Genomic DNA, 57,671 nt, shown 5'->3' with positions numbered 1-57,671 from the left:
GTCCGAGGCGAGATTAAATCGCTCGGTGCTGATGCTCAACTCGAACCCATGTCTGAAGCCGATTATGTGACGGTAGCCGAGCTATTGGCAAAAGCTAGTTTTTCATACAATCCCCAAGATTTCCAACGGGTTGCTTCCGCCAAGCAACTCTATCACTGGAATGAAGAAAGGGAGTAGGGAGTAGGGAGCAGGGGGAAAGGGAGTAGGGAGCAGGGGGGAGACAAGGAAGACAAGGGAGAAAAAACTACCAATTACCCATTACCAATTACCCATTACCAATTACCACCCATCGTTAAATTAGAGTCTTAATCATGAATTTGCCGTCTCAATCGCATCAATCTATCTCTCGCGAAGAATCCTGGGGTTACGATCGCCGCATCCTCAACTACATTCAAAACGCAGCGGCACACGGTCTGTACGAAATTCGCGGTTTGGGCGCAAAACGTCGGTTGCCGCATTTTGACGATCTGGTGTTTCTGGGTGCGTCCATGTCCCGTTATCCGTTGGAAGGCTATCGGGAAAAATGCACTACCAAGACAATTCTCGGCACTCGCTACGCCAAGAAACCGCTCGAATTGGAGATTCCCATCACGATCGCGGGAATGAGTTTTGGCTCGCTATCGGCTAATGTCAAGGAAGCCCTGGGACGTGCGGCAACCGCAGTCGGAACTTCTACCACGACTGGGGATGGTGGCATGACACCGGAGGAACGGCTGTCTTCAAAAACCTTAATTTATCAATGTCTGCCTTCTCGCTACGGCTTCAACCCTGACGACGTGCGCAAAGCAGATGCGATCGAAATTGTTGTGGGTCAGGGAGCAAAACCAGGTGGTGGCGGGATGTTACTCGGACAGAAGATTAATCCCAGAGTTGCCCAAATGCGGACTTTACCAGAGGGAGTCGATCAGCGCTCTGCCTGTCGTCATCCCGATTGGACGGGTCCCGACGATTTAACCATCAAAATTCAGCAATTACGCGAATTGACCGATTGGGAAAAACCGATTTTTGTTAAAGTGGGTGCGTCACGAACTTTTAACGATGTCAAGCTGGCGGTTCATGCCGGAGCGGATGTCGTGGTTGTTGATGGAATGCAAGGGGGGACTGCGGCGACGCAAACCGTGTTTATCGAACACGTTGGCATTCCCACCCTAGCAGCAGTGCGGCAGGCGGTAGATGCCCTGGAAGATATGAATATGAAAGGTGAAGTACAACTGATCGTTTCAGGTGGCATTCGCACGGGAGCCGATGTTGCCAAAGCGATCGCGATGGGTGCAGATGCGGTTTCAATCGGTCAAGCAATTTTAATGGCGTTAGGCTGCAATAGCGAGACTTACGTGCAAAATGAGACGCATCATTCGGCAATCGAAGACTATACGGCGATCGGCACAGCACCAGGTTACTGCCACCACTGCCATACCGGAAAGTGTCCCGTGGGAGTGACAACCCAAGACGAAATTTTGGAGAAACGCTTGGAACCAGAAGTTGGCGCTCGTCGAGTCAAAAACTATCTGCAAACTCTGAATATGGAACTAACCACGATCGCCCGTGCTTGCGGTAAGCAAAACGTGCATCACTTAGAACGGGAGGATCTAGTCGCGTTGACGATCGAAGCTGCTGCTATGGCACGTCTTCCCCTGGCAGGAACAGACTGGATTCCTGGCGTTCAACCTATGTAGTCTCCGGCTTAAAGCCCTTAATGTCCAGCCACGATCGCAGGCATCAACACGGTATCAATAGCGTGGATTGTGCCGTTGTCAGTCACGATATCAGTTTTGAGAATGCTGGCATTATTGACTTTAATTGTACCGTTAGCTGACTCAATTGCTAAAACCGACCCTTCAACTGTCTCTACTTCGTCAATTTGCCCCAAATCATCAGATCTCACGTCGCCAAAAGCAACATGATAAGTCACGATTTTTTTCAGTTTAGGCAGATCTTGCAGCAGCGAATCTAAAGTTCCCTCTGGTAGTTTGGCGAAGGCTTCGTCAGTTGGAGCAAAAATTGTAAAAATGCCGGGACTCCTAAGAGTTTCTCTCAGTTCGAGAGCATCAATAGCTTTTACTAAAGTTTTGAAGTTTCCCGCGTTGGCAGCAGTTTCTAAAAGATCGCTCATGAGGTAATGCAATTTGATTCATGTAGTACAAGATACTTATAAATTGATTGGGTAGCATGTAGCTTCTATCAAGAGAGAGGTTCATAGGAATGAGCTATTTCGTTCGCTCTTTTATGGCACGGAGATGAAGTTATACTGCACGGCTTCTACAAGCTAGAAGGCTATGCTAATGTGAGTTTTGGAGAATGCCGAAACATGTTCTTCATTGCTAAAATTAAATAATTTGTTGGAATAAGAGCATTACTTCAGTCTGCCATACTGTGTTTAGAAAAGTTTGGTTATTTCTGATTCTATTCGTAGTTGGGACGATCGCCTTTACGGGTTGTATGACTGCTAGACAGCTAGAACCTGGAGTTGTCACCATCACTCTTAGCGGTTGGAGTAATCTCAATGAAAAACAACTGCTGCAAAAGGTTTTGAGAGATTTTGAAGCCAAACATCCACGCATCAAGGTGAAATATGATGCGATCGCTGATGAATATATGGATGTGATGAAAACTAGGCTGATTGGCGAAACAGCCGCGGATGTATTCTATTTAGAAGCTTTTGCTGCTCCAGAAATTATGCGTCCGGGGGTATTAGAACCATTAGATGGCTATATTTCTAAAAAGTTCAATTTAGCAGATTTTTATCCTCAATTTCTTCAGGCATTCCAAAAAGAGCAATTAATCTATGGTTTACCTAAAGATTATTCTACTCTTGCCCTATTTTATAATAAAAAAGCTTTTCAATCTGTAGGTTTAACTCAGCCACCTCAAACTTGGGAGCAATTGCGAGAATATGCCAAGAAATTAACAGTGGATCGCGATCGCGATGGGAGAGTCGATCGATATGGTTTTGCTTTAGTTCCAGAACTTGCCCGCCAAGTTTTTATTATCGAAGCCTTTGGAGGAAAGTTGATCGACTCGAGTGGAGAAGTTGCCTTTGCCAATCCAGAGAGTTTAAAAGGTTTACAATTACTAGTAGATTTATATCGCTTAGAGAAATCGGCGGCTCAGCCTTCTGATGTTGGCACGAGTTCATCTGGTGAAATGTTCGGTCAAGAAAGAGTGGCAATGGCGATCGATGGTCCTTGGTTAATTCCCTATTTAAAAGAAACTTTTCCTCAGCTTGAATATGCCACTGCTGAAGTTCCAACTATTAACCAGAAAAAAGGCACAATGGCTTATACAGTTGCCTATGTGATGAATCAAAAATCGAAACATAAAGCAGCAGCCTGGGAATTAATCTCTTACTTAACCGGACAAGAGGGAATGCAAGCCTGGACGAGCCAAGGTTCTGTATTTCCTACCCGTAAATCTGTAACCGATGCCCTACAAGCCGATCGCAATCCTCTTTATTCACCTTTTATTGCTGGAGCTGAATATGCTACTATTTGGCAATTAAATGAAGACTTACCAATTATTCTCAATAATTTTAACAATCAATTTATCAGCGCTATAATCGGTCAGCAAAGTTTAGCGTCGGCAATGAACAAAGCGCAGAAAACTGCCAATAAAGAAATAGCTTTATCAAAGTAAACATAGAAATGAGAGTGATTGGCGATCGCATTTTTAAAAATAAACCTCAGCCGAGAAATACCTCGGTAGGGTATCTTTTCATGGCTCCCACAATTATTATTCTAGGATTATTTATACTTTTACCTATTCTGATTGCTTTAGTTCTGGCTTTTTATAAGATTCAGATTTTAGGAGAATTTACCTACAGATTTCATGGCTTCAAAAACTTTACTCGCCTCATCAATGACGATCGCGTGTGGATTGCCCTCAGAAATACGGTTGAATATGTGGCGATCGTCGTCCCAATTCAAACTATAATTGCTCTCGGCTTGGCTTTAATTCTAAATGCTAACCTCAAAGGTAAAAATTGGTTTAGAGTCATTTTTTTTATGCCGACAGTAACTTCCTCGGCAGTATTAACGATAATATTTTTGTGGATGTATAATTCAAATGGTTTAATAAATAGCGTTCTGGCTTTTTTAGGTTTACCAACTTATAACTGGATTGGCGATCCAAATGTTGCTTTAAAAGCAATTACAATCATGAATATTTGGTCAACAGCACCTTTATTTATGGTGATTTATCTAGCTGCTTTACAAGATATTCCTGAAAGTCTTTACGAAGCAGCAGCAATTGATGGCGCAAGTTGGTGGGATAAATTATTTTATATTACTCTACCAAGTTTAAGATCCGTCACATTTTTTGTTGTTGTGATGGGGATTGTTGGTACATTCCAATTATTCGATCAGTCATATATTTTCTCTCGCGGTACGGGTGGTCCAGATAACTCGACTTTGACAGTCGTGCTGCTCATTTATCAATATGCTTTTAAGAGCTTAGATCTGGGTTACGCCGCAGCAATTGCTTTAATTTTGGCTTTGGCGATCGCCATTACTACACTAATGCAACGTTATTTTTTTTCCGAAAAGGCGAATTAATCCAAACGTTATAATACAAATATTCGCTCGATCGCACCAGACAGCCAAACGCTACATCGCTGTAAGGAGAGAAAGTTATGAAATTAGCAGGATTACTGACAGCAATGCTGGCGATCGCATCGCTGGCGATCGCCCAACCCGCACGTTCGGAGGAAGAACCGATTTTCGATCTTTCCGAAACTCAGTTGCGGTTACAAGGAGAATCGGGGGCTGAGTTAGAAGCAAGGAACGAGCGGCAAAGAGCAGAATTTAATACGGATATTACCAGATCGCTGTACGAAATCGAGCAAACAAAAACTTTTGCCCAACCAATTCAAGCAGAATTTCAAAGGAGAGTTTTCGACCTCGAACATCGTCCTTTTACCCCCGATCCAGCTAGAGATCTACCAAGTAACTTCAGGTTATGAGAGGTCAGCAATTTCGATTTTTGATGCCTAATCTAAGCAACTACACGATCGTCTTTAATGCTTCTTTAACACTAGGATATTGATAGTTGAAACCCAATGCTTGAGTGCGTTTGGGTAAAACCTGCTGCCCTTCTAAAACCACGATCGCCCCTTCTCCTAACAATGCCTCGATCGCAAAGTTGGGGACGGGCAACCAGGAGGGACGCTGCATCACTTCTCCCATTACTTGGGCTAACTCTGACATCCGTACTGGATTTGGTGCTGTTGCATTAAACACTCCTTCCATTTCTGGTTTTGTCAATGCTTCGATAATTAAGTTTACCAAGTCATCGCGATGAATCCATGAAAACCACTGGCGACCGCTACCAATGGGACCACCAGCAAAAAGTTTGAAGGGAGTAATCATTTTGGCGATCGCACCTCCCATTCCCAAGACAATTCCAAAGCGCAAAATTACCAATCGCGTTCCCAATTCCTTCACTTTCTGCGCCTCTGCTTCCCACTCTCGACAGACTTGGGCGAGAAAATCGCTACCAGCAGGACTAGATTCGTCAAATGTCGCAGTTTCACTCGTCCCGTAGTAGCCTATTGCCGAGGTATTGACTAACACGCTGGGTTTGGGATTTGCTTTGCCGATCGCCTCGACAACTTTTTGCGTCCCTAGCTTGCGGCTATTGAGAATTTCTTGTTTGCGTTGGGGTGTCCAGCGTCCTTCACCAATTGGTTCTCCGGTTAAGTTGACTACCCCATCACAACCCGCGATCGCATCTTGCCATGCACCCGATTCTGTCGGCGTATAGGCAATAATTTCTACATTTGAAAAAGCAGATTTAGGAAATACTTTTTCTGCTTTATTGACGTTGCGACTAAAAACGACAACTTGATGACCGTCCGATTTGAGTCGTTCGACCAGACGACTACCAACAAATCCAGTGGCTCCAGTAATTGCTACTTTCATAAATCTAGGGAGTGTGATTACGTTCTTAGTAAGGGCGCATAGCTATGCGCCTTTATTCTATTTATTTGATTCGCTGAAAGCCATACCGTTAGCTTCAGCGTAGCGATTCATAAACCGCATAAATCTCTCCCAGTGGTCTTCTTGCTCGATCGCAAACGTACAATCTAGGCGTTGAAATTCATCTCCATCCATGCCACCAAAAATGAATTTTGTCGAGTCAGGCGTGACTTGAATTTCACCTTCTTCATCGACTAAACGCACGAAGTTATTGAATTTTTTGGTAAAACTATTGAATCTTTCCAAAGATTTGAGTTGCTCAAAGCGCAGTAAAACCGAACGAACTCCCGAACGGCGATCGCGGCGCAAGCTAACGTTACTCAGTTCTTCGGGAATCCCTTCAAAAAAATAAATTGCAGCTACAGAAGTCATTAGACAGTGACCAGTGACCAGTGACCAGTGACCAGAACAATTTGCATTTGGTCAACATATATTAATTATCTATCTAAAGTGAATGCTTGAAACAGGCATTCACTCAAATCTATAATCTTTCAGTGGTATCAATGTACTATGATGGGAGGCGATCGCGTTATGGAAGACATCTGGAAAGGAATTGAAGCTTGGTTAGCAGTCAATGCACCTGAATTATTGGACAGTCTGAAACCTGGTGCGACAGAAGCAGAGATCCAAGAAACAGAAAGTTTTCTAGGTGTGTCTTTACCAGAAGATGTTAAGGCGTTTTATCGCATTCATGATGGACAATGGGCGTGGTATGACAAACCAGAATTAGAGCAAGTTATATCGCTCTATAATCTACACCGATTCTTGCCCTTATCTCGCCTACGGGAAGAATGGAAAATTTGGCTAGATGTGTTTGAAAACTTAGAACCAGAGTATCAATGGGTAACTCTCGACAGTGGTGAGACAATTCCCACTTGGAGCGAGAAATTTATTCCTCTCACCTCTGATGGTTGTGGAGATGCCTATTTTCTGGATTTGAGTGCTGTACTGCTAGGTGGGAATGTCGGTCAAATTATTGAAAATCGTAAATGTAATGGACTTTATCCAGTGGCTTCTAGTTTTCGAGTTTGGTTAGAGATGTTTGTAGCAGATTTAGAAGCCGGACGCTATTGGTATGATGGCGAAATAATGGTCGTAGCTCGATACCCAGATTATCGAGCTACGACCAGCAACTGAAATCAGTATGGAGCGATCGCCTTTTTGCAAACTAATTTGCGAACTAGGTGCTTGGTATGTGTCCTCTTTTGAAAGCTTTTTGGATCAGAATTAAAAGCATTCCAATTCCTGCAAATATCAAAGCCAAAATGTGACTTGAGGGAGAAGCAAAAGCCACCAAAACGAGATCGAACAGTAATGCGATCGCCGGAATTATCAAGGGAACCCGAAACCCACTAGTTTCAGGTTCTCGACGTTTGATCGACAGTAGTGAAAGGTTGACCAGACAAAACATTGCCAGAATCAAGGTGGCAGTGGTTCCTGCTAAAAATTGCAGTGTCCCAGAGAGCGCTAGAAAAATGGCAATGGGTAAAATGACCAACAGCGTTCGATAAGGCGTGGCTCTACGTCGATGTAATTTTCCTAACCAAGCTGGTAGCAATCCTTCACGTGACATCCCAAACAACAGCCGCGATGCCGTGACAAAATTGAGCAGCGCCGTATTGAGTACGGCAAACAGAGCAATGATTGTAAAAATGACCTGGGGAAAATTGGGCTGCGCTCGACGCACGACATCCAGTAGCGGAGCGCTGGAAGCGGCAAGCTCTGAGGGATTGAGTACCTGAATTGCTAGCCAGGAGACAAGTATATAGACGACACCCGCGATCGCCAAAGCAAGTAAGATTGCTCTTGGCACGTTGCGTTCGGGATTTTTGACTTCTTCCGCCACATTGACAATATCCTCAAATCCAATGAAGGCATAGAAAGCCAGTGCTGCTCCCTGAATCACTGCCGTCCAACCGATTGCTGGCGCGTTGGGAACAGCCGCAGGATTAACCGTGCCACCACCGCTCAAAAACAAGGTTGAAACCAAAATGACGATCGCCAGACCCGAAACCTCGACAGACGTGCAAAAAATATTCAGCGCCGAGGATTCCTTCATGCCTCTAAAATTGACATATGCCAGCACAGAAAAAAGCGCTAGGATAATCAGCCAATCTGGAATAGCTGGTGCAAAAGCGTTGAGATAGCCAGCAAACGCTTTCGACAGCGTTGCCATTGAAACCAAGCAGGTACAAAACATTAACCAGCCAACTAAGATTGAGAGCCAGTCAATGCGAAATGCCCTGTGGACAAAACAGGCGACTCCACCACTTTGTGGAAATCGACTGCCCAGTTCGGCGTAACTTAAAGCGGTAAATGCCGCGACAATCATAGCGGTCAAGAACGAAGCCCAAACCAACGTACCGGAAAGTCCGGCAATTTTTCCGACTACTGCATAAATTCCCGCACCCAGAATGTCACCTACTCCATAGACAACCAGAGTTGGCAATCCAAACACTCGCTTGAGCGAATCTGTTTCCACTACATCATTTACTTGCATGTAACTTTTTTATTTCATAATAATTTTCAATTCTGTAGCTTTTGCGATCGCTCGCATATAGAGTTGTCATAATGTTTTACGGTACAACTGAGTGCCTGCTCCATCTGTATCAAGATCTACCACCTGCGCATAAGCCGTAAGTCATAAGTCGTAAGTCGTAACTAAAGCTTTATCTGTAGGAGATCTACTACTGATTGAGTAAGATTGCTGTAGAAGCACGATCGCGAAGGCTAGCCGATCGCTCATACAGATTTCAAGTTTTGCGATCGCTATCAGATTTTTTACCTGCTCGTATTTAATACAATAGATTTATAGACTGAAGTATGTCTCCAATATCCTTCCTAGTATTTGTTTTCCATAATCATTTAAGTGGTAATTATCTCGCATCCAAATGCTATATGGATTACCGTTAGCGTCTGGTGAACCGAGACCAGCAGCGGTAGCCGATCCATAGATAAACTCACTTTGAATTCCTGTCATGTCCAAGTATTCTAGATTATTTGCATAAGCAAACCACAATAAGTTACCGCGATAATCGTTAGGAATTGTCGAATTATTTATCGGATTTTGATCGAGTTCCTTAATACTTGGATTCAGTTGATAGTCAATTGGGTTAGGATAGTTGTTAGGACTCCATGCTTTCGTCAACAACAAGATCTCGGTTTTGTGCTTAGTGACGCGATCGCTAGCTCTCACTTGGTTAACTACGCTTTGGAAATCACTTATGTTATTGCCATTGCTGATTCCTCCAATTATCAGCAGATCTGGCTTATATTTCAGTATGCAGTCCTGCACGCAATTTTTATAGTACTGAACCCCCGTACCACCTATTACAGAGGGGATAATTTCAACTTTACTACCAGGATACTCACGTTCTAAAAAGACATCGATAGGTGCTGTTGCTGTATCATTCTGAATGCTGTCTCCGAGCATAACGATGCGGAGATTCTGCCCATTTCGTAACTTTTGCATCGCGAGCGGAATACGTTGCCATCGGCTGGTTTTGGGAACATAATTCAGTTTGGCAGGAAAGCTATTATAAATTCCGTCAGCCCACTGTGCTACTTCTTGGGAAGTTGTTGACTGTACGGTAATATCATCAATAAAAAGAGGCTGCGAACCGAGCGAGTGAAAATTGATTCTCATTTGAACTGGTAGTAGGCTCCCGTTCGCTCCAACAGTAGTTTTGGTTCGGAAACGAAATTCATTATGCACCCAGTTGTTCGACTGAAAAACACTAGAGAATGTAGCATCTGGTAATTGGTTGCCAGTTTGCTTGTCATAGAACGTCGCCGACCAATATCCATAACCGACACTTCCGGGGTTATTAGTCGTTCCAGGAGCTTTACTGTTGAACGAGAGCCGATACCATTGCAGGGGAGTAGTATTTAGGAGAGGACTCGACCATGCATCATCAAATGTATAGTTTGTAGGACCAGGATGCTGAACTCGAATGGAGCGAGTACCAGATGTACCCCCAATAACCCAACTAGCACGAGAACCACGAGTTATCCAGCCTTCGGAAGTCGGGCTTCGTTCAAAAGTAGAATAGAGAATTATCGCTCCCGCCAATACTTCAATCATTGTTAACAACCTTGTTTTAGAAGATATTTAGTGCTTGAGATGAGGCTGAGCTATTGAAAATAGTAGTCTATAGGTGTGAAACTTTCTAGTTTTTCCTCTTGAGATTATTAGCTCGAATAAATTTAACGCCTGCATTTAGTTAGCGGCGATGACAATGGACGATATTGCTTAAATAGTTGAGACAATTCAAGTCTCGATTGATAGCACATGCAAACATTAAACTTATGCTTTGGACTAACTTTTAGAACAATCAAAATATACTTGACAATATCTAGATATAGGACTCATATTGAATTTTTGAAATCTAGGTAGGATGTGTTAGCATGATGGCGTAACGCACCACTTATTCGTATAGGAGTGCGTTACGCGACGTGTTGACACACCCTACTGTACTTAATTTTTTTCACGAAACAAATAGGACTGCTATATAAGGTAGAAACTTGCATCTAGAACTTATTGTCGATTAATTTAATTCTAATATACAGATTTTGTTAGCGCAATAAATACAATAATAATAAAGCATGATAAATATAAAAAATTGAGGCTAGAGATCGTCAATGAATGATAGTAGCGATCGCAAACAAAAATCAGATTAAAATACAAGCGTTCTCACCATATTTTTATCTCGACAATGAACTTGCTAAGACAAAAATGGGCTATTCAGTAAATGCATATTTTATAAAAAGTAATCTGCCTATTAGTAGAAAAAATTTTACTCAATCTTCATTTTGTATATCGGTATAAACGTAGATCGAGCATATCATCAAGATCTTTACTTTTTAAATCTTTACCATTGGGAAATAACTCTCTTACTGTACTTACTAGTTGGTAGTCTTTAATGAATTCTTTGATAAATCCATGTAACTCCTTTGGAGCCGCTTGGTTAAATACGCCATAGAAATCTGGCGAGCCGTCAAAAGTATCATCAATTGGACGAGCGCCGACTGTACTAATAATCCATTCTGGAGGATTTCTTCTAAGTGAAGCAATGGCTTTTTTAATATCGTTTAAAGTATAAAAATCACTATATGTAGTATCGACTAATGTTGGATTCTTACACTGCAATAAGGTATAAAGAACAGGTGCTGAACCATAGATAAAACAAGATTCACCTGGTTTAATATTTTGACGTAGCATTGAGAAAGCAACAGTTTTATCTTCTGGAACTTGAATAAATTTTGTCATTGGTGAATCTAGAGAATAGCGAACATCTTCATATAAACCCTTGTTACTAAATCTTCCTATTTGAGACACGGTAAATATAATAACTATAATTCCAAGAAATAGTAAGCAAAAGCTTTTTTTCCAGTAAGTAGGAACCTTAGATGACATTAATATAGTTATAATAGTTAGTGGCATCAACATTACAGAGTCTAAATATGCTCTACCAGGCCACGACATCTGCATAGCCCAGGTCGAGCCAAGGGTGAGAGCTATTAATAAGGGAAAAATTGGCTCTGGTACTCCTAAAAGTTTCTGGCTGAACTTAGGAAAAATACAACTTCCTAAAAGAGCGAAGCTAAAGAATGTACTTGGTAAATCGTAGGTAAATAAAAGAGCTGTACTAGCAATTATAGTTGGTAAATTATGGGTATTTATTAAATGTCCTATCAGTGAAATACTAATTCCAATCAGTAATAGTGAAGGAAGTAGCAATATCCCAATTAAGTTTACATTATATTTAGAATTTGCTTTGGTCGGATACTGAATTAATCTAAAGACTATTGCAGATAATAATATAGGAATAACAACAACTTTGACAACTTCTTTAATAGAAGAATCAAATTTAATACCACCTAAGAAAACATCTATTAATGCAGCAAAACCACCAACTCTCTTTTTCTCAGATGCATCTAAAAAAATTTGTTGAAAGGCTGGAAGAAGTGCTTGATTCAGAGCTAAGAATAAAACTAATGATCCTAAACCTAATAGAATACCTGTAATAAAAGGAGTAGTTAGAGTACGTAAATATTTTTTTGGATTCCGTAAGGAATAAATTAAGATAACTCCTAATGTTACTAATATGCAAAGGGTTCCATTGCTCTGACGCGCTGCTATAACGAGAGCAAGAGAGAATCCAGAAATAGCAATATATAGAAATGATAAAGTAGAACTTCCTTTTTCTAGCTTGTTTAATCCAAGAATAATGAAAAGAGCGGAAATCGACAAAAATAAGTATACATAAGAAGTACTCCAATGAACTAGTGAAGAGTTCATCAAGGCAAATCCACTACAAAGAGCTACTGATATAACCTGAGATGAGAATTGACGAAATATGAAATAATAAACTAGCAAATTAGTCGTTTTAACTATAAAAGCGGCGAACAAGCTAGCATAGTAACTTTGACCTAAAATATTTTGGAAGAAAGCGTCAAAGATAATGGGTATAAAACCTACTTGAAATACATAGTCTCTGTAGGGAAAGTCATTATGAAGTAATCTATTGCCAAGATGAAAGTATAAAGCTGAATCTCTCCAATTCATACCATAAAATGACCAAGGAAAAGAAGAAAAAAATGCGACAACTAATAAAATGATGAGAGCAAAACTCTTTTTATGATGCTTAAAACTAAGTAGAGTATTCATTTCATCCTTTGATATTGAATCGAAAATTATTTTTTATTAGAAGTTTTTAGTTTTAACTAACTCGATATTGAATTAGTTTTAAGAAATTTGCAATACAGCATCTGCATTGAGTGCTACTTTTATACTATTATTCACGCTCCTTTCATCTGGATATACGTGTGCCATGCTAGCTATATAAAGATTGGGAATTGGAGTTTTGTAAGCTGGAATCTTGTCAGAAAAATTTTTATCGCAAACCGTAGCAGCTGTTTTTGTGCGAAAGACTTGGATATCTTTAATTCCTTTAGTTTCTAGATCGGGATAAATTGACTGTAGCTGTTTCTTAAAAAGACTAATAATTTCTGGATCGCTTTTAGATAATATTGGTTCCCTCCAAGTAGCATATCTAGATAAATACGTGACGTGTAACCCTTGATATTCCTTTGGAGATAAAAAGTTCGTTTGCTCGATTACGCCTCCAAAATCAAAACCAGGATCTCCGACATTTAACCAATAGATGTTACTTAAAGGTTTTTCTGTAACAACAACGACGCAGACAGCCCCAAAATATTCAATTTTTTCTAGCTGTCTGCGATAGTTAGAAAATTTGCTTGGAATGAGCTTAGCTAAATAAATTGTGGGAATAGTGACTAATATTTTATCAGCTCTAAACTCTCCTTGAGGAGTTTTTACACCTATAACGCGATCGTTCTCGAAGAGTAGCTCTGTGACTAGAGTATTTTTGAAAATAATTACTTTTTTTTCTCTCAGTTTCAACTCAAGCGCATCAACTAATCTTTGTAGACTTCCCTTTAAATATCCTAGTTTTTCTTTTCCTTTGGAGCGAGATTTCAACCTCTGTGTCATCCGTCCAATCATCCAAGCAAGTGGAATCTTAGCGGCGTATTCACCAAATTTAATTTCAAGCATTGGATACCAAATAGTATTAGTTACCCGTCTCCCTGCCCACTTATAAAACCACTCTAAAGCAGAAATATTTTCATATTTTTGCCACTTTCTTTGTTTAGATAGAAATAAACTAGTTAGTCCAAAGCGAATTTTATCTAATAAGCTTAATTTTGGAAATTGTAATAAATCTTTTGTTGTTGTGAAGGGATAAATATTTCCATAACGATACATGCCCATTTTTGTTTCAACAAATCGCACATCTTGAGAAAGATTTAGTTCTTTTAGTAGCCAGTTAATCTCTGCGTCGTGAGTAAAAAAGTGATGATAAAAGCATTCGAGCTTTGTTCCTCCAATGTCAAAAGTTGATAATAGTCCTCCTAGCTTACTAGAAGCCTCTAATAAAGTTACTTTTTCACCACGTTTAGCTGCGATGTAGGCAGATGCTAAGCCAGTTGCACCACCTCCGATAATTAATAGATTCATTGCTTTGTTCAAATCTCTTTTTGTTATTTAGATACAGACTGAATTATTCGGGCTTTGTAATTGCAGTCTAAAAGTTGCTCTGCGTAAAAGCTAGGTTTACTCGATTTCACTTTTCAGCTTTGTTAATGACGTAAAGCCAAAGTAAGGAATGTAGCTCAATCCCCAAATTGTTATAGGTAAATACTGACAGGCATGAATGACTACAATACAGGCTAAAGCTGTTTCTGATGGCACTTGCCAAACATTTAGAGCTAGCGTTCCGAAATATTGAAAAGCTCCTAAATATCCTGGAGCAGTTGGAGCTAGGATGCCTAAGTTGACTAACCCCATCACAAATAAAGGAGCTGTTAGTGGCACTTCGAGTTCAAAAGCTTGAATAGCAATATGGAACACGATTCCCTCCACTAACCAAATAGCAAGGCTCAATCCTAATATAGTTAAAGGAAGGAATGGAGTTCGCCACACTAATGTTAATCCTTTGGCAAACTGCTGGAGAAAATTTTGTAACTTTGTCGAAGGTAAAATATTAGTTTTTGTATCCCATAGAGAACGAGTCAAAGTTAACAGCATGACTATTGTTAACGCTCCTCCAAAGATAGTAAGTCCTAAAACTCCTATTGACGAAACCCATGTAGGAATGCTGCTATCTCTCGTTCCCAAATATAACAATCCTACTAGCACTAAACCATCAAAAATACGTTCGACTAGGATACTAGCTAGAGCAAAAGAGCGACTAATTTGACAACTTTTACCGATCGCCTGCGCCCTAACAATTTCACCCAAACGAGCTGGTAAGATATTATTGGCTCCATATCCTAAAACTACTGCCCCCAAAGAGTCACCCATAGAAACTCTATGAGGAAGTAAAAATTTCCAGCGCCACGCTCTGATGATGAATCCTAAACAATATACTCCTACCATCGTTATGAGAGTGGATAAAGAAACTTTATTAAAAGCCTCTATTACCGACACCCAATCCAATCTACGGAAAACAAAGTAGAGAAAAATAAAACTAATTAACCATCCTAGCCAAACTAGTGAATTGCGTTTCAAATTCTAATATCTCCTGGGAGAAGTGTTGCAGTATTGTAAGCCTCTTTTTTAGTTTCAAAACCATCCTGTTCTTTGACAATATAGAGTGGGCGTTGCTTCACCTCATCAAAAATTCGCCCTAGATACTCACCAAAAAGTCCCAGCGTTGTTAGTTGAGCGCCTCCAAGAAATAGAGTTGCTAAAATCAAAGATGTAAAGCCTGGTACATCTTGAGGAGAATAGCCGAAAACCCTAAATCCTAAAATTCGATGAAGGAAAAAGAATACAATACTTACTAAGGAAAAGAAACAAATAAATAGACCAAAAACGCCACTAACTTGTAAAGGTCGATAGGAGAAGTCAATCATGCCATCCAGGGCAAGACGCAAAAGTTTCTGAAACGTATATTTTACCTCTCCAGCAAAACGCTTATGTCGTTCGTAGGGAATACCAATTTGCCGATAACCTATCCAAGAGCGCAGTCCTCGGACAAAACGATTGCGTTCGGGCATGACATTCAACCAATCCACGATGGTTCTATCCATAATGCAAAAATCTCCTGAATCTAAGGGGATCTTAATAGACGAACACCACGCTAGTATGCGGTAAAAAATGTAGTAAGCAGAGCGTTTGAAGATATTTTCTTTTCTTTTAGTTCTAACTCCGTAAACTACTTGATATCCTTGCCGCCACTTATCTAAAAAGCGGTAAAGTTCTTCAGGAGGATCTTGCAAGTCAGCATCCATGACAGCTATCACATCGCCAGTTGTATACCGAAGACCTGCACTGACCGCTGTTTGATGACCAAAGTTACGAGAAAAACTAATATACTTAAAACGTGAATCTTTTTGATAGAGTTTGCGTAAAAGAGAAAGAGTTCGATCGGTACTTCCATCATCTACGAGGATGGCTTCAAACGCAGAATTCCAAGTAGGGGAAGCACCAACGATACGCTCGTAGAGCTTCGGAATATTCTCTTCTTCGTTGAAAAGTGGGATTACAATTGACAGCATTGGAAGAGTAGTTCTTAAGGTGAAGTATCGTGACGATCGCTCAGTTTGAGGTAGTCTGTAGATCGAAAAGTTAAATCTCAAACTAGCATTCAGTCAGCATTTTAAGAGCTGAAGCGCGATGCCAAAACACCCTGATAGTTTTCAATAGTTCTCAACCAGAAAGGGCTGTAGCAGTTAACTTGCGATCGCTTCTGGAGTCAGTAACAACTGTAGGGTTCTTTGCCAGTTTGGTAATACGATCCCGAATGTATCAGATAACTTTTGATTGTTCAATACAGAATAAGCCGGTCGCTTTGCTGGTGTAGAATACTGCTCTGAGGCGATCGCGACTAACCTCTGTAACTTGAACGTGTTAAACTTTCGCTCTTGTTCGAGAATCGCTTTAGCAAAATCATACCAACTAACCTGTCCTGTAGCACTCAAGTGATATATCCCACTTTTATGAGCTAAGAAATCATATAGATTTTGTTTTGTGGCTTGAAATAAAATTTGTGCTGTAGCTTCAGCAATTAAGCGACTCCAGGTGGGAGATCCAACTTGGTCGTTAACGACTCGTAATTCCTCTCGTTCCTGAGCTAGCCGCAGGATTGTCAGCAGAAAATTGTTTCGATATCGGCTATATACCCAACTAGTGCGAAGGATAGAATACGAGCCACCCACTGCCTCAATAGCCTGCTCGCCTACGAGTTTGGTTTCACCATAAATATTTTGAGGGTTGGGTAAATCCAGCTCGGTGTATGCTGTACTTTTTTTACCATCAAACACGTAGTCTGTTGAATAGTGAATGACTGCTGCACCTAGCGATTTTGCTTCTTCTGCAATGATGCCAGGGGCAATTCCATTGACTGCCATTGCTGTATCCGAATCTAATTCAGCTTTGTCCACAGAAGTATACGCAGCAGCGTTAACAATTAAGGTAGGTTTAACTTCGCGCAGCGTCCGACGAATAGTGTCTGGTTGAGCCAAATCCATTTGCAGCGCTCTTTGACTAGTGCTGCGTCCTGTAGAGATGACTTTACCCAAAGGCATTAAGGTTTGCTGTAGTTCCCAACCTACTTGCCCAGTTATACCTGTCAAGAGAATTTTCATACAAATACCTCTGCGTCTCGTAGCAATTTCCCAGCTCGATCTTTGGCAGATAGAACTGGCTCATTTTCAACAGGCCAAGCAATTGCCAGATCGGGATCGTTCCACAAAACACAGCGTTCGTGCTGTGGAGCATAATAATCTGTGGTTTTATATAAAAACTCTACGTACTCAGTGAGTACCATAAACCCGTGAGCAAAGCCTTTAGGAACCCAAAGCTGCTGGTTATTTTCTGCACTTAAGAAGGCTCCTACCCACTGACCGAAAGTCTTCGATTGCTTTCTTAAATCTACCGCAACATCAAATACGGCTCCTTGTACAACTCTTACAAGCTTGCCTTGAGGTTGCTGAATTTGATAGTGCAGACCACGCAGTACATTCTTGGTAGAGCGAGAATGATTGTCTTGGACAAAACGAGCTGAAATGCCGATTTTTTCCCAGAAAGCCTTTTCGTTATAGCTTTCGTAAAAGAAGCCTCGGTTATCTCCAAACACATGCGGCTCAATTATGAGAACGTCAGGAATGGCAGTTTCTATAACTCTCATGGTTCTATCCTTTAAGCGCATAAAATGCCTGCTCTAGCTCGCTGAGCGTCGTCATAACATGAGATTCATCGTCTAGAAGCTCCATCAAATATCTTCCATAACTACTCTTGAGCATAGGTTTAGCAAGGTAGCGCAACTGAACTGAGTCAATATATCCTTGTCGATAGGCAATTTCTTCAATGCAAGCAATTTTTAGTCCTTGCCGTTCTTCTAAAGTTTGAATAAAGTTAGCTGCCTGATGCAACGATTCGTGTGTACCTGTATCTAACCAAGCATATCCTCGACCCAGAACCTCTACTCTTAGCTGACCTCGGTTGAGATAAACCGAATTCACATCTGTAATTTCTAACTCATTACGAGCAGAAGGTTTAAGGTTCGTAGCGATTTTCACCACCTGAGAGTCATAAAAGTAGATTCCAGGTACTGCATACTTGGACTTAGGAATGAGAGGTTTTTCTTCAATACTGACAGCACGTCCGCGAGGATCGAACTCAACTACACCGTATTGTCGCGGGTCTTTGACTGGATAACCAAATATTAATCCTCCTTTGCGAAGCATGGAAGCACGAGTCAATATTTCACTTAATCCATGTCCATGAAAAATGTTATCACCTAGAATCAGACAAACTGGTTCGTTTTGAATAAAATCTCGACCTAAGATAAAAGCTTGCGCTAACCCTTCAGGCTTAGGCTGTTCGATATAACTAAACTTTAATCCCCACTGACTACCATCTTTCAATAACTCTTGAAACAGCGGTAGATCGTTAGGTGTAGAAATAATCAATATTTCTCTAATCCCCGCTAGCATTAGTATGGATAAGGGATAGTAAATCATTGGTTTGTCGTAAACAGACATTAACTGCTTACTAACAACACGAGTTAAAGGATAAAGTCGAGTTCCAGAGCCACCAGCTAAAATAATGCCTTTCATTTGATCTACCTCAGTTGATTATGTAAAACGACTAGTTTTACGTTAAGTTCCGCTGGAATGCAGTTGATAATAACTAGGATCTACTGTGGCAACAGAGAGACTTTCATGATGAAAAACCTTTCTAGTAATAAACACATAGCTATTAAAAATTCCTAGTTTTTGGTCGGAGTAATTAGAAAAATCCACTCTTGTCTCAAATCCAAACGAGTATAAGAGATGAAAAAGATCGATTCCAAAAGTTCTATAGGCTAAAATCTTGCCGCGAATTTTATCTCCATGATATTCGGGAGGCAAAAGATATACGTCCTCATCCGTAGAAGTGTCAACGCGAACAAGAGTTGGTCTATCAAAATAACAAGGAACAGTAAATATATGATAACCTCCTGTTTTCAAAACTCGATTAACTTCAGAAAATCCTCTTTGATAATCTCTTACATGTTCAAATACATCTTCTGTGATGACAAGATCGAAAGTTTCATTGTCAAAAGTTAATTTCTCTAAATTTTGACAAAATACTCTTTCATGAACTTCCGTTCCTGTTTTGATATCAGGTGAAAAAATAGAGGATGTGTATGAGTCATAATTACGTAAGACTTTATAAAAAGCATCGTTCGTGTCAGTACTGTAAATTTTTAAGCTCTGTTTTTTTGGAATACAAGAAATAGAAGGGGTATTTTGAATAACTTCACTAAGAATGATTTTGGCAACGTGTCTTTTTCTGGACGAGCTACGACAAAACATGCAGTACATATTATTGCGTGCCATATCCACATCCAAGCAGACGAATAACGATATTTTTCCACATACATTACATCTCCCTGGCTTGTGAAAAGGAAAATTTTTTACTGCACTTTTAGCAACGTTTAACGCTCGCACGATCGCATCTCCAAAAATAGTTTTAACTCCCTTATGCTAAACTTTTAAAACCTGAGTTTCAATGGAGAAAAAATCAGAAAAAATCAGTTAGTCGTGACTTTCGTTCAGTAATTTATTAATTATTCGATCGAGTTGAGAAACATATTCTTTAGCATTTGACTGGACTAAATGAATTCCATCACTCGTTATCCATTTACCAGCGGGTAATTCTGGTAACCACTCAAAAGAGTTTTTTGGAAAAAGTGATTTGAGTAATTCTCTAATTTGCTTTTGCTTTGTAGTATTATCAACAACTGGTTCGCCAGGTATATCAAATAAAATAACTCGCACAGCTTCTTTTTGAATATCTGCAATTTGATTTTTGATAAACTCAGCTTCTTTTATTATCAACTGTTTTTGTTGAATATCTAGTTCAATATTACGATCCTCAACCAACTGTTCTATCATTTTTTTACGAAAATCTGAATTAATAACTTGCTGTTCATCTTGGCGTTCAACGTCTCTTGCATTTCTTTGTTTATACTCATTTTCTAAATACTGCATTAAAACGCTAGTAGGACGATATTCTTGCCTAAACATCGGAAAATGAATTTTTATAAATGATGTTAAAGGATGAAATAAAGGATTGACTAACTTAGTATCTAATTTTCGACCGATAGTATCATTTAATTCAACTAATAATAAACGCGGTTTTATGTCTTTTCTTCTAACAATCTCTAAGCCAGTTTGGGTAGAACCTCCAGACATACCTAAATTAGTTGCTCGATTGCTAAAATATTTAATAGGAAGATTATTTGCTAACGAACTTCCTACTAAAACAATAGGTGTTGAGCTTTGATTATAAATATATTTTTCTGCTTTAATGATATTAGCTTGCCATTGATTGATTCCTTCACTAGAAGGTAAAAAACCATAGAATATAGAACTTTGATATAAGATAAGGCAAGCAATACAAACTAATAACGGACGAATTACTAAACTTAAGTTAGAAATAAAAAACATGCGATCGCCCCTAAAACTGAAAGTATATAAATGTATCAGTACTACCAGCATCGAGAAGAGTCAGTGCTAGCAGTATTCCTAAGACTAAATCCATACTAGTTTTCAATGAAACGTTTCTCAGTATTTTGCCGATCGCAAAATATTTAGAAGTTGAAAAATAAAATACATGGGAGATAACAACTGGCAAAGAGAATAAAATAGTTGGAGCGATGAGATCGAGAGATAAGCTTTGATGAATATTTCTAGTTAAAGTAATAAAAAAATCTATTGCTGCATCAAAGTTGACTATTTTAAAGAATATCCAACCTATTGAGACAAAGCTAAATACCAGAAACCAATGAATGAAATCCAAGGAGAATTGCTGCCAAAAAGGTTTTGCCCTAACTTGTATTTGTTTTGATGTTTTATTAATACTTAGTAATCTTTCTAAAGCTAATCCGCAACCGTGGAAAATACCCCATACTGCATAGTTCCATGTTGCTCCATGCCACAGTCCGCCTAGTGTCATAACGACTATCAAGTTGATATAGGTTCTAATTTTACCTTTTCTATTCCCTCCTAAAGGAAAATATAAATAGTCCCTTAGCCATGTTGATAATGAAATGTGCCAGCGTCTCCAAAATTCTGATAGCGAGAGAGATACATAAGGAAAATTAAAGTTTTGTGGTAGTCTATAACCTAGAGCCGCAGCTAGACCTATAGCTATTAATGAGTAACCAGCAAAATCTGCAAATATCTGTATTGAGTAGCCAACTAATAGAACTATATTTGTCATAGTTCCTAAGCTTTGATAGTAAGGAAAGCTAATCCAGTACGTGTAATCCTTTAAATTGTCAGCTATTACCATTTTTAAATAATAGCCAATTATCAGCGATCGCAAAACATCGTGCCAAGGTATCTCCTTCAAAAATTTTGGCTGAATTTGAGCATAAAAGTCACTTGCTCTTGAAATAGGTCCCGAAATTAAGCTTGGAAAGAAAGTAATAAACAATGACGTGCTAAGAAGATGATGCTTGAAACTTATTTTTTTGCTATAACTTCCTCTTAAAACGAAACTTTGTTCTCTAGTAAGATCGACTAGTAAACCAATAGATAAAAATGTGTAAAAAGATAGACCAATAGGTACTGGTAGATCGGATATTAAGCTGATAATACTATCAGTCAAAACATTTGATATATGAAAAGTACTGGTAATAAAATTAGTTATAAGTATACCGTATTTAAAAAAACCTAAAATAAACAAGTTTCCTATTATGCCTAAAGTCATCCAAAGGTGTTTTTTCCGTTTGTTCAATAAGTTGATTATTTGAAAACTAGCAATCGCGTTAAGGCTAATTGATAGTGCTAGCAATCCAGTAAGCCATGAGGAGTTCCATCCGTAGAAAATGAAACTTCCAGCAATGATGATTATGAGTTGCTGTTTTTGAAAAAACGGCAAGTAGTAAATAATAAAAGTCACTAAAAAGAAAAAAGCAAATTCTGGGCTTGTAAATAACATATCTAGTTATTTTTTGACTAAGGTTTGAATAGTTTAGTAACTATTAGTCAGATATTAAAGAGCGTTAGTCGTGAACAACTTTATCTACAGCTTGATGCTAATCGGAACTGATAATATTGGTCTATTGGCGATCGCTAAATGATTCATGCAAGCTTTCAGTGGGGCGATCGCTCGTTAATGGTTCATTCTCAAACTTAGCTTTCTTGAATAGGTCTTAGAACAATACCTTCAAAAAAAGTGGTATAGAGTTTATCTGGAGTCGTCCGTCCTGCGGTCAACTCAAGGCGAAAAGTATGCTGACCTTGAGATAACTCTACAACACCAAGTTCTTGATAAAGTTCTGGACCACCCGTAGCTGCCATCTCCTCTGGTTTGACCAATTCATTCTTAGTTTGTGTCTGTCGATTGACACGCCAATAGCTTTTAAGTGGAGCTGTAACTTGTGTCTTCTGACCTCCATCAATACTCCATGCAAACGGTGATGTCCAACGATATTTCTCAAGTAGGGAGTTTGTGGTTATGCCCGTAAACAGTAACTGGTAACGTCCGGGTTTGGGTACGTTAATCGGGATCTCGACTGAGTATCCTTCTGGACTGGGTTCGCTGCTTGCAAATATTTGCAGAAAAGGTTGCCAGAAGTCACTCGCAGGTGGAGGATTGTGCTTTCCAGGTTGAGCCAACATCCATTCCTTTGTCCATTTACCTGTTTTGGCTAAAAATACGTACTGTAAAGGATCGGATTTCTCTCGCGGTAGGCTGTACTTGGCTATTTTAATTTTACTTGCATCTCGGATGAAAGTCGTTTGGTCGATTGGTAGAGTGACCTCGCCCTTTTTAAGCTTTAGGGGTTTGCTGCGACCCATGGCATCAATAAGCTGAGGAGTTTTACCTGGTAAAGGTGTTACTGCATAAGTGACACTTCCACCACTCAAACCAGCTTGTAAGACTTTCCATGTTGCGATCGCCTCGTTGCCTTTTTGAAAGACGTAAATTTGCGCGGATGGGCGATCTATGCTTTCCACTACCTGCGCGTTACCGATAATATGCGCCGCTACTGAGTAAGTAATTCCATCTGGGAGCGGCGTTAAGTCGCGATCTACAAGTGCAGCAAAGCTATCGTAATTCGTGCCAAATCGTTTGTGGAAGAAATGAAATTGCCGTGCATATCCTTCCTTCATCCCTCTAAGACTAACTAAAGTTGGATCTTCCGTTCCCCAGATGGGACGTTCCGCTGGCACGCCGTGTTTTGAGAGTAAGGCTTTATAAGGGGCTAAGTCATTAGTGTGAAAAGAAAAGACATCGATGAGAGGAGCTACGCCTTGCTTTAGCACTCGATCTAGAAAGGACACGCCATGACTAGTAAAACCAGATGCAACAATTTGAGCTTGCGGGTTAGCAGATTTCACTGCTCTGGCAGTTTGCCGGATCAGTTCGGCAAATTCCTCTGGTGTTCCTAACCAAAAGTTATTAGCATCTGGTTCGTTCCAAATTTCCCAAAATTGAATTTCTTGCTTAAACTCCTGCGCAGTTTTCTCCACAAGTTGATTCCATAACTGATAGTCTCTCGGCTTTACACGCGCCCATACTGCTGCACCTTCGCCTGTTTCTTGGGTTTCCTGCGGACGAGAAGACAATTCGCGAGGCATTTCTGCAAACTCGCCCATAACGCTAATCCCTTCCCGATGCAGCGCCTGAGCTATTCCTTTCCACTTGCTAAAACTGACTGAAACCTGCGAATCATTTTTGTTGGCACTAAGCAAGGGACAAAAAGTATGCAGTTTTAAAAAATCAGCTTTTGCAGCTATTTTCTGAAAAAAGTTGTTAGACTCTGTTTTATCTGTTGGCTGAAGTTGATTTGAAGCGGCAGATATTTTTAAATCCCGTGCTTGAGCTGAGGTCGGCTTAACTTGTAGATTTTCATAAGACCAATGCCAAAAGTTGAGGCGACTCCAAGCAGCACCCAACAGTCGGTGGCTGCGAGCTAAAGCGGCTGCTTTAGCAGGATCGTTTTCTCCATCATAAGGAATTGTAAACAAACCCCAGCGAGAGTCAGGGTTAACTGGACTAGGATCGAACACCACCCCAACTTTGGTTTTAGCCTCAACTTTTGACTGACCTGCGCGGGCTGAAACTGTCAAGTAATACAATCCACGACTAGGTAGTTGAAGATGCAACGGAATCCCTTTAAGTGGATCGACCTGAGATCGTAATGGAATCTTAGCATTGCTAGTCCAAGAACCGTTATGCTCCCGGATCTTATACTCTACAACGTCAGGCTTATTTCCTGAAACTTGAATCATTAAGTCAACTGGCTGAGACTCAATAAATAAGTTACCAGGTTGTTTTGAACTCACCTTAACTTGAAAAGCATCAGACGTACTAACAGCATCATTGAAAGTAGAAAGAACCACTGTCGCTGTACACGCGATCGCCAGGAAAACATGGAAAAGGACGGATCTTTTGGCAGAAGGTTTAAGCAATCTCATCTGTCTATAGGTGAAACTAGATGGAACCTAAGTTGGAAAATCTCTTGGAATACGATGTATTCTCTCAAGTCATCTGAGAATCTAGCAGCCTGTGTGTTCTTACTGTCTCACGACTAAATTCTAGAAAATTCCTCTACCTGCTAAATTAGGGTTAGTTGTAAAACCCCGCTCTAGATTGTCCTGGGAAGTCCCGTCATATACAGTGTACCTACTGTTACACTCCTTAGACTCATTAATTATGGCTCCAATAACGTTCAGCTTACTCAAGGCTTCTAAAGATTGATTTAGGTCAAATCGAGTCACGCGATTGAGGCGTTCGACTACCACAGTACCACTACAGAGTGATGCAACAATGCTGGCATCCGCTAATCCCAATATAGGAGGAGCATCTACGAGTACCAAATCGTAAGATTGTTCAAAAGACTCGATTAGATGCTTCATGCGTTGAGAGCTTAATAGCTTAACTATATCTGTTGGTGTTGGTCCTGCCGTCAAAACATCCAGCGAAGGTTGCACAGATTGAATGCAATCCCGCTCCCGTAGATCTGCTTCTTCAGTCAATAGTGTAGATAACCCTCGATCGTTAGATAGATTCAGTAGTTTGTGAATATTAGAGCGTCGTAGATCCGCATCAATTAGGAGAACTCGCCGTTGTAAACGGGCTACACTCAGTGCCATACCCGCAGCCAGCGTTGACTTACCCTCACCAGTCAGTGCTGAAGTGAGTAGCAAAGACTTGAAGGATAGGGGTGAGCCTAAGATTTGAATGTTTTGATATATCAGATCCATCGACTCGCGGAAAGGAAACCAGTTTAATGCTTGTATTCGTTGAGAGGTTAAACTTTGCTGTTTGAAGAAAGGTAGAGCGATCGACGGCTTCTTAAGCTCAAAGTTTGGTAATTTTGGTGTAATACCTAATACAGGTAGGGAACTCAGTTTCTGTAGTTCGTCGCAAGAGTGAATAGTATCATCGAGTGCTTCAAGAAGAAAGGCAGCTCCAATACCTAAAACTAAACCAAATACTGCCCCTGATACCAAAAGCATTATTCTGCCAGTTCCCATGTATACGCCAGGTTCGGGATCTCGGATGATTTGCCAGTTAAATCCTCCCTGTGCAATTTTAATCCCCAAATTTTGTTGCGTCTGGAGAAGTTGCTCCAGGGTTTTTCGATTGATCGCAATTTCTGGCATGAGACGGTTGTACTCTGCTAATAGTTGTGGGTATTTAAGCAGAGTAGAGCGCAGTTGCTGTTCCGATTTAGCAAGGCTTTGGTCGCGGGCACTCAATCCAAACCAAACTACCTGTGCATCAACCAAGGCATCAACTAGCTTCCGGTCAGAATCGCCAAGCTGTAGTTGTTTGGGCAGAGATTTTTCTGTGGTACTTATTTGGGTAGGTAATCGATCCGCAGAGCGCCCTGCTTCCGTACGTAATAGACCAATTAGGTTTTGACGCTGCTTGAGTAAATCTTGAACTTTGGGGTAATCGTCTCTGTATTGCACCCGCAGTTTTTCTAAAGTGACATCTAGTGCTTGAATTTCATCCAGTAATGACTGATAACGAGGAGATTGGCTAAGACGAGAGGCAATGAGTGCTTGTTGTGGCGATCGACTTATTTGCTGTTGTAGCTTATTGTAGCGAGCTTGTTGATCCTGAAACTGGGCGCGAATTGTTCGTCGCTCGCTCTCGACAGCCGCAAGTGCATCCAACAAATTTTTTGCCTGTACTTCTGGGTCGAGTAGTTTATTTTGCTTGCGAAAATTTTCTAGGTTCGCCTCAGCTTGTGACACATCTTTTCGGATTTTGGGCAATTGCTCGTTAACAAAAGCAAGTCCATTGGTTAAGCGTAATTTTTGCTGTTCTAAATTATAAATTTGATAGACATTTTGTAGTGCTTGAAGAACTTTTTGACTCTTAATAGGGTCTCCTGCTACAAAAGTTACTTCAAAAACTTGACTGAGTGTTTGCAAAGTTTTTGTTCCGCTTTCTACTTGAGTTACTTTTAGCGGTGATTGTTTAACTTTTGCTGGTTTGCCGTTGATCTCTTCTACTGTAATATTAGGGTACTCAGGACGAAGTAGTTCCACAGCCCTCTCTACGAGCTTTGGACTTGTCATCACGCTGAGTTGCGCCGTGTAGTCAACTTTAAGATTTGAGTCAGTAAAATCACTCTCCTCTACTCCTCCTTGTGCATTACTGTTTTGTCCCTGGTAAAGATTAGAGCTGACTAGCAACTGCATAGAACTCTGATATGTCGGCTTTGCCATCAGTGCCAGAAAGCTTGAGGCGGACAGAGGAATGCAGAAAAGACTCAAGATCAAAAGGCGGCGACGCAGTAAAACTGTAAATAGTTGCCGAAGATCGGTTGCATTGGCTCTATTCTCTACTCTATGCTCTACGGACAGTCGCTCGTTATCTAGACTAGTATCAGCCATCACTAATTCCTTCAGTGTTAAATGTTTTAACAGATGCTTTCAAGTACGTGGTTGGAGTGAGGTGCAGAGAGAATGAACTATCGTTAAGTCGAAAGCAGTGCGAAAAAGAAGATTTTGTCTCGCTGCGCCGATAAGATTGGTTTGCTGACATTAAAATGATAGTTGCAAGAATTGGCGATCGCAATAGCGGATTTCGGAAGCTAAAAATAATAAAAATAACGGTCGGATAACTTCATTATTTCTGTTAAAGACCAACCTATCTTATCTAAGGTAGCTAAAATGTATTCGGAATATCTTCTTGGAAACCTCATACTGCAACAGAAGTCAGCTAGTCAGATATGCATGACTCAAACAACTATGACTTACCTGAGTGTTACTATCCTTTTTAACTTACTTTAAATAATAGCAAATAATAGCAAAATAAAAAATTAATTTGTAAAAATAAATGTATGTTTAATCGAGCTTGACTGGATTAGTGTATTAGCAGTAGATCGTTGAAGCTTCATCGTTAGTATTAATTTATTTGTACCTCAATCTATCTAATTATTTTGTTGTCTCAAAAAAATCATATATTCCTGTCTGCCTCGGTTTAGAGATAGAGATCCTCTAGATACATTAATTTTTTTATATCACTCATTACGCCTCATAGTAGACCTATTAGTTATACCCCTACTAATTCCGCACGACACCAGCTTGCAAAAGAGCTAATGCCCTGTTCCAAACTCACAGTTGGATCGAATCCTAAAGTACTTAATTTCGTTGTATCTGCTTTCCAATAAAGCGGTACACCTATGGGTACAACTCCATCAAAGTCTGGATTACAGTCGTGGCATAGTGTATCTAGAACTAAACTTACTAACTCTGCAATAGTCACCTCACGACCGCTACCAATATTATAAACTTCACCTTGCATAGAGCCAGTAGTGGCAATAACAAATAAAGCCGCAGCGATATCAATAGCATGAATAAAATCACGGCTTTCTCGACCCGTTCCTTGTAATGTTGGCGACCTTTGCGTAATGATTTTTTGAAAAATATCCCAAACTACCTGTCGTCGTAAACCAGGACCGTAAGCTGAAAAAATTCTAGCGCTAGCAGTTGGTAAACCATAAACATTGGTAAACTCTAAACACAGTTGTTCGCACTGCCATTTATGAAATCCATATGGTGAAACTGGCAGAGGAGAATGAAATTCACTCACAGGAAGTGACTGCGGATTTCCATAAACTGCTGCACTCGATAAAAATATAAACCGACAATTTGGAGCATTAAGACGCAAAGTATTAAGTAGCTCAAATGTCACTCCTGTATTAGCGTAGAAGTCCTTAGCTGGATCGGTAACAGATAAATTAACGGAGGCGCTACCAGCACAATGAATACAAACTTGAGGAGAGTGTTTTTGTAACAAATCGCCTAATGTCATATCTGGTAGATGAATTTGGTAATAGGCTGATAAGTTGAGTAGGGAAGCATGTTTAATGGAAGAAGTATCGATACCGATAACAGTCCAACCTTGCCTTAAAAAGTAACGGGAGACGTATCGACCAATGAAGCCGGCAGCGCCTGTTACTAAAACCGATCTCGATTGAGTAACCATTGGTTGATAACAACCTCAATTAGATAAAAAAATAATGACTTCGACAGGTCATTTTATGACTACTTTAGTTATGGGAAGAAATCATTTCATGCCGAATTGTGGCAATATCCTCGATCGCATACGTACCACTACAGTTAGGTGAAGTTTGACCTATAGCTCTCAAGTCGGCTTCTACCATTAAGGCTACTAGTTGCTCAAACGTTACTAAAGGTTTCCAGCCCAGATGTTGTTGCGCCTTGGTAGCATCTCCGATCAACAAGTCTACTTCTGCTGGTCTGAGGTAGCGATCGTCAAATTCCACATAACGCTGCCAATCCAGATTGACATAACTAAAAGCGAGATCGAGGAACTCCTTCACCGAGTGGGTTTCACCGGTTGCAATAACATAATCATCTGCATGTGGATGCTGTAACATCATCCACATGGCTCTGACATAATCCTTGGCATAGCCCCAGTCTCTTTTGGCATCAAGATTGCCCAAGTAGAGAACTTTTTGCTTGCCAGCGACAACCCGAGCGATCGCGCGTGTAATCTTGCGAGTGACAAAAGTTTCTCCTCGTCGCGGGCTTTCGTGGTTAAACAGTATGCCGTTACAAGCAAATAGTCCATATGATTCGCGATAGTTGATTGTTTGCCAGTGGGCGTAAACTTTAGCACAGGCATAAGGACTGCGTGGATAAAATGGTGTGGTTTCCTTTTGCGGCACTTCCTGTACAAAACCAAACATTTCTGAAGATCCTGCCTGGTAGAACCGTACCTGAATTCCAGTTCTGTGCTGGTAGTCGCGAATCGCTTCCAACAAGCGTAGCGTTCCCATTCCCACCGAATCTACAGTATATTCTGGCGAGTCAAAACTCACGCGCACATGGGATTGAGAGCCTAAATTATAAATTTCTATTGGTTGAACTTCTTCTAAAATGCGACGTAATGTAGTGCCATCAGTTAAGTCTCCATAGTGCAAAAATAACTGCGCTCCCTTTTGGTGCGGATCTTCGTAGATATGATCGATTCGGTCAGTATTAAATGTAGAAGTTCTACGAATAATACCATGCACTTCATAGCCCTGCTCTAACAAAAACTCACTGAGGTAAGAGCCATCTTGTCCTGTGATGCCAGTAATTAACGCGCGCTTTTGTTGTTGCATCCTCAGTACCTTTTATATCTTTAATCTAAATTTCTAAGTTATTACGTTAGTCGAGTTAATTTCTAGCAACTGAAACAGTAGAAAGCAACTGCTTCCTGAGCTGAGCCTCATCGTAAGGTTGTTTTCTGGCTCTGCACTGTCTAACCATACGCCTCAGAGCCTTTTCTGCCTGTTTGAGCTGTTGTGTAGTATGTTCTTCTGGACGAGATTTTTCAGATAATTTAGCAAATTCATCTGCCCACGGGGTGAAAACTAGCCATGATACAAACCATGATATCGGTAGTACTTCTTCTATTGCTAGCGAGGTGCTATCTTCACTCATGTGCGTTGCTAATACGCACAACATTGCAACCTTAAGGAGTAGGTCGTTAGAGCGAGGTTGTGATAAGAAATCTAAAACTTCTGAACAAATAGCTAAGTGTAGTTCGATATTAAGTTTACTAACACGCCTAGCAACTTTTAAAAAATGATTTTTTTGCTCTTTTGCATCAGAAGAAGGATTTAGTAGAGTGGCTCTGTCAAGAACGCTTGGAGATTTCTCCACAAGCAGTCTGGCAGTTTTGAGAATCTGTTGTTTATTTTCCTTAACGTATTGCTTAAAGAGTTTTAGCCTTGGCGACCAATGTTTGGGAAAGCCCTCTTTTTGTAAAAGATTCTTATACATGTTAAACGAAGGACTATAAGCACCAAAGACCTCCCAAAACCACATATTTAAGAGTTTTTCTCGTTGACCCCTGGCGATTGAAGCACGATGCTCGATCTCTGTTTTATCGTAACGACTGACGCGCAAATGGCATAATTGAGCTGTGGCTGGATCGATCGCTTTTCTATGAACAAATGTAGCACTTATATTAACGATTTTTCCATTTTGGAGTTGTCTTTGATAAGTATTTCGTAGAATAACAGGTTCCTGACATTCTGGGCAATGAAGACCTAATAATAAAAAATCATCATAACTACATTCTTCTGCTGCCACTAATTGACCGCCATACCGGATTGAGCTTGCAAGTTTCATAAAGATTATCCTTTCTTTTTTTAGGTCGGTAAGTTATTCTTCTTTCATTCAGTACTAACAAACTGACGTAGGATAAAAGGTTTAGGCTACAAGCAAAAAAATCAAGAACTATGCTGAATGCTCCAAAACTAAACGTTTACTAAAAGCTTTTTAAGAATTTTTTTAGTAAGTCGAAACTTAAGTTTTGAGTCTACTGTACTAGCAACTTTATAGATTTTGTATTGACGTTTCCAAGATATTCTCTCATTTTTGGAAAACACGATCTTCAACCACCGATGAATTCTGGTTTCGCAGACTTGCTCGACAACTTCTTTTGAGCAACTTATGTTAGCTAAAATATAACGCACAATCTGATAGCTTTCTTCAGCAAAGACCCCATTTCTACTAGCTTCATATCTTACTGTTTCTGAATGTGCGCGGTAATAGTTAAGCGGTTCTGCTATGAAAGCAATATCAGAAACGAGAAGCATTTTTACCCACAGCAACCAGTCTCCACAGAGCCGCAAAGATTCATCTGCATATCCTACTTTTTCGTATATACTACGCCTAATCAAAACCGCACTAGCGTTATGAATTATGTTTTCAAAAATTAGGTATTTACTACATTCATCTATTCCATTATTTACAAAATCTTTCTCCCATCGTTCCTTGTCAGGGAAATAGAGTAAATCCTTACTATTAAATATAGAGCGATCGCACTCATCAATAAACCATGACAAGCAATAGGCTAACCCAACTGTAGGATTGTTATCTAGCTTGTCAACCAGCTCTGCAAGCAGTCGTTTATCTGCGCAGTCGTCTGACTCGGCAATCCAAACATACTCTCCCTGTGCTAAACGAATTCCTTTATTCCATTGTTTAAATGGAGAGCCACTATTCGTTTGATTGTAAACTGCTCGAATCCTAGAATTGTTAGCAAATTTTGCAAATACCTCATTACTATTATCTGTAGAAGCATCATCTAAATAAATAATTTCAAAATCTTGATAAGTTTGATCTAAGACACTTTGGATGCGTTGTTCGAGAAACTGTGCATGATTATAATTTGGAATAATAACGCTTACTTTAGGCATGTTTCTCTTGATAAGTAGGTTGTAAAGTCAGTTTTCCTATCTCTCAGTGCCATTCGAGTAGCTTCTAAATAAGCATGTCCCCATTTCTGACAAGGTTCAAGATGATTACCCTCAGCCCACTCATTCCAAGCATTGATAAAAACAATTTTCTCGGTAGAGCAGTTATTGACTAAAGTTTTGTCAACAATCGTTCTTAACCAAGACTCGTAAACTTGAGGTGTAGAATTTTGAAAAATTATTGCACCAGCTTGACGGCGTGCAGTATTGTCCCACGACGGCGTTACACAAGGAAATCGCTGATAGGTTGGATTTGACTTCGCTAGCATATGTTTAACAACAGTTGAGTACTCATATATGTTGTGATTTCCATAAGCTTGATGAGCTAATCCTAACTTCCTAGCTAGATGCCAAAGCCTACCTTTTTGCAGAGGCAAACCTAGTTGAGTCCAGTCGGGTTGAAACTCCACAGATGCATCAAAACCAATCAATCCCGGATCTTCTCGTTCGTTAGCAAAACTTTCGACTCTACAGAGAAAAATTTCTCCAACACCAAGCCTTTTTGCCTCTTCACGCCAAATTTTTACGGTTTGCTTTGGGTTTGGTAATTTTGTAGCTCGATACACTAAAAATAAAGGCTTATTATCAACTTTGATATATCGACGATCTGAGAATGCCTTAGCAAGCCACTGCATGTGTAGCCTATCGTCTTCCTCGCTGTAAACTTGCTTGAACAGCAAATTCTGCTCTTTACCATCCCATCTTCTCGTCCAATTTTCGTTCGCCCAACAAAGGCAAAAAGGAAAATCTGGTTTTCCAGAATTTAGAACATAATTAAAAGGGCGTTCTAATAAACGCTTGCCATTGAACCAGTAGTGATAATAACAAAAACCATAAATTCCATACTCTTTAGCTAAGTCTGCTTGAGCCTGACGAGTCTCAGATAAACGCAAGTCATAAAAACCCAAATCGGCTGGCAAGTGAGGCTGATAATGTTCTGAGAATAAAGGTTTAGCTTTAGTGACGTTAGTCCACTCAGTAAATCCCTTACCCCACCATTCATCATTTTCTGGGATAGGGTGATACTGAGGAAGGTAAAAAGCAATTAGGCGAGCTTGCATATCACAGCTAAGAATAATAAATTTTGTTAAATCAATACTATTTGTTCAAATTGTCAGAACGATTAGTTTGAGCTAAACCAGTAAGTAAGCTATTTTGGATGAATTCAACAGAGTACGGTCAAAATTGAGTTTTTCAAACCCGAGCATCATGAATAACATAAAGCATTCGCTATGCTTGCCTTCTTCATTAACAAAAGAATAAAGAGCGTTGTTTGAGTAAATACTATTCTATTATTTCCCTCTCTATAAAGCTTGTCGATACAGGAAAGTTCAGGAACGGTTCCATAGTTTATAAAATCTTATTGCCTGTAGCAGAAAGAACAATTATCTATAACTTTAGAGAGAGCGCTCACTAAGAACTGAGAAGTTTAAGTATAACTAGTTTTCTAATTCAGAATTATTGAATTTTAAATTCCGTAGTAATCGCGCTTTCTTGCGAATTTTAATATTCTTTTTTGATTTTTTATTTAGCTTCGCGCTCCCTCACAAAAAAAGATACGTACTTGGATAAAAACCGCAGTTCTCTGTTTGAGCCAATATTAGTAATTTAGCGATCGCTACAATAACAACAATATAGTGAAAAGCTTTTACTCTACCAACCTACTACTCCCTTGGCAATACTATCAATTAACTGCTATAAGATACCTGAACTTTCCCGCCTGGACAGTAATTAATAGACTCCGCATATTTAAAATTAGTAGTTTGTTTATATGAAGAGCTATTTGTTAAATAAAATTTATACTTCAATACAAGATCAATAGCTCTGGCATTTTTGAATTCTGAGAGAAGGAGAATAATTTCTATGGCTTCCACTCAGCTATCGTCTGAATTGCAAGAACTCTCATCTACTTCCGATATGGTCACTTTTAACTATGCCGAACTAGACAGTGAAACGCGAGCCGCTATTCAGCAAAATACCAGTGAAATCAAAAGTTTAATGCGTCGTACCTCTCAAGATATTATTCATATCGGACAAAAGTTGAGAGCAGTTAAGCAACAGTTAGAACATGGACGTTTCCGAAAGTGGCTAAAAGCTGAATTTGATTGGAGTGTTTCTGCTTCAACTAAATTTATCCAGGTCAGCGAACAGTTTAAATGTGTAAATTTTACCCATTTAAATATTGCTAATTCTGCCCTTTATCTCTTGGCTGCTCCTTCTACACCTGAAGTAGCTCGTCAAGAGGCTCTCCGTCGCGCTAGTTCAGGAGAGACAATTACTTACTCCAAAGCTAAGGTAATTACTCAGAAATATAAAAAAGTCGTTCAACCTGAAACCGAAACAGTTACAATTGATATTGATGCTAAAACTTTAGGGCAAGATTCATCTTTAACAGCAGTAAATTATCCACAACAACCTATTTCTGTTTCTATCGTACCTACATCTGATTTACTAATAAATGAGCAAAAGCTACAGTCTGAAAGTCATACTTCAGAACCAATTGTGTATGGGCAGTCGCTGTTTCAAAACTCAAACGAAAATCATTTGAGTTACACCGTAGCTAATGCTAACTTCTCTACAATTTCATTATTAGCTAATAATAATACTGACCTGCTTTGTCAGATTTTTATTAATCATATAGAGCGCTTGACTGACGCTCAAATTCTTTCTGTTTGGTATGCGATCGCCGAGCGCGTTCCTTCAGAGCTTCGGACATTAGACAATTAGCCTGATATTGAGTTGAACCACTTGGTATAAAATGTTGGGTAGTAGCTATTTCTACGAGCTACTGCATATTTAGTCTGAAAAAAATAGATTTTGCTTTCATCATTTATAATGTTTTTTAAATCAACCCTTTAAATTTAGACTTAAACAAAATAAATCCAATAAGTCATTAATCTATATTACTTTTAAACAAACCGTGAATTTAATAATATATTTACTAATCATTCCCGATTGTTAGCTATTGGTAAATTAAACTGATATTTATAGTTTAAATGAAATTACTACGCGCACACGAGATAGTAATTTCATTTGAGTTAAAGGTGATAAATGTTGAAATATGATAACCGATCGCAAAAGACAAGTATGACAACGATTATTTTATTTCAAAGTAAAGTACTCGTTGCCATCAACACTTATCCTTATTCAACTATACTCTTTTATGCTTGAAAAGCACTGTGGACAAGATCGAAACATTCCACCTATTTACTGTCCTTATTGTAATCGACGGTTATGGTATATGGGAAAACATAAATTATTTCTGTTTCCTATGAGCAACTCAGGCGATCGACAACAAATTATTGAGAGTAGTTCTACCGTGGAAGAATTATTGTGTGGAGAACATGGTAAGTTTTTTGTAGAACTTCAAGAATAAGATAAGTTCTATTACTTATAGATATTTTTATAGGCTTCTCAACTAACTGCAAACTGAATAGTATATTGCAGGCGTATTTAACCAATATTAACTATTATTAGATGTCCCAATTAGATGTTCGTAATTCAAATAGAACCGCCATATATTCATAGCGTCGCTTATCCTTCATAAAATATCAGAACTTTTCCATATCAACAAAGTTTGAGCTTAACAGCTATCATGAGTGTAACGTTTCTCCAAACTTTAAAAGTGAAGTCTTTCGAGCGTATGTATGTATATCAAGCATAGTATGGATTTACCTATACTGATTGGCGATCGCAATTTTTTAACTTTTAACTAAAAACTAGTTTAATTCACAAGCAACTAAAAAGATTGTAGTAGGTTAATAATGAGAATTGGATTTGTTTCTCGATGGAATTTAGCAGATCCAGAGATTCGCCGCCGAGCATTTTCTGGGATTATATGGCATGTTCTCAAAGAATTTGAAGCTCAAGGAGATCGAGTTGAATATATTGGTCCAGTTCAACAGAACTTAATAGCTCAGTCTGTGAACACGGGTATTAAAGTACTTAATCGATTAAAAGTGTTTACTCCACATGCCTATGGTAAATACCATCCTGTGATTCTAGCGCAAATGGCGCGGCAGGCGGAGCAGCTAGTTGCCGATCGAAAAGTAGATGTTTTGCTCGCTCAAGATTCTACTGTGATGGCTCACTTCCCGCCTAGTATTCCACTTGTCTATTGGCGAGATGCTAATTTTGCTGACATACAAGACGCTTACAAAGTATACTCAAATCTTCATCCCCGAAGCGTTGAGTGGGCTCATAAGCACGAGTGTAAGGCAATGAATCGTGCAGACTTAAATATATTTTCCTCTGAATGTTCGTATAAAACTGCGACTTCAACTTATGGTATTCCATCTGCCAAAGTCGCAGTGGTACCATTTGGTGCGAACCATGATTTTGTAGTGAGTTCAGAAGATACTGAGCGCTATATCACTGGCAGATCGCGCGATTTGTGCCGCTTACTATTTATTGGTATTGAGTGGGAACGCAAAGGTGGTGATACCGCTGTTGAGATTTGTCGGATTCTAAATCAGAGGGGCATTCCTACGACGTTGGATATTATCGGTTCAGACTTCGCAGTCGATCCAGCAATCAGTCATAAAGTTCGCATTCACGGGCGGGTAGATAAGTTTACCAGTGAAGGCAGTACAAAGTTGCAGCATCTACTCGAACAATCTCACTTTTTGGTTCATCCAGCCCGTGCAGAGGCTTACGGTTGCGTTCTATGTGAAGCTTGTTCATTTGGTATTCCTTGCGTTACGAGTTCCGTGGGTGGTATTCCCACCATTATTAAAAACGGAAAAAATGGTGTATATTTTCCAGCAAGCACGCCCGCTTCTACATATGCTGCATACATCGAAGAGACTTTTCGCAATTTCGATCTATATATTCGGCTAGCAAAAGCTACACGATCGGAATACCAAGAGCGTCTAAATTGGCAGGTTGCAGTAGCCAAAGCTAGAGAACTCATAACTGAGATGCTGGAAAGAAAACAAGATTTGTCTACACCTTCTGAAAAGGTTGAACTGTGTACTGACAATACACTTATCATGCCTGGAGCAGGCTACAAAATTACTAGGAATTGAGATATGGCAAACCTTTCTACCATAAAACATCTATATCAGTCTAATCGGTTGTATCACCCAGCTCGAACCCTATATTGGCGATTGCTAAAACAAGAGCGTCTAGTAAAATTTCATCAAGAAGTCACCTTCTACTCTCAGCTATTAGAACCCGACAGCCTATGCTTCGATATTGGTGCAAACATTGGTGAGAAGACAGAAGCACTTTTCAAAGCCGGTATGAGAGTAGTAGCATTTGAACCACAACCTAACTGTATGAAAGAACTTGCAGCACGATGCAGTCGCTATCGTAGCAAATTGACTAAATGTGAATGCGCCGTTGGTGCAGAACCTGGGATTACTGAATTGTACGTTCATACTCACCACGCTCACTCAAGCTTAGACCAGAATTGGACAGTAAGTGAAGTTGTATCTAGTGTTTATGTACCTGTAGTGACTCTCGATCGCGCGATCGCTAAATTTGGCAAACCACGATACTGCAAGATCGATGTTGAGGGATGGGAGTATGAAGTTTTAAAGGGATTAACACAACCAATACCCCTAATTTCATTTGAATACCATCTTCAGGGAGATAATATTGATAAAACTCTTGCCTGTATTGACTATTTGTCGCACCTTGGAGAATTACATATTAATATTACGCCAGCAGAAACGTTACTATTTACATTTCAGGAATGGTTACCCGTCAAAGAATTTCTTCAGTCTTTTCCTAATAGTTTTCGTTCTCGCCAGGAATACAATTATGGAGATATTTTTGTGAAAATTCAATAGCTATAGGTAAAGACACAATTGACTCAATAGAAGCTCCGGCTCTAGCATTCGTTATTTTCTCATTTTGTTCGGTGCGAACAGTGTATTTTTTGAACAAAATTTAGCAATCTTTACAACCTTAGAAATGAATGTCATTCAAATCTCTTAGGACTGAACTTTATGGTATCGACATCATTCACTCTCCAGAATAGCATGTAAATAACATCTAAAACTATCCAATATTGAAAAAAGTTTATTTTTGACCAACTCACGAAGAGATTAAAACTTAGATTGAGAAACTAAAAAGCTAATCTAGAATTCTAGCTAATTTATATATAAAACAAGGGGTAAACAGCCGCAGATGACTCGATTAGTTAACCAAAAATTGTCTAAAGTAGTTTATAAGCCCGATAGCCAACTGAGAAATCCGGTTCGGCTATGTCAAGAGATGGCGCGAGATCTACTTGCTTCTCGGGAACTAGCATGGCAGTTAATGGTACGAGACATTAGCGCTCAATATCGCCAGTCCTTACTTGGCATCTGCTGGGCTGTAATTCCACCTATTATCACAGCTTTGGGCTTCACTTTTGCTAACAATACCAATATCGTAAATATTGGAGCAACAGACATGCCTTATCCAGCTTACGTGATGTTTAGCATGACCCTTTGGCAGACATTCGTAGAAGCACTAACTAGCCCTATTCAAGCAGTTACTAGTGCAAAGCAAATGTTGGTTAAAATTAATTTTCCGCGAGAAGCACTGATTCTAGCTAAACTAGGTCAGATATTTTTTAGTTTTGCTATTAAGTTAATTTTAATTATAGCGTTGTTTTTGTGGTATCAGATCCCAGTAAGTTGGACTGCAATTTTAGCGCCAGTAGCATTAATTCACTTAATCATACTAGGAACATGTTTCGGTTTGCTACTAGCACCTCTAGGAGTTTTATATAACGACATTCTCAAAGGGATTACTTACATTACTGGCTTTTGGCTATTTTTAACGCCAGTAGTTTATCCACTTCCTAACGGAGGAGGATTAGCAAAACTTGTGCAACTGAATCCAGTCACTCCTTTACTAGTAACGACGCGGGAGTTAACGACAACAGGTGTGGTATCAAATCCATTTGGATTTTGGCTTGTGAGTCTTCTTGCCATACTAGGGCTGCTCTTAGGATGGTTGGTATACCGTCTAGCCATGCCTTTTGTAGTTGAGAGAATAAGTTCTTAAAAAGAATTAAATTTTCACAGAGCAGAATTTTAAGTACTTAAATCGATCGCTCTGAATTCTACTAAAAACTCATTTTGGAAGTTAAGAATATTGCTTTATGATTAAAGTACTAGCGCAACGTTCCCTCCCTGTTTCAATACTAAATATTTTTGATAGGCGCAACACTCTAAAAGTCACTACCTTGTCGAAAGCCTCACAGTCAAGACAAGAATCAAACCAGTGGCTTAAGTATCATGCAGCAAATATTGAGGGCTGTGTTCTTTCTATTGGCAGCGATACTGACGAAGATAATGACGGAGGACGGTATCGAGATTATTTCCAGAAATGCTCATCCTATACCACATCAGAAGCCACTTCCGAGTTCAATGTCGATCTGGTACTTGACGTGCGATCGATGCCGCAAATTCAGAATGACACATTTGATTGCGTGTTCTGCTCTGGTGTGCTTGAACATGTTGATGACTATCTTGCTGGCTTAAAGGAGATAACTAGAATTCTCCGCTCGGGAGGTATTTTGTTACTCGGTTTACCTTTCCGACAAGCAATTCATATGGCTCCAAATGATTACTGGCGTTTTACTGAGCATGGTCTGAGATATATGCTGCGAGATGATTACAAAATTCTCGAACTCAAGTCAATAGATAATTCCGTGCCTAATTTTCCAGCTGCATACTGGCTTAAAGCGAAGAAGCGATGAGTTAGATATTTGTATATATTTTATCTAACTTTTAGACACGCTTACTTCAGCTTTTTTCTTGATTGTAGTTAGGAGGATAACTTTTTAATGACAATTAGTATTGCTAGTCAGGAAACATCAGAACAACAATTGGATAATGAGGTAGTTCTTTCAATTGAAGGAGTCTCAAAGAAATTTTGCCGAGACTTAAAGCGATCGCTGCTTTATGCAGTTCAAGATATTGCTACCGAGTTAGTAGGGATACGACAAAAGAGCGAAAAACTAAGACGCGATGAGTTTTGGGCGCTTAAAGATGTTAGTTTCCAAGTGCGACGCGGAGAAGCACTAGGCTTAGTAGGACCAAATGGTAGTGGGAAATCCACGCTACTACGAATTATTAGTGGATTAATTAAGCCAGACAGTGGATTTGTGGAAATCAAGGGTCGAATAGCACCACTGATTGCACTGGGAGCAGGGTTTAATCCAATATTGACAGGGCGGGAGAATATCTATGCCAACATGTCTATTTTAGGTTTGTCTAAGCAAGAAATCGACGAGCGATTTGAGGCTGTTTTAGATTTTGCAGAGATTGGTGCTGCAATTGATGCTCCAGTGCAGACTTATAGTTCGGGAATGGCTGCAAGATTAGGGTTTGCTTGTGCGATTTACACGGAACCTGACATTCTCCTGATTGACGAAGTGCTGGCAGTAGGAGATATAAAGTTTAGGGCTAAATGTTACCGTAGACTAGCTAAGCTACGCGAACAGGGAACATCTTTCATTCTAGTATCCCACAATTCTCATTCAATATTGTCAATGTGCGAATCAGCAATTTATTTGCTCAAAGGAAAAGTAGTTACAGTTGGCAATACAGATTCAGTTGTAGATAAATACGAAAAAGACTTGTTTAGTAATGAAATTAAAAATCAATCAAAATTATTATTTTTAACTGAAAAATATGAAAGCAAGCAATCAGATCTAAATATTACTTCTCTATGCTTTAAAGATGAAAAAGGAAACTTAACGCGATCGCTATTAAGTGGGGAAACTACTTATTTTTGTGTAAAACTTAAGGCTTATAAAGAGATTAAAAACGTTACTCTTAGTTTCTTAATTCAAGAAACCTTTGGAGAAAGCGAACATGTTTTATGTATCAATACACAACAAGACGGTGAGTCATGGGATATATTACCTGGATACTATGAACTTCAATTGAAAATGCCTTATCTTGGTTTAAAACCAAGTTTTTATACCCTTAAACTCAGTGTTAGTAAAAATTTATACTACATGCTTGATGCTGTTGAGTCTTTTAAGTTTACTGTTGAAGGTAAGGGTATGAGCCAATGCTTATTTTATCAACCTCGAACTTGGAAACTAGTGAGAAGTCATAATATTTAGTTAACATCCACGTCAAAAATAATTTAACTATAACTAAAAATTAAAAATCCATAAAGAATTTTTACTTACTAGAAAGAACAAAATGAAATCAAAAGGTGAATATACCCAATTTTTGTATATTTTTGATCTCAAATTTATCATTTTCAGCTATCAATTGTTATTTTATTAGCTAAAAAACTAAAAAAATGATTTTGAACCCTACAAATAAAGCCACTTATCTACTCAAGCTAATCGCTAAAGGGCTAATTCCCTACGGAGCTTATAGTTTTCTAAAAAGTTACAAATATCCAAAATACAACGATCTTCTCAATAGTTATCATAAAAGTCAAAAAATTCCATTTAGTCCTGGTTATCAAGAAGCTAAGCTCGAATTCATTCAATCAGCCCTCTCCTCAAAAGAACACTTTAGTTTTTTTGTACATCAAACTCTTCTACCTGAAAGTTTTGGAGCTTTTTTTGATGAAAGAGTAGTAGAGTATCCTTGGATTTTTGCCAACCTTAACTATAATCAAAATTCTAAACTTTTAGATGTTGGTCCTGCTCTTAATTATAAATTTTGTATAGATCGGCTATTAAGCTCTAACCCAAATCAAGAAATTACAATGTTATCCTTGACTCCTGATGCAAGGTGTTTTTATCATAATAAAGTATCTTACGTATTAGGTGACGTTCGATCGCTTCCTTTCATCAACAATTATTTTGAACAGATCACCTGCATATCAACTCTTGAGCATGTAGGTATGAACAATCAGAGGTATGGGGCTACAGTCGAGCATAATCCAGAAGATTATGTAGTAGCTCTTTTAGAAATGAAAAGAGTATTAAAAAAATCAGGTGCATTACTTATTACAGTACCTTTTGGTACTTACGAGGATTTTGGTTGGTTTCAGCAGTTTAATGAAACAATGGTTAATAGAATAGTTGAAGCTTTTGTACCTACAGAACACAGTATTACTTACTATAAATACACAGATAAAGGATGGAATCTATGTAGTTCGGATTTATGTTCATCTATAAGATATAATACACACCGCTCTAACGATCCTTTATTTTATACATCTAATCCTGTGTGTGCAGGTGCAGTTGCTTGTATCAAGTTAATAAAATAAAATAATAACTGAAATAGCATAGTTTCATAGTACGAACAAAGTTTTAAACAAATGATTGGAAGGAATACATGTTAACGCTCAAAAACTCTATTTCGTATGCTGCTAGAGGAGTAAATACTGAAAGATTAAATGCGATTTTAGAAAATGCTGGGCAATCTGTACTCGACGTAGGATGTGGTAATGGAACCTACGTACTAAAACTTGCAGATCGATACAATATTTTAGGTGTTGACATTCAGCATTTTGAAACCTGGAATGCAATGCCTCATCTTTTTTCAGTTTCAGATGCTTCTGAACTTAAATTTAAAGATAGTAGCTTTGATACGGTTCTTTCTTTTGAAACTTTGGAACATCTACCAGAACCAAAAAAGGCTCTCAGAGAATACTATAGAATTTGCCGTAAAAATTTAGTTCTTACAGTTCCAAATTGTGATATTACTTCTGGAATGCGTCAAAGCCTCATGACTTATTATCATTGGGTTGATAGAACTCATGTCAACTTTTTTGATATGGATACCATTACTGAAGCAGTTAAAGAAGCAGGCTTTAAAGTTGTAAAACATTACTATATTAATCAGCTTTCCTTACTACCTTTGTTGACTGAAGCGTTCAACTTATCTGGATTAGTAGGTAAGCTCGTGCAAAAAATTTTACTAAAAAGACAACAGCGTAAATATTATATTACTTGTCTTGTAGTTGCTGAGAAATAAAAACATAGTATTTTTAGTTTTTTGTATTATAAAGTACAAACGTTAGTTATTCAGGTTTTAGAATGAGTGATAAAAGTAGGATGAGATTGCTAATCCTTTTTCCTTCACGGCTTCGTGGGGGAGCTGAAAAATACTCTCTTACTATTGCATCTGCTGCTGCAAAACAGGGATGGGATGTACATGCAGCATTTCCCAAAACTGAAAAAACAGTATCCTTAATTACTGACTTCTCAAAGAGTGGCGTGCAATATCATGAGGCAACCGTTGATGATGTAGAAGCGCAGAAACAGAAAATAACCTGGCAGCTTTTATGGTTGCTTAAAACTCTTATCTTATTACTCAAGGTTAAGCCAAATTTTGTTTTAATTAACCTTCCACTAGCCGATTTATGCTTAGGTTCTATACTTGCCTGTGCGCTTTTAAAAACGCCTACAGCTGTACGCTTTGCTCTGATTTTCCCCAACCAGACATTTACTAATAAAAGATTGAAACTCTACGCATGGGCTCGTGCTAGAAATCAGCAATGGATTGCGATCACAGAATGCGATCGCCAGACTATATGTCAATCATTTAATGTTGCTGAAACAGAAATAATTCAAATCTATAATGGCGCTAGAACTAATTTACTTTCAAGTCATCGTAACGCCTTAGAAAAAACTATTGAAATTCGTCGCCAAGTACGTCAAGAGCTAGGACTAGCTGAAACAAGTCAAATTTTACTGACAGTTGCTGACTTAAATCCTCGAAAGGGTCATGGCGATCTTATACCGATACTGCCTTACCTAATCAAAGAGTTTCCAAATATTAGGTTCGTGTGGGCTGGAGGAGGTCAATCAAAGAATCTAATCAGTAGATTGCAAGAATATGGAATTGAAGATAAGGTATTGCTGCTAGGTTACAGATCTGATGTCCCAAGGCTTCTGCAAGCAGCAGATCTTTTTATATTTCCGACACATTCTGAAGGCTTTCCCTGGGCTTTATTAGAAGCAATGATCTATGACTTGCCGATCGTATCTACAAATGCAAGCGGTATTCCAGAAATTGTGAAAAATAACGTTCATGGTTTGTTGTGCGATCCAGGTGATAGTTATGGTTTCCTAGAAAACATTCTTTGGGCTCTCAGACATCCCAAACAGATGCAATTGATGGCACAGAATGCTCGATCGCGCGCTCAAGAATTTTCTGAAGAAAAGATGGTAAAAAAAACTTTAGCTGCCTTGTCTAGATTAAGTCATACATAATTATGCAACATGAATAAATTTGATGCAGAAGTTATACGTAAAATCCTTAAAAAAACAGCTTATAAATTTACATTTTTAATTTTCAAAATATTTAAAATACAGCTCTATAAATACTTTTATTATGTCCGCTATACTGATTTTTTGATTGACAAGTATTTTAGTAAATCTTCAAGTGAATGTTACGATCTCGTTTTTGTGATTTTTGAAGAAAGTAAAGGTTGGATACTTGAAGCAATATGTAAAGAAGTTGCTACTTATTTTAAAGGAAAATACTGCTTTCACTACTCACCCTCTTCCCTACCTTTATCAAAAGGATACTTTTTTGCTCACTACTCATTCTATGTAGCATGTTTAAAACTAAATCCATGTCTTTGGGGTAGTAAATCTCTGATTTTTTACACTCACCCCAAAGGCATCATCAATAATGAAGAATTTGTTTATGCGATGAACTGTTCCACGAAAGTCATCTCTATGTGTTCGCAATTCGCTAAACAAATGCTTAAGGATGGAGTGAAACCTGAGAAAGTTAGCTTCATTATCGGTGGCGGAGCCGACCCAAATCTTTTCCGATCGCATCAGCGCATGAATGGAGCTATTGGCTTCTGCACTGCATATTATGCTCGTAAAGACCCCGATCGCATCTTCAACATCATTAAAATGTTGCCTCACCGAAAGTTTATTCTTCTGGGTAGAGATTGGGATCGGTATGAAAAGTTTACAGAGCTGACTGCCATGCCTAACTTTTCTTATATTGAAGCGTCTTATGCCGAATATCCTAGCTACTACGCCCAAATGGATGTCTTCGTCTCCGCCGCAATACTAGAAGGTGGTCCTATTCCTCTGATTGAAGCCATGATGTGCAATGTTGTTCCTGTGGCGAGCAAAACTGGATTTGCTCTCGACATTATTCACCACGGAAACAATGGCTTTCTCTTTGATGTTGATGCATCTGCTGAATCAGTATGCAAGTTAATTGAACAAGCCTATCAACTCAAAACAGATATTAGAAAAACTGTCGAACACTTGACATGGAATAACTTTTCACTTGCAGTTCAGCAACTACTAGAAAAGTAGTATTGATTCTCCGAGCGTTTTTGTAAATACTCGCAAAAGATTGAAGCTATATACAGCGACAGATGTATCAAAAGCTCGGAAGATACTACTTTATCAACCCCAGGTTTCGTTGAAAGACGGGTTGGCAAGAGAATGGGACTGGATTCAATCTTTAGCAAAAAAAGCAGAATGCGATCGGGAGAGTAAAGCTTTTATCCTTCAGTTGTAAGATTCACACATCACTCTCGCTACTTTGCAAATTCACGGATCAATTTGTAAGAAACACTCATAGATGATTACGAGACTGCCAAGCAGCTAGAATTGTTGTTTCACGTCTCTTTTCCAGCTTGGAGCAGCTCAGCTCAAATTAAAAATTAAGTTTAACAGAAGTCCTAAAACACAGTTTTAGAATTCTAACTGGTATAAATAGTAAGTTTCACCAGGAGCAATACTCTGGCTAGAGTTGTATATTTCAGTTAGATGAAGCCCTGGTATTTCCTGATTGAGCTTATGACTAAGTATCAGTAAACTTTTTCTGTTATCTTGTTGTATAAGTCTATTTAATTTAGTAGGAGCTACTGCTTGGAAGTCAAGATTTTTTCTTTGATTCCAGTTAATAAAGCTACCATATTTACTGCTCTCAAAGTAATAAATTGGTTGTTTTAATAAAGCAGCAATGGGAGAAACTTCATTGTCCTGGCTACCAATAATTAAGTTATTTTGTAATTGACGGTCTGTAATAAATTCTGCTACTTCTTTGCTAGCAGAAAAGGGATGAATTAAATCCATACTGTAAGCATAAATTCCAGATAAAAGATGAATGCATAATAAAAAGTTTATGTATTGATTTTTGCGATCGCTTAGAAATTTGGCTGCACCTTTAATAAAAGAAATTACAGGACGATTTGATTCAGGATAGAAAGCGGAAATCCATAGGCAAGCAATAAATAGAATAAATAAATGTCCGTGATGCCTTAAAGAACCGAAAAATTTTTCATAAGCAAACCAGATCAGAAGGCATGTTCCGGATGTGTAGGCAAATAACACAACTGGTTTCTGATTAAATAGAGCTATGGCAGATAGTAATAGTAATAAAGATAATAAGCAGATACATAGTAGTATAAGTTTAGAGCTATTATCATTTATAAAAGCATTAGTATTCCAAAAATTATAATTAAGAAAATCTGGTATAGGAATATAACTTTTCCACACAGACGGCAGAATAGTAAATAGAAGGTAATTAATGTGATTGATTGGCGTTAAGTCTTGTTTGGCAATTCCTTGAAACTTGGCATCAGTAGGTGGAATAATTTGAACAATTGCTATTGCCATACCACAAGTCAATATAGCTATGTTAGTAAAATTTAATCTCTTAATAGCAGAGCTTTTAGTGAAAAATTTTTCAAAGACGATGGTTATTGCTAAAGAAATAGCAATGATTAAGCTATATACGTTAGTATTTGCTAGGAAAGCTAGAATCACTGATAGAAGTGGGTAGTTTCGTTGTTGCTGCGTGAAAAAGTGACAAAAAAGGAAAATCAATAAAACACCTAAACTATAATTTCTGCTAATTAAATGATACTCATAAAAGGGAAAATACCCAAAAGTAAATAAGATTTTTTGTAATTTAGTAAAAGGAGAAAACTTAGTAAAAACATAAATTGTTCCGCTGGCAATTAGTAAATGCAAAAGTTGCATTGCCAGCGGATTATCAGTGAATCTAGTAATTGCATATAAAAAGATATACCATAAACTTGGATGCCCTTCATATCTTAAGTTGTTATATAAATCAATGAGAGATGAGCTGTCTCTAGCTATCATCCATGCCTGTAGCTCATCGCGCCACATTTCGTGATTGAGAATACCAATCAAACCGAGTACTAAAAAAACGATAACTAACACATTTATCCAAGCTGTATCTTCTTGAAATGCAAAGTTTAACCAACATATCTGTTTTCTCAAGCCAAGGATAGAACGATTAAGTTGCTTGTTAGCTTTTAGTAAAACATCCATACAAAACTCTTAGGGGGTTTCTAAAAAATGACCAATTTGATAATTCTATTCTCACTTCCAGCATCGCAAGATATGGATTAATTCTTGCTTTTTATCGGTAGACAAAAAGCAAGAACTGCTAGATGTAGAAATGGTTTCTAAGCATCAGTCTCTAAAACTCTCAAATATTATGACTTCTAGAAATAGAATTCAATAGATTGCACGGTTATTGTTTGCGATCGGCGTGTAGATCGAGCAATACTTTACTTGAGACTGCTTCAACTGACTTGGAGAAATCTAGATGAAGTTTTAGTATATCGTCAAATGACTATTTAAGGTGTTACAACGCTTACATCATCCCATTTTACATAGTCTCCTGAATTGCCCGTTCCCGAAGTACCTAATTCGATAACCGCCCAGTATCTTGAAATCGGTACGGTGATTTCTAAATACTGCCAAACGTTTTTCTGAGTTGCAGTTTTTGCAATCTCAGCATCACCATCAAGATAGTCATAACCTAAAGCTTTGAGCGTTGCTGTTGCTCCGCCGTTAACATACACCCACGCGCCGATTTTTATATTCCGATTTTTTGGTACATCGCCAAGAACTCTGCGGATAAAAATCTGCTTACCTCTGAACGCTCTACCACTATCAAGTCTGGCATAGCAATTGCCCCCACGCGCTCCATTAGGATCGCCGCAGATAAAAGCAACATTTGGAGAAGCCCCCAGCCGGATATCATCGTTATCGAAATGTACCCATTCGTTGTCTGCGTTGTTAGCTAATTCAAAACCTGGGTTAGAGAACTTCTTGTTCAACCGCAGATCTTTAATTTGATAATACGTTGCTGTTGGGTTAAAGTTCGGTGAAATTGCCCATTCACCATTGTTAGTCAGATCGAAAAACAATGCATGGTTGTAGCCGTATCTTTTAAGCTGCTGCCCGAAGATGACAAACCATCTTTTGCGAGAGTTTTCTCTTTCAGTACTAGAACCTTGATACCAACTAGAAATTGTACCGGATTCGCTCACTACAACTGGCTTTCTAATATTACGTGCTGCTAGCAATCGCCAAGGATTGCCAAATTCACCTTCTCGAATCTGCCCCCCATAAGCATGAATGCCAATAAAATCGCTGACCCGATCGATTCCTAAGTCGATCATCTCTTGTAAGATATAGCTTCCTGGACTTGTAGGAGGGGGAGATTCAATTTTAATGTTAGGGTCAATTGATTTTGCTGTTTCGTAGGCAATGCGAGTCATGTCTACGCATTGTTGTGCTGTCATCGTACCATTGCCAAAGTCTAGGTCAGGCTCATTGTCAATAATATAATAGAAAATTTTGCCTTTGTAACGTTCCATTACGTTACGTGCAAAGTAGCGAAAATTTGCCTTCCACTGCTCGTAGTTACTATCTCGGTAGACATGATAGCGAGGAGCGATTGGTGCGTGAATTCTCAGCCCAGCTTGGATATATTTGTTAACGACAATATCTCTAGCTGACCAAACGAAGCTAGCACCCTCTCGATTGCCATAAACTCCATCCATACCCATACGGACTAATTGTATACCTAAGTCCTTGGTTTGCTGAATCGAGCGGTCGGTAAATGTGGGATCGGTGTTGTAGCCAGTACCGTTATTGATCCCTAAATAGCTAGTTTGCGATCGCGCTGGTAGAGTGTAGAACAGAGTAGAAGTGACGAGTAAAGAAGTAAATATTCTGGAGAGTTTATGCGCTTGCAATAGTGAGTGCTTTTGAGCTAGATGTTGTAACTTCTGAGAGAATTTCATTTTATACCTCTAAATGGAATCAATTCAAACTTAATTGGCTCGATCGCCTTATTTGTTTTCGATGCAGTGAAAGCAAGTGCTAGTTGTCAAGCAACACAGATTGCTTGCTTAAGCTAATACCTAAACAAGCATGTTTTGGTCGCTAAAAATGGTAAGAATTGCTGGCTCTAAATAGATTCTTTAGTAGTTAGAAGAACCTATTTCGTGACAGTGATGTCATAGAATAATGTCATGAAGCGCAGAGCTAAAAAAACGAATAGCTCATCTTGAATAACTTGTTGTTTCCCAAAAAAAGCCCGATACATTGGCGATTTGAGATAACATAAATAGAGTTGCGATCGCTAGTGCTGGCTGACTCGCTCCCTGCGAGAAAGGATACTTTAACAAGTTGAAATAAAAAGATAAAGGCTCTACTTTAATGCGTTCCATATTGCGACGAGCGCGTACTTGGTGAAAACAAAAAGCACCGCGCCCATAGTTGTAGTGTTGTCGCCAGAATGCGTATAACGTGAGTTTATGAGCGTGATAAACTTGGGCTTCTGGTGCATAAATCATTTGGTAACCGTGCTGTAACCAGCGATCGCAAAACTCCCTATCTTCTCCCGCAGCTAGGGGAAAAGTGGTATCAAAGCCGCCCAGGGCGTGGAAACGTTCTGCTGGTAAAGCTAAGTTGTTAGAGGCAAAGAAGCTTGACCGATTGCGATCGGCATTGTAGTACTCATAGAGGAAATCAATTAGTACTTGGCTAGCTGTTGAGTAGAGATTATCGGGCAGCGCGTTGAGCGTTCGACCACCGACGAGACAATCTGGTGCTGTCTTGAAACGAACCTCCAGGGTTTTTAACCATTCAGGAGCAGGCATACAATCGTCATCGGTGAAGACTAGAAACTTTCCCCTGGCGCGAGTCGCACCAGTGTTGCGTGCGTTTGCCGGACCAGAATTTTGTTGCGCGATCGCAGTGAGATTGAGTTGTTTGCCAAAGGATGTAACAACTGGCTCGATTGGCATCTCGCTACCATCATCTACCACTATGACTTCAAAGCGATTTGGGGGATAGTTTAGCTGAGCGATCGATTGAAGGCAATTTGCCAGTCGTTCGGGGCGATTGTAGGTAGGGATAATAATTGAGAAGAAAGGTTGCTCATGTGTCATATACTTCCGATAGTCTATTTCATACAGTTTTCTCCAGAATTGTGAAGCAATTCCAGACAAGTAAATTGCTTGTAATAGATGGTGTTAGGGGACTTTACTAGCTACGTCAAAGCATTGTAATGACAATTAAAGTTCCTAGAAGGCAAAACGGAAATTTTTCAAAAAACTTAAAATATTTTTTATTAATTGAAAGTTTAATGGATGTAAAGGATGACCAATCCAATTACCGCACTCTTTAATTTCTTTGTAAGTTGGCATAACATGCCTCCATTTTTCGGAATAACGAGAACCAACAAATAAGAGATAAATTGCAGCATTCTTGTGTTGGCTTTGTGCTTCATATATAACTTCAAAATCATTTTCTTTAAATAAATATCTGAGACAAGTCGGCGTGAAACGCCAGAAGTCACAATACATATCTTTTCCGTGCTGTTTCTGACAAAAGGGAACTACAACGATAACGATATCTTTCGATACAAGACAAAGATTTTGAAAAGCTTTTCTTACATCGAAGACATGTTCTAATGTGGTGTGATTAAACACCACATCAAATCTTTGTTGTAGTTCGGAGGGGAGTTCTTGTGTTAGATCGAGGAAATATTCATTTTCTTTGCCTTGCCACCCTCTCTCCCCAGAATAATTAGTGAAGTAATAGCGATCTTTTTGAGTAAAATAATCTTGGTAGTAACCTCCTTCTTTATCTCGATCGTCCCATGCAGAAATATTAACTACATCCCCTTTAAAAAGGGAGGCTAACTTCCTAAGTTCTCGATTCGACCAAACTCGTGCTATTCTAAATTTTCTATCCATTGTGAGTAACAGATTTAATTGATATTTTAAGTATGTTAGGTAGAGTTTGTAGAACCAACTAACAGCAATTGTTAAATCTATAGCTAAAAACTGTGTTAATAGAAGAATACCTATTTGATTGCATAGCTCAAGAGTGGGTTAGCTTTTTTCTGGACTCGCAAGTTTCCATAGGCGTGGTTGATAAAAACAACATTCACTCATTTTTCCATTTGACTTGACTGTAAACCTGAATGACTCAACCACATCAAAAGTATAAATAGAACTCTGCTTTAATTTGATACTCATAGTGTATGTACCAGGTCCTAACCCCAGATAAGGTAGTTCAACTTGAAGCTCGTGTTTGCCTGAAGGAATTTCAAAAAATTTTTCATCGTGTTCGCCACTCAGAAATAAAACTGTACCCATTCCACCTTCACCACCTATTGTTTTAATTTTCAAGTGAAGAGTAACATTATCAACCCTCTGATGCGCCTGACATCCCACACAGAAATTTACTGGTTTACCGCTTACTAGCGATTTAATAATATTTCCTTCAAGATCTCTAAAGAAGAGCGATCGTATATCTAGCCCTAGACTTTCAGATTCTGTTTTTTCTGGCAAAAACAAAACTTGCGAGGACTCATGGGTATCGTTCAAAAATAAATCGTTTTCATACTTTTCTATGACTTTTTCTGTTTTGCCAGACACAATTAATTCACCCTTTGATAGATATACTGCAAAATCGCATATATGCAATATTGCCTGCGGATTATGGTTGACCAAAATAAAAGATGTACCTTTATCGCGCAGCTCATGTAACTTTCGATAGCACTTAGCTTTAAATTTGATATCTCCTACAGCCAGCACTTCATCAATCAGGAGAATTTCTGGTTCCGTATAAATTGCACAAGCAAATCCCAATCGGGCTGCCATTCCAGAGCTGTAAGTTTGTACGGGAGCATCAATAGCATTCCAGATTTCGGCAAAATTTATCACATCTTGAAATCTCTCTTTAATTTCTTGAGTTGATAAGCCCAAAATTGACATATTTGCATAGATATTTTCTCGTCCCGTTAGGATGGGGTTAAATCCAGCTCCCAGGGCAATTAATGGAGCTACCCTACCTCTAATTTTTACCGAGCCAGTATCTGGCTTAATCAAACCACTAATAATTCGTAGCAGGGTACTTTTTCCAGCACCGTTTGCTCCAACCAATCCCAGTGCTTCTCCTCGCTGCAGTTGAAAATTGATATCTTTTAAAGCCCAGAATTCACCTGGACGTAGAGTATCACTTTTTCGCCTTCCACCCACCAGATCTGTTGTAATATCTTGGATGCCATAGAATAAAGACTGCTTCAAGTCTCGGCAAAACTTTTTAGAGAGGCGATCGACGGAGATAACGGCTTCACTTTCTTTAGGGTGAGTTGCAGTCTTTCTATGTATTATTTCGATTGACATTATGAACTTACCCTCTCAATTACGTAAGGCATTGCAAGACGAAATGTAACCCATGTTAGTAAAATCCCAACTAAAGTTATGACACTGACAACCCAAAACCCACCAGCATTTGAGATATCTCCTGTTGTTGCTAACTCTCGTGTTGTTACTAGTAACGGAGTGACAGGATTTAGTTTGACTAGAAACCCAAAGGTTCCTTCATTAGGCACGGGATAAACTACTGGAGTCAAAAAAAGCCAAAAGTTTGTTACCATTGTTAGACCTTTTGACACATCCTGATATAAAACTCCTAAAGGAGATAAAAGAGTACCAATTAGCGTACCTAGCATAATTAAATGAACTAGTGCTACAGGAGCAAGCAGGATTGTCCATCTCATAGGAATCTGATACCAGACAAATAGCCCTACAATTAAGATTAGTTTGATGGCAAAGTTGAATAACACTTCACCTACCTTTGCTAAGATAATTGCCTCTCGGGGAAAATTGACTCTGGCTAGCATCGGCTTCGACAAGTTTATAGCTTGTACTGGACCATTGACTGCTTCTACAAACGTTTGCCACAGTGCCGTGCTGAACATCACATAGGCGGGATAGGGCAAGTCCGTGACACCAATTTTGATAATATTGGACTCACTCGCAAGTGTAAATCCTGCTGCCATTGCCAGCGGTGGTAAGAATGCCCAGATAAAACCTAGAAATGATTGACGGTATTGAGCGCTAATATCTCGCACCATCAGTCGCCATGCCAGTTCGCGAGAAGCTAACAAGTCCCGCCACATCAGTTTGAATAGTTGAACTGGATGCCTGAGCAGATTCTCTGGTGTGTAAACGATCGCTGGTGGTAGTTCCAGTCTTTGTAAATCCGTTCTTCGTCGTGCAGAATAGTTCTTCATGATCGATTTCGCGACGATGATACACTTGCTGCCGATGCGCGCAGCAGCTGGTAAATTTCCAAGAAACGCTCCGTACATCGGTCTTCACTAAAGTGGGTTAAAGCATACTGACGACCATCTTGCCCCATTCGCTCTGCTAAACTCGCGTTGAGCAATAAGCGTAACAGGGCAGCGGTCAAGGCATCCACATCGAGAGGCGGTACTAAAAAACCCGTAATACCATCAACAACAATCTCTGGCTGTGCGCCAACAGCACTAGCAATGACAGATGTACCGCGCATCATTGCCTCAGTTGTTACGTTACCAAATGGCTCTGACCAAAGCGAAGGTACTACCTGCACCCAGGCTGAATCAAAATGTTTTTCCATTTCAGAACGTGGTAAGTGTCCCAACCAAGTCACGTCAGTTACAATGCCAAGTTCCGCCGCTAAAGCTCGTAAAGCATCTTCCTCTGAACCCCGACCTGCAACGAGCAACTGCGCTTTAGGCGCTTGTGCTTTAGCACGTGCAAAGGCTCGCAACAACACGTCAACCCCTTTTTCTGACACTAACCGTCCAGCAAAAGCAACTGTTGGGGGATTGGCAAGGGGGGGACGCATCGGTCGAACAGCTACACCGTTGTGTACGACTTCGATCGCTCCAATCCCTTCTGCTTCTAACTGTGCTTTCATGCCGTAACTAAGGGCAACCACTAGATCGAAAACAGAGCGCCAGCGTTGCCAAAGTTGCCGCTGTACCATCAATACTGCCCAAGATTGAGGTGTAAGGCAGCGATCGCGCAGACAAGCAATTCCAGCAGTAGCTTTACAGGGACGACCATCGGGCAAAAGTTTTGTGCCTACAGGACAAATTGCTTTATACACGGCTGTTTGGTACAAACACGGCACGTCTTTAAGTAAAGTAAGGATGAGTGGTGAAAGCTGCCACATAAACATGCGCACGTGAACCACATCAGGTCGAAATTCATGCAGAATCTGGCGTAGCTTTAAATAGGCAGAGAAGTTAACAGTCTGGGACAAAACTTGCAATCGAGTTGTAGTGCCAAAACAACTGTAGTCAGATAGGCAGTAGCTGCTAGCAACTTGCATAGCACGACTAGAGAATAGGCGAACATCATGACCGCGATCGCGCAAGTTCTGACGCAAGCCTAGCATTTGTAACTCGGCTCCCCCAGTTGCTGTACCGTAATCATTGATTAGAAGAATCTTCATGCATCTGCACCTAGCATCGCGGTGTTGCTGTCGCGATCGGTTCTTCTAGAGCAGGCGCAGCTTGAGTATTTTTCTGCTTTAGGTGTTTTCTAGCATAACTTGCAGTCAGGTAACGATTCAGTAATGTTTCTAGTGGTGCAAAAAGACCATACATCAATATTTTTTCTAGAGACTGATTTTTAATTCCCAAGGTTAACCGATCGATGAGAGGAAGGAGAATTGTGTTTCTGCGTCTCCATCCCAAAGATTTGTACTTATGTTGGAAGTAGCTATCCTCTGCTAATTGCCATTTTTCGCGCAAACGACTTAGGCTAGCCAACTCCCATGCATCGCTCCAACGCAGCATGTAAAAATGCAGATCTGTAGGCTTCAAGGGTTGCCCTGGCACATATGTAATGATACTACTTGGCTCAAAATAAACTGTTCCTCCTGCTTGAATCACGCTCATGCAGAAGTCCAAATGCTCTTTGGAGTTAAGCATTAACTCATCGAAGAAACCTAGTTGCTCAAAGATTTGAGCGCGAACTAACATGCAGTGAAACTCGCATAACTCCGTTTGCGTCCGCTGCATCTTGGGGCGCACTTCTACTACCTGATGACCTTGTTTGTACATCTTTTCCCGTAAGCGCCTTCTACCAGTAGAATCGCATACAACACGTGCTTCCCCGCCAGCACAGTGGACGACTTCATGCACTGGCTCCTCGTGACACATCAGAGGTCCAACAACTGTAGCACCAGTTTCTTCAGCACATTGAATCAAGGCTTCCAACCAACCAGGTGAAACGATAACATCGTTATCGATGAAGGCGACATACTTGGTGTTAACGCGAGCTAAGCCTAAGTTTCTAGCGCGGTTGGGGAAAAGGTAATAACTCGTCCTAATCAGTTGAAAACCTTTTTCCTGTGCTACGGCTTCCAAGTAGCGCTGTACCTCAGTAGGGGAATTTCCATCTACGTATATCAGCTCAAATGGAATGCACGTATTTGCATAAATACTCTCCAGGGACTGGCGAGCATAGCTGAAACGTTCGCGCGGTGCTACAACAATCGTGACTTGAGGGTTTGTCATGCTACTCAGTCTCTGTTTCTAGCAGTTACGTTCTTTAATCAAGAGGAATTTAAGAATGAGGTTTGGCAATTAGACAGACACGATGTCGTCTTAATTGACTTTACTGGAGATTGCCGTAGGCAATTTTTCTAGTTGAGATTGCTTTTTCAGACTCGATCGCTCTTCTTTAGTAAAATCTTCGTAGTAAGAGCGTTCGGTATTGACATTCCACAAATCATGCTGCTCTCCAAGAATGTTTTTAGCTGCTAGCAGTCCAGTTAGCATGGAATGATCCTGATTGTTGTAGCGATGCATTCCATTACGACCAATAGTTTGTAAGTTGTCAAACTGCTTTAAATATTCTTGAATGACTTGGAGATGCTGGCGATACTCGCCGTCATATACAGGATAAGCTTTGCGCTGACGAATCACAAATCCATCCTCGATCGCGGACAACTTAGACGCTAAGTTTAATTCGACAACCTCGCGACTTGCCAGCTCGATCAATTCTGTATTAGGTAATTCCCAAAGAGCATCGCCCTCGCTACAAAAGTACTCCATCCCCAAACATGTTTTGTTAGGGTTGGGAACCATTGCTGCACTCCAATTCTTAAAGTTTTGAATCCGCCCCACTTTGAATTCTGGGCTGTGAATGTAAATCCAATTGTCAGGAAATAAATCTGGTTGGTTGACGATCAGCGCCACAATTAGAAAATCCCGATATTTCAAGCTACGTGCTGCTGTCAGTACCCGCTCGGGTGCTGGTGGATTGAGTCTTTGTACTAGTGCTGTTATAGGCATACTAGAGATGAAGCGATCGCCAAAGATCTGAATCGTGCGATCGCCTTGTCGGGCAGTAATGCTCTTAATCCAAGTCCCTTCCCGTTCGATGCGAGTCACTGCGGTGTTCAGCTGCACCATAGCACCTTGATTTTCAATAATTTCCTGGCAGCGCTCCCACATCATCCCTGGTCCTAAAACTGGATAGTCAAATTTTTTGATTAAGCTCTTAGCATTTTGACTACCGAATAAAGCGTTAACAACTGCTCGTTTGAGCGACATCCCTTGAATCCGTTGCGCCGCCCAATCTGCCCGAATTCGGTTGCAGGGAATACCCCAAACCTTCTCGGTATATGTTTTGAAGAAGATGCTGTACAGGCGATAACCAAAACGATCGATCGCCCAGTCTTCAAAATTGTCCGGTTCAGGACCGGGAAACAATCTCGTTTTGACTTTTGCCTTCAAGTAGCTAAACAAAATAAAGATACTCGGAATAATGCCCAAATTGGATAACGTATTGAACAACGACAGTGGATAACTGTAAAACTTACCTCCGTAGTAAATCCGTGATAGCCGAGGAACTTTGATAAAATCGGCTGCTAAAATTTCTTGCCAAATCTGCTGTACTTCACCAATTTTGGTATAGAAGCGATGACCGCCAATGTCGAAGCGATAGCCTTTGTATGTTTCTGTCCGTGAGATTCCACCTACCTTATCGTCTCCTTCTAAGACTATAGGTTTGATACCTTGCTTGACAAGTTCGTAGCCAGCAGTTAGACCTGCTGGACCTGCACCGATAATAACGACAGAATAGTGGTTCATATATGGGTCAATCCAGTTGTTTAGTTAATTCTGAGTTCACACAAATTTAGAAGAACTCGTTTTGAGCCAACCCCACTGCCGCAATTGATGGCGAGCTGTACCAATAATGAATGCTAAACCACTATAGAAGTAGTAAAACCAGTGCCAGGGGATAACTTGGAGCGCGAACCGTATCCCCCGTTTGCGCCAAAAGAAGCGATAGACAGGTAGGTTGAGAAATAAGAGCGCCATGCATATTCCCAAAGCTACAGCTAAAAATCCAGACCACCAGAAGGCTGCAACTACAGCAATAAGTAACCCGAATATTAGTACGATGCTCAGGCGATTAGAAACTTGGAGATTCAGATCGTTAATTAATAGGCGATCGCGCCAAATCAATTCTGTCCAGGGAAGGGCACGATAGTAGAAGTCAGCCTTCAGTAGAGAACCAATTTCCCATCGCTTTAGGTGCTTAACCTGCAATGCCTTATTCAGTCGAATTTTATAACCAGCTTGTTTGAGTCGATAGCCCAATTCAATATCTTCTATGGAAGCCTGTCGATAACTATCGTCAAAACCCTCAACTTCGAGAAACACTTCGCGGCGAATAGCACCGCAAGCACCCCAAAAGGTTGAAGCTTCTTCACAACCAGACTGATGCACGTAGTGGTGCAACAGGTTTCTGTACTGTGACAAAAAGTTGGTTGCATCTGGGGCATCATCATAGGAGCCAATCAGAGCCGCTAAGTCTGGTTCGCGCTTGA

50 protein-coding genes (2 of these 50 cut by a window edge) are annotated in these 57,671 nt (G+C 39.6%); 18 read left to right on the top strand and 32 right to left on the bottom strand.

The features are described 5' to 3' along the window. Nucleotides 1–177, top strand: partial view of a protein glxC gene (locus tag H6G17_RS09770; RefSeq protein ID WP_192156601.1) — the final stretch only. It extends 504 nt beyond the left edge of the window; 177 of the gene's 681 nt are visible here — the last part of the coding sequence; its start codon lies off the left edge, out of view; the stop codon is at nt 175–177. 134 nt (nt 178–311) lie between these two features. Beyond that, on the top strand, nt 312–1,676 hold the full coding sequence (locus H6G17_RS09765) for an FMN-binding glutamate synthase family protein (protein WP_192156599.1): 1,365 nt from the start codon (nt 312–314) through the stop codon (nt 1,674–1,676). A gap of 17 nt (nt 1,677–1,693) precedes the next feature. On the opposite strand, the gene H6G17_RS09760 is transcribed toward H6G17_RS09765, so the two are convergent. Next, complete coding sequence (locus tag H6G17_RS09760) at nt 1,694–2,113, bottom strand: fasciclin domain-containing protein (RefSeq protein WP_192156597.1); 420 nt, start codon at nt 2,111–2,113, stop codon at nt 1,694–1,696. A 260-nt stretch (nt 2,114–2,373) separates the two neighbouring features. On the opposite strand from H6G17_RS09760, the gene H6G17_RS09755 reads away from it, so the two are divergent. From H6G17_RS09755 to H6G17_RS09745, 3 genes are all read left to right on the top strand, one after another. Beyond that, nucleotides 2,374–3,633 (top strand): extracellular solute-binding protein, encoded by a 1,260-nt coding sequence (locus H6G17_RS09755; protein WP_192156595.1) that lies wholly within the window; start codon nt 2,374–2,376, stop codon nt 3,631–3,633. A gap of 8 nt (nt 3,634–3,641) precedes the next feature. After that, nucleotides 3,642–4,550 (top strand): sugar ABC transporter permease, encoded by a 909-nt coding sequence (locus tag H6G17_RS09750; protein WP_192156593.1) that lies wholly within the window; start codon nt 3,642–3,644, stop codon nt 4,548–4,550. Between the two features lie 77 nt (nt 4,551–4,627). Further along, on the top strand, nt 4,628–4,957 hold the full coding sequence (locus tag H6G17_RS09745) for a hypothetical protein (RefSeq protein WP_192156591.1): 330 nt from the start codon (nt 4,628–4,630) through the stop codon (nt 4,955–4,957). A 40-nt stretch (nt 4,958–4,997) separates the two neighbouring features. On the opposite strand, the gene H6G17_RS09740 is transcribed toward H6G17_RS09745, so the two are convergent. Beyond that, nucleotides 4,998–5,915: a TIGR01777 family oxidoreductase gene (locus H6G17_RS09740; RefSeq protein ID WP_192156589.1), complete on the bottom strand. Its 918-nt coding sequence runs from the start codon at nt 5,913–5,915 to the stop codon at nt 4,998–5,000. Between the two features lie 57 nt (nt 5,916–5,972). After that, a complete protein-coding gene (gene psb28, locus H6G17_RS09735) occupies nt 5,973–6,344 on the bottom strand; it encodes a photosystem II reaction center protein Psb28 (protein WP_015156580.1) in 372 nt (123 codons plus the stop codon). Between the two features lie 159 nt (nt 6,345–6,503). Here psb28 and H6G17_RS09730 point away from each other — a divergent pair, with 159 nt between their 5' ends. Continuing rightward, a complete protein-coding gene (locus H6G17_RS09730) occupies nt 6,504–7,109 on the top strand; it encodes an SMI1/KNR4 family protein (protein ID WP_192156587.1) in 606 nt (201 codons plus the stop codon). 43 nt (nt 7,110–7,152) lie between these two features. On the opposite strand, the gene H6G17_RS09725 is transcribed toward H6G17_RS09730, so the two are convergent. From H6G17_RS09725 to H6G17_RS09635, 19 genes are all read right to left on the bottom strand, one after another. Beyond that, nucleotides 7,153–8,472 carry an APC family permease gene (locus H6G17_RS09725; protein ID WP_192156585.1) on the bottom strand — a complete coding sequence of 440 codons (1,320 nt, stop codon included), beginning with the start codon at nt 8,470–8,472 and terminating at the stop codon, nt 7,153–7,155. Between the two features lie 309 nt (nt 8,473–8,781). Beyond that, nucleotides 8,782–10,056: a hypothetical protein gene (locus H6G17_RS09720; RefSeq protein ID WP_192156583.1), complete on the bottom strand. Its 1,275-nt coding sequence runs from the start codon at nt 10,054–10,056 to the stop codon at nt 8,782–8,784. A gap of 723 nt (nt 10,057–10,779) precedes the next feature. Then, nucleotides 10,780–12,642: a hypothetical protein gene (locus tag H6G17_RS09715; protein ID WP_192156581.1), complete on the bottom strand. Its 1,863-nt coding sequence runs from the start codon at nt 12,640–12,642 to the stop codon at nt 10,780–10,782. Nucleotides 12,643–12,720: 78 nt separating this feature from the next. Then, complete coding sequence (locus tag H6G17_RS09710) at nt 12,721–14,013, bottom strand: NAD(P)/FAD-dependent oxidoreductase (protein WP_192156579.1); 1,293 nt, start codon at nt 14,011–14,013, stop codon at nt 12,721–12,723. Nucleotides 14,014–14,109: 96 nt separating this feature from the next. Continuing rightward, a complete protein-coding gene (locus H6G17_RS09705) occupies nt 14,110–15,066 on the bottom strand; it encodes a lysylphosphatidylglycerol synthase transmembrane domain-containing protein (RefSeq protein ID WP_192156577.1) in 957 nt (318 codons plus the stop codon). Beyond that, nucleotides 15,063–16,058, bottom strand: a complete 996-nt coding sequence (locus H6G17_RS09700; RefSeq protein WP_192156575.1) for a glycosyltransferase family 2 protein — start codon at nt 16,056–16,058, stop codon at nt 15,063–15,065. The genes H6G17_RS09705 and H6G17_RS09700 overlap by 4 nt, the downstream gene beginning before the upstream one ends. A gap of 174 nt (nt 16,059–16,232) precedes the next feature. Next, nucleotides 16,233–17,147, bottom strand: coding sequence for a dTDP-4-dehydrorhamnose reductase (rfbD, locus tag H6G17_RS09695; RefSeq protein ID WP_192156573.1), 915 nt, complete (start codon nt 17,145–17,147; stop codon nt 16,233–16,235). After that, on the bottom strand, nt 17,144–17,689 hold the full coding sequence (gene rfbC, locus H6G17_RS09690) for a dTDP-4-dehydrorhamnose 3,5-epimerase (protein WP_192156571.1): 546 nt from the start codon (nt 17,687–17,689) through the stop codon (nt 17,144–17,146). Before rfbC ends, rfbD begins: the two co-directional genes overlap by 4 nt. 4 nt (nt 17,690–17,693) lie before the next feature. Beyond that, on the bottom strand, nt 17,694–18,620 hold the full coding sequence (gene rfbA / locus H6G17_RS09685; RefSeq protein WP_192156569.1) for a glucose-1-phosphate thymidylyltransferase RfbA: 927 nt from the start codon (nt 18,618–18,620) through the stop codon (nt 17,694–17,696). A gap of 42 nt (nt 18,621–18,662) precedes the next feature. Further along, nucleotides 18,663–19,496, bottom strand: coding sequence for a methyltransferase domain-containing protein (locus H6G17_RS09680; protein ID WP_192156567.1), 834 nt, complete (start codon nt 19,494–19,496; stop codon nt 18,663–18,665). Between the two features lie 87 nt (nt 19,497–19,583). After that, nucleotides 19,584–20,498 (bottom strand): hypothetical protein, encoded by a 915-nt coding sequence (locus H6G17_RS09675; protein ID WP_192156565.1) that lies wholly within the window; start codon nt 20,496–20,498, stop codon nt 19,584–19,586. A 10-nt stretch (nt 20,499–20,508) separates the two neighbouring features. Next, nucleotides 20,509–21,996 (bottom strand): MBOAT family protein, encoded by a 1,488-nt coding sequence (locus H6G17_RS09670; RefSeq protein ID WP_192156563.1) that lies wholly within the window; start codon nt 21,994–21,996, stop codon nt 20,509–20,511. A gap of 194 nt (nt 21,997–22,190) precedes the next feature. Continuing rightward, on the bottom strand, nt 22,191–24,407 hold the full coding sequence (locus tag H6G17_RS09665) for a hypothetical protein (RefSeq protein WP_192156561.1): 2,217 nt from the start codon (nt 24,405–24,407) through the stop codon (nt 22,191–22,193). A gap of 195 nt (nt 24,408–24,602) precedes the next feature. After that, nucleotides 24,603–26,918, bottom strand: coding sequence for a polysaccharide biosynthesis tyrosine autokinase (locus H6G17_RS09660; protein WP_192156558.1), 2,316 nt, complete (start codon nt 26,916–26,918; stop codon nt 24,603–24,605). A 661-nt stretch (nt 26,919–27,579) separates the two neighbouring features. After that, the gene (locus tag H6G17_RS09655; RefSeq protein WP_192156556.1) at nt 27,580–28,515 is read right to left on the bottom strand and encodes an NAD-dependent epimerase/dehydratase family protein; all 936 of its coding nucleotides are present in this window, start codon (nt 28,513–28,515) and stop codon (nt 27,580–27,582) included. 64 nt (nt 28,516–28,579) lie between these two features. After that, a complete protein-coding gene (gene gmd / locus H6G17_RS09650; RefSeq protein WP_192156554.1) occupies nt 28,580–29,659 on the bottom strand; it encodes a GDP-mannose 4,6-dehydratase in 1,080 nt (359 codons plus the stop codon). A 55-nt stretch (nt 29,660–29,714) separates the two neighbouring features. Further along, entirely contained in the window at nt 29,715–30,674 is a 960-nt protein-coding gene (locus H6G17_RS09645; protein ID WP_192156552.1) for a hypothetical protein, read from the bottom strand. A gap of 128 nt (nt 30,675–30,802) precedes the next feature. Further along, the gene (locus H6G17_RS09640) at nt 30,803–31,747 is read right to left on the bottom strand and encodes a glycosyltransferase (RefSeq protein ID WP_192156550.1); all 945 of its coding nucleotides are present in this window, start codon (nt 31,745–31,747) and stop codon (nt 30,803–30,805) included. Further along, entirely contained in the window at nt 31,735–32,865 is a 1,131-nt protein-coding gene (locus H6G17_RS09635) for a glycoside hydrolase family 99-like domain-containing protein (protein WP_192156548.1), read from the bottom strand. Before H6G17_RS09635 ends, H6G17_RS09640 begins: the two co-directional genes overlap by 13 nt. Before the next feature lie 802 nt (nt 32,866–33,667). Between H6G17_RS09635 and H6G17_RS09630 the strand changes: the two genes are divergently transcribed. The 12 genes from H6G17_RS09630 (at nt 33,668) to H6G17_RS09580 (ending at nt 45,222) form a co-directional block, all read left to right on the top strand. Next, on the top strand, nt 33,668–34,531 hold the full coding sequence (locus tag H6G17_RS09630) for a DUF3102 domain-containing protein (protein WP_192156546.1): 864 nt from the start codon (nt 33,668–33,670) through the stop codon (nt 34,529–34,531). 514 nt (nt 34,532–35,045) lie between these two features. Beyond that, the gene (locus H6G17_RS34000) at nt 35,046–35,180 is read left to right on the top strand and encodes a hypothetical protein (protein ID WP_277875963.1); all 135 of its coding nucleotides are present in this window, start codon (nt 35,046–35,048) and stop codon (nt 35,178–35,180) included. A 388-nt stretch (nt 35,181–35,568) separates the two neighbouring features. Next, nucleotides 35,569–36,831: a glycosyltransferase family 4 protein gene (locus H6G17_RS09625; protein WP_192156544.1), complete on the top strand. Its 1,263-nt coding sequence runs from the start codon at nt 35,569–35,571 to the stop codon at nt 36,829–36,831. A gap of 3 nt (nt 36,832–36,834) precedes the next feature. Further along, nucleotides 36,835–37,599 (top strand): FkbM family methyltransferase, encoded by a 765-nt coding sequence (locus H6G17_RS09620; protein ID WP_192156542.1) that lies wholly within the window; start codon nt 36,835–36,837, stop codon nt 37,597–37,599. Nucleotides 37,600–37,939: 340 nt separating this feature from the next. Then, a complete protein-coding gene (locus tag H6G17_RS09615; protein ID WP_192156540.1) occupies nt 37,940–38,806 on the top strand; it encodes an ABC transporter permease in 867 nt (288 codons plus the stop codon). A 181-nt stretch (nt 38,807–38,987) separates the two neighbouring features. Continuing rightward, nucleotides 38,988–39,503, top strand: a complete 516-nt coding sequence (locus tag H6G17_RS09610) for a class I SAM-dependent methyltransferase (protein ID WP_192156538.1) — start codon at nt 38,988–38,990, stop codon at nt 39,501–39,503. An 87-nt stretch (nt 39,504–39,590) separates the two neighbouring features. Then, the gene (locus tag H6G17_RS09605; protein ID WP_192156535.1) at nt 39,591–40,880 is read left to right on the top strand and encodes an ABC transporter ATP-binding protein; all 1,290 of its coding nucleotides are present in this window, start codon (nt 39,591–39,593) and stop codon (nt 40,878–40,880) included. Nucleotides 40,881–41,065: 185 nt separating this feature from the next. Beyond that, nucleotides 41,066–41,989, top strand: a complete 924-nt coding sequence (locus tag H6G17_RS09600) for a methyltransferase domain-containing protein (RefSeq protein ID WP_192156533.1) — start codon at nt 41,066–41,068, stop codon at nt 41,987–41,989. 68 nt (nt 41,990–42,057) lie between these two features. Continuing rightward, nucleotides 42,058–42,699: a class I SAM-dependent methyltransferase gene (locus H6G17_RS09595; protein WP_192156531.1), complete on the top strand. Its 642-nt coding sequence runs from the start codon at nt 42,058–42,060 to the stop codon at nt 42,697–42,699. Between the two features lie 62 nt (nt 42,700–42,761). Beyond that, entirely contained in the window at nt 42,762–43,940 is a 1,179-nt protein-coding gene (locus H6G17_RS09590) for a glycosyltransferase family 4 protein (RefSeq protein ID WP_192156529.1), read from the top strand. Between the two features lie 9 nt (nt 43,941–43,949). Further along, on the top strand, nt 43,950–45,014 hold the full coding sequence (locus tag H6G17_RS09585; protein WP_192156527.1) for a glycosyltransferase family 4 protein: 1,065 nt from the start codon (nt 43,950–43,952) through the stop codon (nt 45,012–45,014). 40 nt (nt 45,015–45,054) lie between these two features. Beyond that, nucleotides 45,055–45,222, top strand: coding sequence for a hypothetical protein (locus tag H6G17_RS09580; RefSeq protein ID WP_192156684.1), 168 nt, complete (start codon nt 45,055–45,057; stop codon nt 45,220–45,222). A 176-nt stretch (nt 45,223–45,398) separates the two neighbouring features. Here the strand turns inward: H6G17_RS09580 and H6G17_RS09575 are convergent, their stop codons facing one another. The 10 genes from H6G17_RS09575 to H6G17_RS09530 form a co-directional block, all read right to left on the bottom strand. Further along, the gene (locus H6G17_RS09575; RefSeq protein WP_192156525.1) at nt 45,399–47,006 is read right to left on the bottom strand and encodes a hypothetical protein; all 1,608 of its coding nucleotides are present in this window, start codon (nt 47,004–47,006) and stop codon (nt 45,399–45,401) included. Between the two features lie 311 nt (nt 47,007–47,317). Then, complete coding sequence (locus H6G17_RS09570) at nt 47,318–48,775, bottom strand: hypothetical protein (protein WP_192156523.1); 1,458 nt, start codon at nt 48,773–48,775, stop codon at nt 47,318–47,320. Between the two features lie 261 nt (nt 48,776–49,036). Beyond that, nucleotides 49,037–49,927, bottom strand: coding sequence for a glycosyltransferase (locus tag H6G17_RS09565; RefSeq protein WP_192156521.1), 891 nt, complete (start codon nt 49,925–49,927; stop codon nt 49,037–49,039). Nucleotides 49,928–50,062: 135 nt separating this feature from the next. Beyond that, on the bottom strand, nt 50,063–50,737 hold the full coding sequence (locus H6G17_RS09560; RefSeq protein ID WP_192156518.1) for a hypothetical protein: 675 nt from the start codon (nt 50,735–50,737) through the stop codon (nt 50,063–50,065). Between the two features lie 138 nt (nt 50,738–50,875). Beyond that, nucleotides 50,876–52,174 carry an ABC transporter ATP-binding protein gene (locus H6G17_RS09555; protein WP_192156516.1) on the bottom strand — a complete coding sequence of 433 codons (1,299 nt, stop codon included), beginning with the start codon at nt 52,172–52,174 and terminating at the stop codon, nt 50,876–50,878. Beyond that, nucleotides 52,174–53,067, bottom strand: coding sequence for an ABC transporter permease (locus H6G17_RS09550; protein WP_192156514.1), 894 nt, complete (start codon nt 53,065–53,067; stop codon nt 52,174–52,176). The genes H6G17_RS09555 and H6G17_RS09550 overlap by 1 nt, the downstream gene beginning before the upstream one ends. Continuing rightward, a complete protein-coding gene (locus H6G17_RS09545) occupies nt 53,064–54,278 on the bottom strand; it encodes a glycosyltransferase family 4 protein (RefSeq protein ID WP_192156512.1) in 1,215 nt (404 codons plus the stop codon). The genes H6G17_RS09550 and H6G17_RS09545 overlap by 4 nt, the downstream gene beginning before the upstream one ends. 10 nt (nt 54,279–54,288) lie before the next feature. Next, nucleotides 54,289–55,347, bottom strand: a complete 1,059-nt coding sequence (locus H6G17_RS09540; protein WP_192156510.1) for a glycosyltransferase — start codon at nt 55,345–55,347, stop codon at nt 54,289–54,291. A gap of 90 nt (nt 55,348–55,437) precedes the next feature. Continuing rightward, entirely contained in the window at nt 55,438–56,928 is a 1,491-nt protein-coding gene (locus H6G17_RS09535) for an NAD(P)/FAD-dependent oxidoreductase (protein WP_192156508.1), read from the bottom strand. A gap of 36 nt (nt 56,929–56,964) precedes the next feature. Beyond that, nucleotides 56,965–57,671 carry the 3' portion of a glycosyltransferase family 2 protein gene (locus H6G17_RS09530; RefSeq protein ID WP_192156506.1) on the bottom strand. It continues 319 nt past the right edge of the window, so the window shows 707 of its 1,026 coding nt (coding positions 320–1,026); its start codon lies off the right edge, out of view; the stop codon is at nt 56,965–56,967.

This window comes from Chroococcidiopsis sp. [FACHB-1243] (assembly GCF_014696895.1).
In the GTDB taxonomy this organism is placed as follows: domain Bacteria; phylum Cyanobacteriota; class Cyanobacteriia; order Cyanobacteriales; family Chroococcidiopsidaceae; genus Chroococcidiopsis.
The sequence above is the reverse complement of the archived record's forward strand: the minus strand, read 5'-3'. Positions and strand labels throughout refer to the sequence as shown.

Bases quoted from the DNA above. Each gene is read 5' to 3' on its own strand.
- H6G17_RS09565 (WP_192156521.1), bottom strand. From the start codon at position 49,927: ATGACACATGAGCAACCTTTCTTCTCAATTATTATCCCTACCTACAAT.
- H6G17_RS09575 (WP_192156525.1), bottom strand. From the start codon at position 47,006: ATGGATGTTTTACTAAAAGCTAACAAGCAACTTAATCGTTCTATCCTT.
- H6G17_RS09555 (WP_192156516.1), bottom strand. From the start codon at position 52,174: ATGTCAATCGAAATAATACATAGAAAGACTGCAACTCACCCTAAAGAA.
- H6G17_RS09585 (WP_192156527.1), top strand. From the start codon at position 43,950: ATGAATAAATTTGATGCAGAAGTTATACGTAAAATCCTTAAAAAAACA.
- H6G17_RS09625 (WP_192156544.1), top strand. From the start codon at position 35,569: ATGAGAATTGGATTTGTTTCTCGATGGAATTTAGCAGATCCAGAGATT.
- H6G17_RS09740 (WP_192156589.1), bottom strand. From the start codon at position 5,915: ATGAAAGTAGCAATTACTGGAGCCACTGGATTTGTTGGTAGTCGTCTG.
- H6G17_RS09710 (WP_192156579.1), bottom strand. From the start codon at position 14,013: ATGAATCTATTAATTATCGGAGGTGGTGCAACTGGCTTAGCATCTGCC.
- H6G17_RS09545 (WP_192156512.1), bottom strand. From the start codon at position 54,278: ATGAAGATTCTTCTAATCAATGATTACGGTACAGCAACTGGGGGAGCC.
- H6G17_RS09700 (WP_192156575.1), bottom strand. From the start codon at position 16,058: ATGCTGTCAATTGTAATCCCACTTTTCAACGAAGAAGAGAATATTCCG.
- H6G17_RS09615 (WP_192156540.1), top strand. From the start codon at position 37,940: ATGACTCGATTAGTTAACCAAAAATTGTCTAAAGTAGTTTATAAGCCC.
- H6G17_RS09570 (WP_192156523.1), bottom strand. From the start codon at position 48,775: ATGAAATTCTCTCAGAAGTTACAACATCTAGCTCAAAAGCACTCACTA.
- H6G17_RS09745 (WP_192156591.1), top strand. From the start codon at position 4,628: ATGAAATTAGCAGGATTACTGACAGCAATGCTGGCGATCGCATCGCTG.
- H6G17_RS09590 (WP_192156529.1), top strand. From the start codon at position 42,762: ATGAGTGATAAAAGTAGGATGAGATTGCTAATCCTTTTTCCTTCACGG.
- H6G17_RS09760 (WP_192156597.1), bottom strand. From the start codon at position 2,113: ATGAGCGATCTTTTAGAAACTGCTGCCAACGCGGGAAACTTCAAAACT.
- H6G17_RS09725 (WP_192156585.1), bottom strand. From the start codon at position 8,472: ATGCAAGTAAATGATGTAGTGGAAACAGATTCGCTCAAGCGAGTGTTT.
- rfbC (WP_192156571.1), bottom strand. From the start codon at position 17,689: ATGAGAGTTATAGAAACTGCCATTCCTGACGTTCTCATAATTGAGCCG.
- H6G17_RS09640 (WP_192156550.1), bottom strand. From the start codon at position 31,747: ATGCCTAAAGTAAGCGTTATTATTCCAAATTATAATCATGCACAGTTT.
- H6G17_RS09560 (WP_192156518.1), bottom strand. From the start codon at position 50,737: ATGGATAGAAAATTTAGAATAGCACGAGTTTGGTCGAATCGAGAACTT.
- H6G17_RS09670 (WP_192156563.1), bottom strand. From the start codon at position 21,996: ATGTTATTTACAAGCCCAGAATTTGCTTTTTTCTTTTTAGTGACTTTT.
- psb28 (WP_015156580.1), bottom strand. From the start codon at position 6,344: ATGACTTCTGTAGCTGCAATTTATTTTTTTGAAGGGATTCCCGAAGAA.
- H6G17_RS09600 (WP_192156533.1), top strand. From the start codon at position 41,066: ATGATTTTGAACCCTACAAATAAAGCCACTTATCTACTCAAGCTAATC.
- gmd (WP_192156554.1), bottom strand. From the start codon at position 29,659: ATGCAACAACAAAAGCGCGCGTTAATTACTGGCATCACAGGACAAGAT.
- H6G17_RS09595 (WP_192156531.1), top strand. From the start codon at position 42,058: ATGTTAACGCTCAAAAACTCTATTTCGTATGCTGCTAGAGGAGTAAAT.
- H6G17_RS09730 (WP_192156587.1), top strand. From the start codon at position 6,504: ATGGAAGACATCTGGAAAGGAATTGAAGCTTGGTTAGCAGTCAATGCA.
- H6G17_RS09635 (WP_192156548.1), bottom strand. From the start codon at position 32,865: ATGCAAGCTCGCCTAATTGCTTTTTACCTTCCTCAGTATCACCCTATC.
- H6G17_RS09715 (WP_192156581.1), bottom strand. From the start codon at position 12,642: ATGAATACTCTACTTAGTTTTAAGCATCATAAAAAGAGTTTTGCTCTC.
- H6G17_RS09535 (WP_192156508.1), bottom strand. From the start codon at position 56,928: ATGAACCACTATTCTGTCGTTATTATCGGTGCAGGTCCAGCAGGTCTA.
- H6G17_RS09540 (WP_192156510.1), bottom strand. From the start codon at position 55,347: ATGACAAACCCTCAAGTCACGATTGTTGTAGCACCGCGCGAACGTTTC.
- H6G17_RS09550 (WP_192156514.1), bottom strand. From the start codon at position 53,067: ATGAAGAACTATTCTGCACGACGAAGAACGGATTTACAAAGACTGGAA.
- H6G17_RS09645 (WP_192156552.1), bottom strand. From the start codon at position 30,674: ATGAAACTTGCAAGCTCAATCCGGTATGGCGGTCAATTAGTGGCAGCA.
- H6G17_RS09675 (WP_192156565.1), bottom strand. From the start codon at position 20,498: ATGTTTTTTATTTCTAACTTAAGTTTAGTAATTCGTCCGTTATTAGTT.
- H6G17_RS34000 (WP_277875963.1), top strand. From the start codon at position 35,046: ATGGGAAAACATAAATTATTTCTGTTTCCTATGAGCAACTCAGGCGAT.
- H6G17_RS09630 (WP_192156546.1), top strand. From the start codon at position 33,668: ATGGCTTCCACTCAGCTATCGTCTGAATTGCAAGAACTCTCATCTACT.
- H6G17_RS09720 (WP_192156583.1), bottom strand. From the start codon at position 10,056: ATGATTGAAGTATTGGCGGGAGCGATAATTCTCTATTCTACTTTTGAA.
- H6G17_RS09620 (WP_192156542.1), top strand. From the start codon at position 36,835: ATGGCAAACCTTTCTACCATAAAACATCTATATCAGTCTAATCGGTTG.
- H6G17_RS09765 (WP_192156599.1), top strand. From the start codon at position 312: ATGAATTTGCCGTCTCAATCGCATCAATCTATCTCTCGCGAAGAATCC.
- H6G17_RS09750 (WP_192156593.1), top strand. From the start codon at position 3,642: ATGAGAGTGATTGGCGATCGCATTTTTAAAAATAAACCTCAGCCGAGA.
- H6G17_RS09655 (WP_192156556.1), bottom strand. From the start codon at position 28,515: ATGGTTACTCAATCGAGATCGGTTTTAGTAACAGGCGCTGCCGGCTTC.
- H6G17_RS09660 (WP_192156558.1), bottom strand. From the start codon at position 26,918: ATGGCTGATACTAGTCTAGATAACGAGCGACTGTCCGTAGAGCATAGA.
- rfbD (WP_192156573.1), bottom strand. From the start codon at position 17,147: ATGAAAATTCTCTTGACAGGTATAACTGGGCAAGTAGGTTGGGAACTA.
- H6G17_RS09605 (WP_192156535.1), top strand. From the start codon at position 39,591: ATGACAATTAGTATTGCTAGTCAGGAAACATCAGAACAACAATTGGAT.
- rfbA (WP_192156569.1), bottom strand. From the start codon at position 18,620: ATGAAAGGCATTATTTTAGCTGGTGGCTCTGGAACTCGACTTTATCCT.